This window comes from Tolypothrix sp. VBCCA 56010 (assembly GCF_050875635.1).
GTDB lineage: Bacteria > Cyanobacteriota > Cyanobacteriia > Cyanobacteriales > Nostocaceae > Hassallia.
This window is the reverse complement of sequence record NZ_JBPAOH010000008.1, coordinates 1-57,671: the sequence shown is the minus strand read 5'-3', so window position 1 is coordinate 57,671 and position 57,671 is coordinate 1. Positions and strand designations below refer to the sequence as shown.

52 protein-coding genes and 4 pseudogenes (1 of these 56 running past the window's edge) are annotated in these 57,671 nt (G+C 41.1%); 41 read left to right on the top strand and 15 right to left on the bottom strand.

Annotated elements, in window-relative coordinates; translation table 11 throughout:
* On the bottom strand, positions 1–399 hold the start of the coding sequence (locus AABK37_RS04630) for a YcjF family protein (protein WP_432550423.1). 1,158 nt of this gene lie to the left of the window's left edge; the window shows 399 of its 1,557 coding nt (coding positions 1–399); its start codon is at positions 397–399; its stop codon lies off the left edge, out of view.
* Positions 400–719: 320 nt separating this feature from the next.
* Here AABK37_RS04630 and AABK37_RS04625 point away from each other — a divergent pair, with 320 nt between their 5' ends.
* Positions 720–1,244 carry a DUF937 domain-containing protein gene (locus AABK37_RS04625; protein WP_432550422.1) on the top strand — a complete coding sequence of 175 codons (525 nt, stop codon included), beginning with the start codon at positions 720–722 and terminating at the stop codon, positions 1,242–1,244.
* Between the two features lie 709 nt (positions 1,245–1,953).
* On the opposite strand, the gene AABK37_RS04620 is transcribed toward AABK37_RS04625, so the two are convergent.
* Positions 1,954–4,728, bottom strand: coding sequence for a CHASE2 domain-containing protein (locus AABK37_RS04620; RefSeq protein WP_432550421.1), 2,775 nt, complete (start codon positions 4,726–4,728; stop codon positions 1,954–1,956).
* Positions 4,729–5,691: 963 nt separating this feature from the next.
* Here AABK37_RS04620 and AABK37_RS04615 point away from each other — a divergent pair.
* The 14 genes from AABK37_RS04615 (at position 5,692) to AABK37_RS04550 (ending at position 22,895) form a co-directional block, all read left to right on the top strand.
* Positions 5,692–6,096: a hypothetical protein gene (locus AABK37_RS04615; protein ID WP_432550420.1), complete on the top strand. Its 405-nt coding sequence runs from the start codon at positions 5,692–5,694 to the stop codon at positions 6,094–6,096.
* Between the two features lie 102 nt (positions 6,097–6,198).
* Entirely contained in the window at positions 6,199–8,394 is a 2,196-nt protein-coding gene (locus tag AABK37_RS04610; RefSeq protein ID WP_432550419.1) for a GumC family protein, read from the top strand.
* Between the two features lie 45 nt (positions 8,395–8,439).
* Complete coding sequence (locus AABK37_RS04605; RefSeq protein WP_432550418.1) at positions 8,440–9,402, top strand: class I SAM-dependent methyltransferase; 963 nt, start codon at positions 8,440–8,442, stop codon at positions 9,400–9,402.
* Between the two features lie 18 nt (positions 9,403–9,420).
* Positions 9,421–10,635, top strand: coding sequence for a glycosyltransferase family 2 protein (locus AABK37_RS04600; protein ID WP_432550417.1), 1,215 nt, complete (start codon positions 9,421–9,423; stop codon positions 10,633–10,635).
* A gap of 43 nt (positions 10,636–10,678) precedes the next feature.
* Entirely contained in the window at positions 10,679–11,917 is a 1,239-nt protein-coding gene (locus AABK37_RS04595; RefSeq protein ID WP_432550416.1) for an O-antigen ligase family protein, read from the top strand.
* Between the two features lie 28 nt (positions 11,918–11,945).
* The gene (locus AABK37_RS04590) at positions 11,946–12,947 is read left to right on the top strand and encodes a glycosyltransferase (RefSeq protein WP_432550415.1); all 1,002 of its coding nucleotides are present in this window, start codon (positions 11,946–11,948) and stop codon (positions 12,945–12,947) included.
* Positions 12,948–12,999: 52 nt separating this feature from the next.
* Entirely contained in the window at positions 13,000–14,052 is a 1,053-nt protein-coding gene (locus tag AABK37_RS04585; protein ID WP_432550414.1) for a Gfo/Idh/MocA family protein, read from the top strand.
* Positions 14,049–15,092 (top strand): NAD-dependent epimerase/dehydratase family protein, encoded by a 1,044-nt coding sequence (locus tag AABK37_RS04580; RefSeq protein ID WP_432550413.1) that lies wholly within the window; start codon positions 14,049–14,051, stop codon positions 15,090–15,092. The genes AABK37_RS04585 and AABK37_RS04580 overlap by 4 nt, the downstream gene beginning before the upstream one ends.
* A 4-nt stretch (positions 15,093–15,096) precedes the next feature.
* Positions 15,097–16,200, top strand: coding sequence for an acyltransferase family protein (locus tag AABK37_RS04575; RefSeq protein ID WP_432550412.1), 1,104 nt, complete (start codon positions 15,097–15,099; stop codon positions 16,198–16,200).
* An 85-nt stretch (positions 16,201–16,285) separates the two neighbouring features.
* Complete coding sequence (locus AABK37_RS04570; protein ID WP_432550411.1) at positions 16,286–17,563, top strand: glycosyltransferase; 1,278 nt, start codon at positions 16,286–16,288, stop codon at positions 17,561–17,563.
* Positions 17,564–17,768: 205 nt separating this feature from the next.
* Positions 17,769–19,109, top strand: a complete 1,341-nt coding sequence (locus AABK37_RS04565) for an oligosaccharide flippase family protein (protein WP_432550410.1) — start codon at positions 17,769–17,771, stop codon at positions 19,107–19,109.
* Positions 19,110–19,214: 105 nt separating this feature from the next.
* Positions 19,215–20,324 (top strand): glycosyltransferase family 4 protein, encoded by a 1,110-nt coding sequence (locus tag AABK37_RS04560; protein ID WP_432550409.1) that lies wholly within the window; start codon positions 19,215–19,217, stop codon positions 20,322–20,324.
* 126 nt (positions 20,325–20,450) lie between these two features.
* Complete coding sequence (locus tag AABK37_RS04555) at positions 20,451–21,209, top strand: WecB/TagA/CpsF family glycosyltransferase (RefSeq protein WP_432550408.1); 759 nt, start codon at positions 20,451–20,453, stop codon at positions 21,207–21,209.
* 258 nt (positions 21,210–21,467) lie between these two features.
* Positions 21,468–22,895 carry a sugar transferase gene (locus tag AABK37_RS04550; RefSeq protein WP_432550449.1) on the top strand — a complete coding sequence of 476 codons (1,428 nt, stop codon included), beginning with the start codon at positions 21,468–21,470 and terminating at the stop codon, positions 22,893–22,895.
* Here the strand turns inward: AABK37_RS04550 and AABK37_RS04545 are convergent.
* Positions 22,861–23,139, bottom strand: a complete 279-nt coding sequence (locus tag AABK37_RS04545) for a hypothetical protein (RefSeq protein WP_432550407.1) — start codon at positions 23,137–23,139, stop codon at positions 22,861–22,863. The genes AABK37_RS04550 and AABK37_RS04545 overlap by 35 nt on opposite strands.
* A 79-nt stretch (positions 23,140–23,218) precedes the next feature.
* The gene (locus AABK37_RS04540) at positions 23,219–23,386 is read right to left on the bottom strand and encodes a hypothetical protein (RefSeq protein ID WP_432550406.1); all 168 of its coding nucleotides are present in this window, start codon (positions 23,384–23,386) and stop codon (positions 23,219–23,221) included.
* Between the two features lie 122 nt (positions 23,387–23,508).
* Between AABK37_RS04540 and AABK37_RS04535 the strand changes: the two genes are divergently transcribed.
* The 5 genes from AABK37_RS04535 (at position 23,509) to AABK37_RS04515 (ending at position 30,772) form a co-directional block, all read left to right on the top strand.
* Positions 23,509–24,759: a glycosyltransferase gene (locus tag AABK37_RS04535; RefSeq protein WP_432550405.1), complete on the top strand. Its 1,251-nt coding sequence runs from the start codon at positions 23,509–23,511 to the stop codon at positions 24,757–24,759.
* 172 nt (positions 24,760–24,931) lie between these two features.
* Positions 24,932–26,512 (top strand): glycosyltransferase family 39 protein, encoded by a 1,581-nt coding sequence (locus AABK37_RS04530; RefSeq protein WP_432550404.1) that lies wholly within the window; start codon positions 24,932–24,934, stop codon positions 26,510–26,512.
* A gap of 343 nt (positions 26,513–26,855) precedes the next feature.
* Entirely contained in the window at positions 26,856–28,796 is a 1,941-nt protein-coding gene (locus AABK37_RS04525; protein WP_432550403.1) for an AAA-like domain-containing protein, read from the top strand.
* A gap of 91 nt (positions 28,797–28,887) precedes the next feature.
* On the top strand, positions 28,888–29,136 hold the full coding sequence (locus AABK37_RS04520) for a hypothetical protein (RefSeq protein ID WP_432550402.1): 249 nt from the start codon (positions 28,888–28,890) through the stop codon (positions 29,134–29,136).
* Positions 29,137–29,248: 112 nt separating this feature from the next.
* Positions 29,249–30,772: a DICT sensory domain-containing protein gene (locus AABK37_RS04515; RefSeq protein ID WP_432550401.1), complete on the top strand. Its 1,524-nt coding sequence runs from the start codon at positions 29,249–29,251 to the stop codon at positions 30,770–30,772.
* On the opposite strand, the gene AABK37_RS04510 is transcribed toward AABK37_RS04515, so the two are convergent.
* Positions 30,762–30,947, bottom strand: a complete 186-nt coding sequence (locus AABK37_RS04510) for a hypothetical protein (RefSeq protein WP_432550400.1) — start codon at positions 30,945–30,947, stop codon at positions 30,762–30,764. The genes AABK37_RS04515 and AABK37_RS04510 overlap by 11 nt on opposite strands.
* A gap of 52 nt (positions 30,948–30,999) precedes the next feature.
* Here AABK37_RS04510 and AABK37_RS04505 point away from each other — a divergent pair, with 52 nt between their 5' ends.
* Positions 31,000–31,791, top strand: a complete 792-nt coding sequence (locus AABK37_RS04505; protein ID WP_432550448.1) for an SAM hydrolase/SAM-dependent halogenase family protein — start codon at positions 31,000–31,002, stop codon at positions 31,789–31,791.
* On the opposite strand, the gene AABK37_RS04500 is transcribed toward AABK37_RS04505, so the two are convergent.
* Positions 31,767–31,907, bottom strand: coding sequence for a hypothetical protein (locus AABK37_RS04500; RefSeq protein WP_432550399.1), 141 nt, complete (start codon positions 31,905–31,907; stop codon positions 31,767–31,769). The two genes, AABK37_RS04505 and AABK37_RS04500, sit on opposite strands and share 25 nt — an antisense overlap.
* Before the next feature lie 12 nt (positions 31,908–31,919).
* Positions 31,920–33,326 carry a sensor histidine kinase gene (locus tag AABK37_RS04495; RefSeq protein ID WP_432550398.1) on the bottom strand — a complete coding sequence of 469 codons (1,407 nt, stop codon included), beginning with the start codon at positions 33,324–33,326 and terminating at the stop codon, positions 31,920–31,922.
* 408 nt (positions 33,327–33,734) lie between these two features.
* Here AABK37_RS04495 and AABK37_RS04490 point away from each other — a divergent pair, with 408 nt between their 5' ends.
* Both AABK37_RS04490 and AABK37_RS04485 read left to right on the top strand, forming a co-directional pair.
* On the top strand, positions 33,735–34,874 hold the full coding sequence (locus AABK37_RS04490; RefSeq protein ID WP_432550447.1) for an iron-containing redox enzyme family protein: 1,140 nt from the start codon (positions 33,735–33,737) through the stop codon (positions 34,872–34,874).
* A gap of 174 nt (positions 34,875–35,048) precedes the next feature.
* Positions 35,049–35,744: an SAM-dependent methyltransferase gene (locus tag AABK37_RS04485; protein ID WP_432550397.1), complete on the top strand. Its 696-nt coding sequence runs from the start codon at positions 35,049–35,051 to the stop codon at positions 35,742–35,744.
* A 141-nt stretch (positions 35,745–35,885) separates the two neighbouring features.
* Here the strand turns inward: AABK37_RS04485 and AABK37_RS04480 are convergent, their stop codons facing one another.
* Complete coding sequence (locus AABK37_RS04480; protein ID WP_432550396.1) at positions 35,886–36,266, bottom strand: hypothetical protein; 381 nt, start codon at positions 36,264–36,266, stop codon at positions 35,886–35,888.
* A gap of 377 nt (positions 36,267–36,643) precedes the next feature.
* Between AABK37_RS04480 and AABK37_RS04475 the strand changes: the two genes are divergently transcribed.
* The 3 genes and pseudogenes from AABK37_RS04475 (at position 36,644) to AABK37_RS04465 (ending at position 39,010) form a co-directional block, all read left to right on the top strand.
* Complete coding sequence (locus AABK37_RS04475; RefSeq protein WP_432550395.1) at positions 36,644–37,642, top strand: helix-turn-helix transcriptional regulator; 999 nt, start codon at positions 36,644–36,646, stop codon at positions 37,640–37,642.
* Positions 37,643–37,796: 154 nt separating this feature from the next.
* Positions 37,797–38,141: a hypothetical protein gene (locus AABK37_RS04470; protein ID WP_432550394.1), complete on the top strand. Its 345-nt coding sequence runs from the start codon at positions 37,797–37,799 to the stop codon at positions 38,139–38,141.
* Between the two features lie 136 nt (positions 38,142–38,277).
* Positions 38,278–39,010 (top strand): annotated as a pseudogene (locus AABK37_RS04465) (IS1 family transposase).
* Between the two features lie 137 nt (positions 39,011–39,147).
* On the opposite strand, the gene AABK37_RS04460 reads toward AABK37_RS04465, so the two are convergent.
* Entirely contained in the window at positions 39,148–39,381 is a 234-nt protein-coding gene (locus tag AABK37_RS04460) for a hypothetical protein (RefSeq protein WP_432550393.1), read from the bottom strand.
* Between the two features lie 84 nt (positions 39,382–39,465).
* Here AABK37_RS04460 and AABK37_RS04455 point away from each other — a divergent pair.
* From AABK37_RS04455 to AABK37_RS04415, 9 genes and pseudogenes are all read left to right on the top strand, one after another.
* Positions 39,466–39,879: pseudogene (locus tag AABK37_RS04455) on the top strand (element excision factor XisH family protein); the annotation flags it as partial.
* The gene (locus AABK37_RS04450) at positions 39,849–40,208 is read left to right on the top strand and encodes a XisI protein (protein ID WP_432550392.1); all 360 of its coding nucleotides are present in this window, start codon (positions 39,849–39,851) and stop codon (positions 40,206–40,208) included. The pseudogene AABK37_RS04455 and the gene AABK37_RS04450, both read left to right, overlap by 31 nt.
* A 245-nt stretch (positions 40,209–40,453) precedes the next feature.
* Complete coding sequence (locus AABK37_RS04445; protein WP_432550446.1) at positions 40,454–41,245, top strand: HAD family hydrolase; 792 nt, start codon at positions 40,454–40,456, stop codon at positions 41,243–41,245.
* Between the two features lie 131 nt (positions 41,246–41,376).
* Positions 41,377–42,552, top strand: a complete 1,176-nt coding sequence (locus AABK37_RS04440) for a DNA double-strand break repair nuclease NurA (RefSeq protein ID WP_432550391.1) — start codon at positions 41,377–41,379, stop codon at positions 42,550–42,552.
* 526 nt (positions 42,553–43,078) lie between these two features.
* A pseudogene (locus AABK37_RS04435) lies at positions 43,079–43,219 on the top strand (DNA double-strand break repair nuclease NurA); the annotation flags it as partial.
* A 144-nt stretch (positions 43,220–43,363) separates the two neighbouring features.
* Positions 43,364–43,615 carry a type II toxin-antitoxin system RelE/ParE family toxin gene (locus tag AABK37_RS04430; RefSeq protein ID WP_432550445.1) on the top strand — a complete coding sequence of 84 codons (252 nt, stop codon included), beginning with the start codon at positions 43,364–43,366 and terminating at the stop codon, positions 43,613–43,615.
* Positions 43,616–43,629: 14 nt separating this feature from the next.
* Positions 43,630–43,953 carry a HigA family addiction module antitoxin gene (locus AABK37_RS04425; protein ID WP_432550390.1) on the top strand — a complete coding sequence of 108 codons (324 nt, stop codon included), beginning with the start codon at positions 43,630–43,632 and terminating at the stop codon, positions 43,951–43,953.
* 257 nt (positions 43,954–44,210) lie between these two features.
* Positions 44,211–44,969: a DUF6920 family protein gene (locus tag AABK37_RS04420; protein WP_432550389.1), complete on the top strand. Its 759-nt coding sequence runs from the start codon at positions 44,211–44,213 to the stop codon at positions 44,967–44,969.
* Between the two features lie 403 nt (positions 44,970–45,372).
* Positions 45,373–45,582 carry a hypothetical protein gene (locus AABK37_RS04415; RefSeq protein WP_432550388.1) on the top strand — a complete coding sequence of 70 codons (210 nt, stop codon included), beginning with the start codon at positions 45,373–45,375 and terminating at the stop codon, positions 45,580–45,582.
* Between the two features lie 33 nt (positions 45,583–45,615).
* On the opposite strand, the gene AABK37_RS04410 is transcribed toward AABK37_RS04415, so the two are convergent.
* Positions 45,616–45,882: a hypothetical protein gene (locus AABK37_RS04410; RefSeq protein WP_432550387.1), complete on the bottom strand. Its 267-nt coding sequence runs from the start codon at positions 45,880–45,882 to the stop codon at positions 45,616–45,618.
* A 256-nt stretch (positions 45,883–46,138) separates the two neighbouring features.
* Between AABK37_RS04410 and AABK37_RS04405 the strand changes: the two genes are divergently transcribed.
* Positions 46,139–48,745, top strand: coding sequence for a COR domain-containing protein (locus AABK37_RS04405; RefSeq protein ID WP_432550386.1), 2,607 nt, complete (start codon positions 46,139–46,141; stop codon positions 48,743–48,745).
* 323 nt (positions 48,746–49,068) lie between these two features.
* Here the strand turns inward: AABK37_RS04405 and bioF are convergent, their stop codons facing one another.
* From bioF to AABK37_RS04390, 3 genes are all read right to left on the bottom strand, one after another.
* The gene (bioF, locus tag AABK37_RS04400; RefSeq protein ID WP_432550444.1) at positions 49,069–50,238 is read right to left on the bottom strand and encodes an 8-amino-7-oxononanoate synthase; all 1,170 of its coding nucleotides are present in this window, start codon (positions 50,236–50,238) and stop codon (positions 49,069–49,071) included.
* Positions 50,239–50,382: 144 nt separating this feature from the next.
* Complete coding sequence (gene ruvA / locus AABK37_RS04395) at positions 50,383–51,021, bottom strand: Holliday junction branch migration protein RuvA (RefSeq protein ID WP_432550385.1); 639 nt, start codon at positions 51,019–51,021, stop codon at positions 50,383–50,385.
* Entirely contained in the window at positions 51,021–51,767 is a 747-nt protein-coding gene (locus AABK37_RS04390) for a sucrose-phosphate phosphatase (protein WP_432550384.1), read from the bottom strand. Before AABK37_RS04390 ends, ruvA begins: the two co-directional genes overlap by 1 nt.
* Before the next feature lie 404 nt (positions 51,768–52,171).
* On the opposite strand from AABK37_RS04390, the gene AABK37_RS04385 reads away from it, so the two are divergent.
* Together AABK37_RS04385 and AABK37_RS04380 are read left to right on the top strand one after the other, a co-directional pair.
* Positions 52,172–52,489 (top strand): hypothetical protein, encoded by a 318-nt coding sequence (locus tag AABK37_RS04385; protein ID WP_432550443.1) that lies wholly within the window; start codon positions 52,172–52,174, stop codon positions 52,487–52,489.
* On the top strand, positions 52,486–52,854 hold the full coding sequence (locus AABK37_RS04380; protein WP_432550383.1) for an aspartyl protease: 369 nt from the start codon (positions 52,486–52,488) through the stop codon (positions 52,852–52,854). Before AABK37_RS04385 ends, AABK37_RS04380 begins: the two co-directional genes overlap by 4 nt.
* Positions 52,855–53,082: 228 nt before the next feature.
* On the opposite strand, the gene AABK37_RS04375 is transcribed toward AABK37_RS04380, so the two are convergent.
* The gene (locus AABK37_RS04375; RefSeq protein WP_432550382.1) at positions 53,083–53,508 is read right to left on the bottom strand and encodes a hypothetical protein; all 426 of its coding nucleotides are present in this window, start codon (positions 53,506–53,508) and stop codon (positions 53,083–53,085) included.
* 111 nt (positions 53,509–53,619) lie between these two features.
* Between AABK37_RS04375 and AABK37_RS04370 the strand changes: the two genes are divergently transcribed.
* A complete protein-coding gene (locus AABK37_RS04370) occupies positions 53,620–53,769 on the top strand; it encodes a histidine kinase (protein ID WP_432550381.1) in 150 nt (49 codons plus the stop codon).
* On the opposite strand, the gene AABK37_RS04365 is transcribed toward AABK37_RS04370, so the two are convergent.
* Positions 53,766–54,848, bottom strand: a complete 1,083-nt coding sequence (locus AABK37_RS04365) for a class I fructose-bisphosphate aldolase (RefSeq protein WP_432550380.1) — start codon at positions 54,846–54,848, stop codon at positions 53,766–53,768. The genes AABK37_RS04370 and AABK37_RS04365 overlap by 4 nt on opposite strands.
* 305 nt (positions 54,849–55,153) lie before the next feature.
* On the opposite strand from AABK37_RS04365, the gene AABK37_RS04360 reads away from it, so the two are divergent.
* A complete protein-coding gene (locus tag AABK37_RS04360; protein WP_432550379.1) occupies positions 55,154–57,388 on the top strand; it encodes an FdhF/YdeP family oxidoreductase in 2,235 nt (744 codons plus the stop codon).
* Between the two features lie 27 nt (positions 57,389–57,415).
* Positions 57,416–57,671: pseudogene (locus AABK37_RS04355) on the top strand (Uma2 family endonuclease); the annotation flags it as partial.

Genomic DNA, 57,671 nt, shown 5'->3' with positions numbered 1-57,671 from the left:
TACTTGAATTTCGCCGCGTGCTAAATTTGCCTCAATCTCACGCGATCGACTCAGTAACGCTTGCCTTTGCACTTCATCTTGAATTATTGATACTTGTTGCCGCACAGCTTGTAATGTAGAAGAAGCCGCTTCAGATTTTACGGCAGGAATTTCCGCCGCAGTCACACGACGTTTGCGTTGCGATCGCTTCTCACTTTTTTGAATTACCAACACATAGTAGACAAAAGCGGCAATTAATGCTCCAATCAAAACAACCAGCAGCATTAACAGCAAATTGCCCAAAAGCGGCGAATAAGACAACTGCCAATAAAGGCGTGATAGCGAATCAATCAGCCACAGGCTTAGTCCTAAAATAAGGATGAGACCAACAATCAACGTTACTATGCGCGACAAAGGCATGGATGGCAAAGATTAATGGGTAAAGCAGTTGATGCTTTTTATCTTAATGGTTTGGTGTTGTAGGTGGGGGAGTTCTGGAGTGGGAGAGTGGGGGAGTGGGGGAGTGGGAGAGTGGAGGAGTGGGGGAAGTTTCTGCCTTCGACGTGCTGAAGAGCGTTTTTATGCAAGCGATGTCTAACGACAAGACGATGCAGCGTCTACATGCAGCGTCTTAATATCAAGGTGATTAAAAGCTAATTTCATCACACTTGCAACTTTAGTTGCACTCAACATGTGAAAATTTGCATTTAATACCTCAAAACAAAAGGAGAAAAAAGCTTATGGGACTTTTCGATCAAATTATTGGTGCTGTTGCCAATCCCAATCAACAAGGCAACATCGGACAAATAGGTAGTATCATCAACACCGTGCAGCAACTGAGTAATAGCACTGGGGCAGATTCTAACACCATGCAGTCGGTTTTCTCAATTGTCGGTGGACAAGTGCGTTCTGCTTTACAACACAAGCGAGAAACAGATGGTAATGAAGCAGCAGAAGCTGTAGTAAATCAATTTGGTGGTACTTCTCCCAATCCTTCAGCCGTTGCTTCGCTGTTCTCACCTGGGATGCAGCAACAAGTAGCTGAAATGGTTGCCCAACGTACTGGGTTAGATGCAAATATGATTCAACAATTGCTACCGATGCTAGTTCCGGTAGTGTTGAATGTGTTGAAATCTGGAGCAAACGCTCGAAATCCGCAAGGGGGAGGAAATCCGGTGCTGAATTCTTTCTTGGATGCTGACAACGATGGCGATGTTGATATTGCTGACGCAATGCAAATGGCTACTCGCTATATGGGAAGGTAAGTACCAATAAGTTAGTGGGAGGGTTGTTAGTATACAAAATAACAACCCTCCCACTAATAACTAACAATCTTGACTCTCAAGGCGCGATCGCTCTAACGGGGATTCCTCCGCAACAGTCGCGCTTCGGCAGAGGCTTCTTACTCGAAACTTGCCAAAGGTATAAGGATAAGGCAAAATTTTTTGCTTTGAGTGATAAAACTGAAATATTTTTCTCTGTAAAAGTATTAATAAATACTTCTTGTCTAAGTCTTTACCAGGACTTCATCTAACTTTAGATTTCGTCTGATTATAATTTTATCTGTTGAGTTTCAGAAATAATACTGATATCAATGAAACAAATAGATAAAAGTTTTACATGTACGCTATTTCTACCAATCTTACTAAATCTAAGTCTATTTACTCAGGCTGAGTCAGAATTAAAAACCAGAAGTACCTTTTTACCAGAGCAAATCATTTTGGCAGAGAATTTTAACCCACCAAAGAGAGGGAAACCAAAGGATACCTACGGTGCAGGTTCTCGCGGTAGGTTCTAGTATTATCAACAACACAGTTAGATGGGCAATTGAAGAGGGGGGAGGGGGAAAGGGAAAAGGGGAAAGGGAAAAGAATTATTACCAATGCCCAATGCCCAATGCCCGATGACGCCAGATGCTTCAAGTCGGGAAACCCGCCCAACGCACTGGCTCCCCGATGCCCAATGCCCAATGCTTTATGGATAATTTAACTCTTCAAAAGAATCTGATATTATCTGCTCAATAAATACTTGATTTTCTTGATTTTCTGCTTGCTTGAGATATTCAATGGCAATTTGTCCGGCAGTTGGTTGTTCTTTACAAATAGCCACGAGTAATTCTACAGTCTGACGAAGTTGAATTTTTTCTAAGTGTATGGTGGTGACAATTGGCAAAGTAATAGCACTAACTACTAACCCGATGATTGAGGGAACAACAGGAATCCACCAACCGTGTAAAAAGGCAACGTAAGCAATTGCCCCTACTGCCGAAGCAGCAATAATAACAATTATTCCCTGCCTTATAGGTGACTTCACCTGCCAACTTAACGCCGCTCCCACAAAGCAGCAAAGCGAAATCAACAAGGAATCCACCCCTTGAGACCAAACCCGTAGCATCGGGCGTCCATGCAGGGCTGCACTCAAAATTTGGCTGCTAATATTAGCGTGGATCGTTACTCCTGCCATTTGTTTGGGGGAACCAAAGATGCTACTGCTGTAGGGTGTTTGAAAGAAGTCTTTGGCGCTCTCAGCGGTTGAGCCAATCAGGACTATGCGATCGCGCACTTTCTCTTGTGGTATCCGATTATGCAACAAATCTGTGAACGAGAAGGTTTGAAACTGTTGTTGAGTGCCGTGATAATTGAGTAAGATTTGATACCCATCATCATCAGCCCGGACATAGCCACCGTCCGACGCTTGAAAAGGAACAATCACTGCTTTCCCTAATTGGATTCGATCGGCATCGTTGGGTCCTCTTTGGGGGGTGATGTAGAGACGTTCTAGATAGCGTAGTGCGAGTTTTAAGCCCAAATTCAAGCGTAATTCACCGTTATCGAGTCGAACTGAAAGCAAGGCACGACGCAGCTTGCCATCTCCATCCAAAACCTGATCGGCAAGACCCACCTGACCCAGTTGCGCTAAAACTGGTGGTGGTGCAACTTGACTACCTACAGCCTTTTCAATACCAATCAAATTCGGAGTCGTTTTAAATAAACTAACTAATTCCTGATAACCTGGTTCTACAGGCAAATCTCGATATAAATCCAGCCCGATCGCTGTAGGTTTGTAGCTTTTTAATCTTTGGATTGCTTGAGCCAAGACTCGATCCGATAAACGAGACTCACCCATTTGCTTAATATCTGGCTCATCAATTGCAATAATGGTAATATAAGGGTCAATTTCGGCTTTGGAACGTGCCTGAAAAAAGCGATCGAGCATCGTCAACTCCATACCCTGTAGTATTCCAGTAAAACGCCCAAGAGTAACTAAACAGGCAACTCCAAGAGCGATGCTGGCAATCCAACCTTTGCCCAAACGTAGTTTTTGGGCATGTCTTCGTGCGCTTTTTCGTGCATCTACCAAAATTTGATTTGCTTGCTTTGCCGCTTGCAGAGCAAATTGTGCTTTTTCTCGTTCAATTTGGCGATCGCGTTTTTCTGCGGCTAAATCGCTTTCAATTTTTCTTTTTGCGAGTTCCTGACTTGCAGCTAAAAAGCGATAATCTAAATCACTAAGTTTTTTATCTTTTGCCCACAAGAGTGCAGTATGCAACGTTATACCTACCAAAAGCTGCGACTCATCCTGCTGTTTTGAAGCAATCCAAGCCTTAAAGTTTTGCCGGTAAGGACGGAGATTGTCCATTTGAAGAGCAACCCATTCTGAGTTAAAGACAGCTTGATAAATCGGGTTTTTTATTTTTAGGTATCCTTGCTGATTGACAATTAAACCTGATAAAAGAAGTTCAATTTGTTCTCGACTGTCATCAGCTGGTACTTCCTCTACCAAAATCTGCTGACATATTCCTAGTATCCGTCCAGAAAAGCGCTCATTGCTCAACAAGCGATCGCGAATTGTCCGCAAATGCTCCGGTTCGTCTTGAAATTCCCACTTATGGATGATGCGTGACCTAACAATACTTTCTATGCAAAATGCTTCAGTTCCAGGGGGAATAGTCAGTCTTTCATTTACTGTATCTTGACTCGAATTCAGAATTAACTGACATAGTTTTTGTGTGAGAAACGGCTGTCCATTTGTCCAAGCTAAGATTTCTTTGACAATTGCTTGAGCATTGCTGCCAAAAAGCTCTAATCCCTTAACTAATGGCTGGACTTCATCTAAATTAAAGCCGTGCAATTCTATGGCTTTACCAATATTAAACGGAGTACGGTTTAAATCTTGAATTAAATCTGATGGTGTTGTTACCCCAAAAATAACAAACGTAATGCGGTTGTATTCTGGATCGATAGCTCGCTGATTATAGCAGAACCGAATTAAGGCAAAAAAGTCATCAACAGAAAAATCAAGGCTCTTGATACTATCAACTTCATCGATAAAAATAAACAGTCTTTTATTGGGAAACTGATCCAACAGTACTTCGGAAATAAATCGGCTCACTCTTTGAAGTAAGGGGATATCTTCATGCTCTTGCCACCAAGCTTTTAAGTTAATTTTTCCTAACAGCTTGAAACCAGACCATAACTCACCAACTACTCCCTTGTACCACTGCTCTGGGGTAATATTTTCACAGCCAACATTTGTCAGATCAACGGAAGCGCATATAAAACCTTGTTCTTGCAAGCGATGCCGAGTTCTTACTAGCAAAGAGGACTTACCCATTTGCCGGGAGTTAAGGACGTAGCAAAACTCTCCCTCCTGCAATGCTTCATAAAGTTGCGAATCAGCTATTCGTTCTACATAACTTGGAGCGTTACTAGTTAGACATCCACCGACTTGGTATTTATAACAGGTCATTTAATTGCTTAATTAATAATTTGACAATCTCCTAGCTGGAAGTTGAAAGCTTAGTATATCCTGGGGTAAAAACTTTAAACGCACATGTTCATGTGCTACTAAATCAGGAATTGATATCTAATATATATCTATTCTACATAAATCTGTTTGTATCGACTTCGATACCTTGACTAAAAGCGTTTATTATTAGCCAGATTTTACGTTTGCTTGCACAAGTGTCACCCTGCATAAAAAAGATATTAAATATAACTTTTTAACACAATATGTCGGTTTTGTCAAGCATTAAGGCGACACCAAACTACAGTTTCTTCAGGGATAAAAATTAAAGAGATTAAATTTTACTTTTTTCTTTAACCAAAACTGCTTGACTCACTTTTCTTACCTTTCTTACCTTTTATATCCTTTCAACACAGATTTTTATCTAGATGCGTCAGCTTAATTTACCTACTTTTCTCACCTTGTATGTCTGGAAATTTACTGTATGATAACTTACAGGGATTAAGAACGGTAAAGAAAAAATCCGTTTTAGCATACTGCCAACGCGCAACGCGTCTCCCCTTCTCCCTTTGGGAGAGGCTAGCGCCAAGGGAGAAGAAATAAATAGCACTACGTCAAACAAGCGAACCTCAACATCCGCGTGAAAGGTAAACACTAGGGCGTGTTTTCATTTTTATAAATCACTCTTATCTACCACTCATCCTTCAAATAACTCTTGGTAACATGTGATGTAAATGCTTTTCCCAATATCAATTTTATCTAATGAAGCTGAAAAATAATTTTTCTGTTTTTTGTAACTTTGTTACTAGATTTGAATGACAAAATTGCAATGTATAAGTTTTCAGACTCTTGTCTGTGGAATGCAATTGAATAACTGATTGTTAAAACTAGGAGTTGGGCTTCGATGGTCTTTACGATCTCAGTCCCTCCAACATGACCTTATTGTTATAGAGGATATTTTTATCAATGATAGAGGTCAAATTGCAGAGAAGGTGTGACCAAAATCGAAAACGTTCAAAGCGACGGTCTATCTACTGTCCGATTGATGGATGCTATCTGCATAGTGTTAGTCCAAAATATTCATTATTTGACAGCATCGATTTGCTGAAGCAAAAAAAAGTCAAAATGGCTAGTCAAACGATTCATCTAACAGGTGAATGGTTAGAAGCATTTTGGTGCGATCGCTGTCAAAAAACCCAGTGGTATCATGTTCAAAAGCCTGATAATTGTACATACAAAGTGTCAGTTGCACCAGCAAAAATATGGCAGCAAGCAGTAGGAGTAGTTCATACCGAAGGTAATCCAACCGTTAGCGAATTTACTCAGAGGAATGCAAGTGGTTCCCCAAATGCAGTAAAAACTTACTATTAACAAGATAAGTAACTAAAATAAACGTTGTTTCGTTAAGAACTTCCTTAGTCATTTGCGTTTTTCAGCAATAACTAAAGAATATTGTACAATCAGATAATTCACATGCAGACTAAAGATTATTCAGAAGAAATAGAGATTCAACAATATTGGCTGATTTTAAAACGTCGCTGGACAGTTGCGGTGACAGTTTTTCTTGCTTCAGTAGGATTATCAGGTTTTGCGATTTTCAAGCAAGGACCTAAATACGAGGCAAGTGGAATGTTACTTTTTAAATCAGATCGAATCTCTTCGCTAACAAAAGCAGGAGAAAAAATCGGCGATCTAGAATCTTTAGTACGTGAGGCTAATCCTTCAACAACGCAAGCTGTAATTGTAAAATCTAAACCTATTTTAAGAGAAGCTATCAATATTGTCGGCATAGTAGATAAAAAAGGTCAACCCATAGAGCCAGAGTCACTTCAAATCAAAGTTGAACCGATTGTTGGCACAGATGTACTGAAAGTTTCTTACATATCAGAAAAACCGGAATTATCAGCATCACTAGTCAATCAGGTGATGCAATCTTATATTCAAAATAATATTCAATCTAATAACTCTCAAGTCTTGGCAGCGGCTGAATTTATTAAACAACAATTACAGTTGTCTCAACAAGAATTAGATCGGGCAGCAGAGGCAGTACGTAAGTTTAAAAACAAAAATAAAATTATCGAGCTTCCACAAGAAGCAAGCGTTGCTATTAACAATATTGCCCAACTAGATGAGCAAATAAATCAATCTAGAGCAATGCTTGCAGATATCAGCGCTCAAGAAGCACAAGTAGGTAATCAATTAAATTTGCAAAGAAAGCAAGCTGTAAAAATTACTTCCCTCAGTCAGATACCTGGTGTACAGGATGCTTTAGGTGAGTTACAGAAAGTGCAAACTAAGCTAGCAACTCAAAGAACAGGTTACACCGACGATCATCCATCTATCATTTCCTTAAAGAATCAAGAAATAAATTTAAATTTGTTATTACAGCAGCGGATCGAACAGGTTACAGGAAGTAAAGAAAACGTTTCCGTTGGCAATTTGCAGATAGGAAAGATTAAGGAAAATCTAGCAACTCAATATTTACAATTACAAGTGCAACGACAGGGTTTAGAGAAAAAATTACAAACTTTGTCTAATATCCGTCGAATTTATCAGCAAAGGTTGGCTATTATGCCAAATTTAGAAAAGCAGCAAGGAGATTTAGAGCGTAAATTGACTGTTGCCCAAACTAACTTCCAAACCCTTGTAACTAGACAAAAAGATATTCAAATAGCAGAAAAGCAAAGTATTGGAAATGCCAGAATAATTGAAGCTGCACAACCTCCGAAAAAACCAATTTTATCTAAAGTCACACTGTTGTTAGCAGTAGGTGGTGTATTTGTCGGTCTGTTATTTGGTGTAAGTGCTGCCTTTTTTGTAGATTTAATTGATAAATCCTTAAAAACAGTTAAGGAAATCGAGATATTTTTTGAGTACAGTTTAGTCGGGCTAATTCCCAAGTTTGAATCAAATAGTAAACCTATTTATCTTAACTTGATGGAAGATGCGATCGCCGATAAATTTATTGTAGGTTCTACTCCTAGCTTAGTGACTCATCAAGCATATCAAATGCTTCAGGCAAACTTAAAATTTATTAGCCATAAAAGAGTCCGCACAATTGTAGTCACGAGTTCTGTGACGGGAGAGGGAAAATCAGAAGTTTGTGCAAATTTATCTGGAGCGTTAGCTCAAGCTGGACGACGAGTTTTACTAGTTGATGCAGATATGCATTCCCCATCGCAACATCAATTGTGGGGTCTAATAAACTCAGTGGGTTTAAGTAACATTATTGTTGGTCAAGATGAATTTCCCCAAGCTGTGCAAGAAGTCACAAAATATTTATCTGTCCTCACAGCGGGAGTCCAACCTCCTAACCCCTTAGCTTTGATTGATTCCGATGGCATGACTTCTTTGATTGATAAATTATCGCAAAGCTATGACTACATCGTGTTTGATACTCCTCCTTTAGTTAACACAGCTGATGCAGCAGTTCTGGGAAAAATGGTGGATGGAGTTTTATTAGTAGCTCAACCTGGTGTTTTAGATTTAGCTAGCGCTACTGCCGCTAAGTCGCTGCTAGATCGTTCGGAAGCGAATATTTTGGGTATTATTGCCAACGGTGTCGATATCAAGCAGGAACCTGACAGCTATCTTTATAACTCCAAACGTCGAGTTGGGCAGAGTGTCGCACAACCTGAAATAGAGATTTCCGACTTGATGTACAAATAAATCGGGCATGGGGTATAGCAAAATTTCCACTCTTTTGTAATAAAGATGACTAAACATAACCTCAATTCAGAATTGCTCTCTAAAAAAAGTGTTGCATTTCGAGAGCGATCGCACTGCATAAGCTGCGGTTCTTCTAAATTACATCCGCTTTGGCAAGGAAAATTTACTTCCGAACCCACTCGCTCTTTTATTGAGAAATGTCACTACAGCGAAGATGTCATCGCACTACTAAAAGAAGAAACTTTTTCTTTAATTAGTTGTGATACCTGTGGTATGGTTTTTCATCAGCGGATTCTCACACCAGAATGGTTAAATTTGTTGTATAGCCAGTGGATTAATGATGCCCAAATTGAACGTATGGAAGCAGAATATCAAACAGATAATAAGCGAGAAATTCTGTTTGAACGTGGACGACGAGATACAAAACATCTTTTACGACTGCGAAAGCTTATAAAATCAAATACAACAGAGCAATTTCGCATTTTAGACTATGGCTGTGGAGATGGAGACTTTTTAGCTTTAGCAAAGCTTTTTGGTTTTAAAGTCTGCGGAATTGATTTCAGCAGTACCCGTCACGAACGAGCTGCAAAAACAGACATCCCTATTTTCAACAACTTGGGAAGCTTAAAGTTTTATGATATGGGTAAAATACAAGCCGTAACACTTTTTCAAGTATTAGAACATCTTGAAGACCCCTTAGCAACTTTAAAGCAAATTGCCAACAAAATGGAAGATAAAGGAATTTTAATTGTTGAAGTTTCTAATTGCCGAGGAATTAGTCAACCAAAAAGTTTTTTAGAGTTTCATGCTGTTCACCCACTTGAACATATTAATGCTTTTACCCCTATCACCTTAAAGAAAATGTGCGAGCAAGCTGGATTTGTTTCTCTTAAACGTATCCCGGCTCATGTGACAACCAGCTTTGTAAATACTCTGCAAACAGAAGGTCTTCGATTTATACAGCCAAATCAAACTCAGCAGTATTTTCGGCTCCAGAAAAGTTCTTGATTACGAGGTAATAATGCTATGTCTATGAGCCCTTTCGTGGCTTTATGTATTAATACTGCTTTGTCATTGAGCGCATTAATTTTATTTTTTTTCTGCCTATTTTTTCTGATTGAATGTATTGCGGCTCTGTTTGAAACGGCTGATGCTGCTGATAAAGATAATTGGCAAGATACCAAAGTTACTGTTTTAGTACCAGCACATAATGAAGAAGTTGTAATTGGTTCAACATTAGAAAAATTGACCCCAGCTTTAAAAAAACAAGACCGCTTGGTAGTCGTTGCGGATAATTGTAATGATGCCACAGCTGAGATAGCCCGTGCAATGGGTGCAACAGTTATTGAGCGTCACGATATTGAGCGCAAAGGTAAAGGATACGCTTTAGATTATGGCTTACAGTTCATTGAGTCAGATCCTCCTGATGTGGTTGTAATAATTGATGCTGATTGTACAGTTTATGAAGATGCGATCGCACAATTAACTCAACGTGCGATCGCTCTTATGCGACCGATTCAAGCTACCTACTTGATGGTAAGACCGAAAAACTCTCAGTCCTCAAAAGACTTTGTTTCTCAATTTTCTATCATCGTCAAGAACCTAGTTCGTCCCCGTGGAACAGCGCGTTTGGGACTGCCCTGCTCGTTGCTGGGTACAGGTATGGCTTTTCCTTGGTCAGTCATTCTTTCTTGTGATTTAGCCAACGATCACCTCGTTGAAGACTTAAAACTAGGCTTGGATTTAACCATAGCTGGACACACACCAGTATTTTGCCAACAAGCAAAAGTAACAGGGTATTTGCCCCAGCAATCGCAAGCTGCAAAAAGTCAAAGAACTCGCTGGGAACACGGTCATTTCCAAAATATGCAGACTTATGTCCCCATTCTGCTCAAAGAAGCAGTGAAGCAAAAAAGGTTTGACTTGTTGCTGAGTGTTCTAGATTTGTGTGTACCACCTCTATCTTTGCTTGTTATTATCTGGTTAGTACTAATGATCGTTTCTCTGCTGTTTGCAATTTTCACAACATCATGGATAGCAGCAGCAATTGTCGCTACAGCGGGATTTTGTTTCTTGATGGCAATTCTTATCGCTTGGGCTAAATTCGCTCGTCAAGACTTACCTCTACACGAACTTTTAACCATTCCTTTTTACGTTTTATGGAAGATACCAGTTTATCTTCAATTTTTAGTAAAACCTCAAAGCGTGTGGGTTCGTACAGAAAGAGATAAGACCTCGTAAAACTTTTTCGTCAAATTCATCTGTCTTTTTTTATGTTTCAACCGTGAAAAAGAAAAGTCAAAATAAATCTTTAAGACTTGCCGAGAAAGGTTTTATCGTTTTAGGCTTAAGTTTCTTCTCAGGAATCTTTGGTGTACATTCTCTAGGTCTTGTGCTTCCACAAGCCGTTGTCACATTAATCATATTTCTTGTTTGGGGAATGTCAAGCATTCTCATTTGCGTCTTCTGGAAAAGCACAATAATCACAGTCAGTCAAAACATCTTCATCTGTATATTAACTGCATTAGCATTTCTCTCGTTTAGCTGGTCAGAATTTCCAGATGTTACGTTATTTAATGCCAGAGATATCTTAATGATGACTTCGTTTAGCTTATATTTTGCTATACGATTTAGCTTGAAAGAGCAGGTACAACTTGTTGCTTATACTTTCTTTTTAGGAAGTATTATTAGTATAATTTTTGCCCTTGGATACCCAAATATTGGCATACATGGAGCGGATGGACTCGTAGAACATCTAGGAACATGGAAAGGAATATACGGGCACAAAAATCATCTGGGAAGCATGATGGTTTTAAGTTCATTCACATTTTTTTTACTCCCAAAAGAAAACTCAAATTTATATAAATGGGCTGGGTTGATTTTTTCGGTAATCTTAATGGAACTTTCAACTTCAAAAACTTCTCTTGTTCTCTCTTTTGTGCTTATATTAATAATAATTTTATATAAAAACTTTCGCTGGCAGGGAAAAATAAGCGTAGTTTTCACAAATATTGGAATTCTGATTCTGGGATGTGTCGCTGTATTAGTTTTAACTTATTGGATTGAACTGTTAACTGGTTTAGGAAGAGACCCAAGTTTAACTGGACGAACGCCCATATGGGGTTATGCACTAACTAGATTAATGGAAAGACCATTATTAGGTTATGGGCGTGGTGCATTTTGGGCACCTAATAGTCAGTATGCAGTTGAAGCCGGTCAAGCAATATCGTCTGGCTGGATTGCACCTCACGCCCACAATGGCTTTGTTGATTTAGCACTTGATGTTGGCTTAATTGGCTTATCACTTTTTTTAATTAGTTATTTCACAGTTTTTCTTCGAGCATTAAAACAAGCTTATGTAACTAAAAATCCAGAAGAAATTTGGCCATTAGTTTATCTTACCTTTCTAGCAATGAATAATGTAACAGAAAGTTGTTTGCTGTATGGTGCTAACCTGTATTGGGTTTTGTTTACCACAGTTGTTTTTACTCGAAATCAAAAAAGCAACCTGCATACAACATAATAAACGAATTTTAACAGGAGGTTTTACATTGCAGTCTATTGGAATTGTCGTCATCGGACGCAACGAAGGAAATCGTCTTCAAGAGTGCTTGCTATCAGTAATCAAAGAAGCAAGAATCGTAGTCTACGTTGATTCCGGTTCCACAGATAATAGTGTGGTACTAGCGAAATCTCTTGGTGTCCATGTAGTAGAACTTGATTTATCTATTCCGTTCACCGCTGCCCGTGCTAGAAATAAAGGATTTGAATATTTAGTACAAGTCAAACCAGATATTGAATTTGTCCAATTTGTAGATGGAGATTGTCGAATTGTTGAGGGATGGTTGAAAAGTGCAATACATGAATTAAATACTCAATCTGACGTAGTTGTAGTTTGTGGTCGGCGTCGGGAAGAATTCCCAAATAATTCTATATATAACCGCTTGTGCGATATAGAATGGGATACTCCTGTTGGTGAAGCACTCATTTGTGGTGGTGACTCGATGATGAGGGTAACTGCCTTAAAAAAAGTAGGAGGCTTCAATCCGACATTGATTGCCGGTGAAGAACCAGAACTGTGTGTGCGATTGCGTCAAGCTGGTGGTAAAATTTGGCGTATCGATGCAGAGATGACATTGCATAATGCCCAAATCACTCGTTTTAGACAGTGGTGGAAGCGGGAAATTCGCAATGGTCATGCTTATGCTGAGGGTGCTTGGCTACATGGTCGCAGTCCGGAACGTCACTGGGTAAGAGAAAGTTTGCGAAGTTGGTTTTGGGGTTTGTTTTTGCCTTTGTTGGCGATCGCCTGTATATTGCCAACTCAAGGATTCAGCATACTCTTATTATTTATGGCTTATGCTTCATTAGCTTATCGCGTCTATCGCTTTACACTCAAACGTGGATATCAATCAACAGATGCTATTCTTTATAGTCTGTTTTGTGTGTTAGAAAAATTTCCCAAAGTACAAGGTCAAATCAAGTTTCATATTTCTCGGTTGTTCAAACAACAGCGCACGATTATGGAATACAAAAGTGCGACTTCAGCTTAAGGTTGAGCGCTCTTCTCGCTCACTACATATACATAAAGGAAAAATAGTATTAATGGCAACTAAATTAAAATCAGCAGTAATTGGGACAGGGGCAATTTCTAAAGAGCATTTAAGTTTTTTGGCGTCATGCGATCGCGCACATTTGAAGAGTGTTTGTGACCTTTCAAAAGCGTCTGCTTCTTATGCAGCAGAACGATTTGGCGCTGACTCAATTTACACCGACTATCGCCAAATGTTAGATGAAATCAAGCCTGATGTTGTACACATTCTCACTCCACCTCATACCCACAAACTAATTGCATCATACTGCTTAGAAGCCGGCGCACACGTATTTTGTGAAAAGCCGATTGCACCTACCTACGATGAATTTCAAGAACTTTGGGCTTTAGCGAAATCTCATAACCGCTGGCTGATTGAAAACCAAAATTACTGCTTTAATGAAACAATCCTCGCAATTGAAAAATTAGTTGCAGATGGCGTTCTCGGTGAAATACAAGAAGTTTCAGTCAGAATAGCGCTTCCTGTTCGCGATGGTGGAGTATTCGCAGACGAAAACTTACCTAATCCAATTCATAAAATGCCCGCAGGAGTGATTCATGATTTCATTACCCATTTGTGTTCCTTGATAGTGCGCTTTATACCCGAATTCGACCGCGTTAGTGCTGCATGGAGCAATCACGGTGGTGGAGATTTATTTAAGTATGACGATCTTGATGCGATCGCCATCGCCGGTTCTAGTCACGCTCGCATTCGATTCAGCGCTCACACCTCACCCAAAGCTTTCAACGTCATAGTGCGCGGTTCCAAAGGTTATGCCGAAACTGATTTGTTTCAACCTTACCTGCGTTGTGTCATTCCCCGCGCTGGTGAACTGCTATCTCCCCTAATAAATCATTTTGTCAACGGTTGCGATTTGGTTGGAGCATCATTTACTAACTTTCGTAACAAGATTATGCAAAAAACACCTTATGAAGGAATGCATCGGCTTTTAGACCAAACTTATGCAGCACTAATTGATGGTAAAGCACCACCAATCAGTTTTGCAGATATGGAACGGACAAATAGATTAGTTAATGCCCTACTATCGGAGGCGAATCGAGTATGAAGTTATTAATAACAGGTGCGTCCGGTTTCTTAGGAAAGTACGTAGTTGCCGAAGCACTGCGACAAGGACATCAAGTCCGTGCAGTTGTGCGACCATCTAGTAATGAAAAGCACTTAACTTGGCACAATCACCCAAATATAGAGCTAATCCGTTTAGATTTGCGCCGCAAAGATGGTATTGTCGATGCTGTCCGGGGGACGGATGCAGTCATTCATCTGGCTGCCGCTAAAGAAGGTGACTTTTACACGCGATTTGCGGGCACAGTCATTGCTACCGAAAACTTGCTTGATGCGATGATTGCCGCTGGTGTGTTGCGACTAGTTGATATTAGTACCTTTTCGGTGTATGACTATCAGGGCATTTCATCTGGCACAACAATTACCGAAGATTCACTGATTGAAAGTAATCCGCTTGAGCGAGATGAATACGCTCAAACCAAGCTGCTGCAAGAACAACTTGTGCGCGAGTTTGAGCAGAATCACTCGGCACAAGTGACGATTGTCCGTCCCGGATTAATTTACGGACGAGATAACCTCTGGAGTAGTTTGCTTGGGGGTAAATTGACAGACAACCTGTGGTTGCGAATCGGTGGTTATGCAACAATGCCATTGACATATGTCGAAAACTGTGCAGAAGCAATTGTTACTGCTGTATGCGATGAAGCGATCGCTCAAACTTTGAATATCGTTGATGACAACTTACCCACCCAGAGAGGCTATGTTAAGAAACTCAAGCAACATCAAGTTTCTATACCCCGTCTGATTCCTGTCAATTGGACACTCATACGCTTCATAGCCTGGATTATGTGGACATACAACCAACGAGTATTAAAGGGAAAAGCAAGGCTACCTGGCATCTTTATTCCCAGAGTGCTAGATGCCAGATTTAAGCATTTTCGCTTCAGCAACCAAAGTGCAAAACAAATTTTAAATTGGCAGCCGAGATATTCACTCGACACCGCACTAGAGCGCAGTTGTAACAATGTCGAATTGTTAGAAGCATCTTCTAACACACCTGCTTTGCAACCATTGGGAAGCTGAATGTATGGATCTCAAAGCCTCATCGACAACTTCAGTCATTAAGTCACCCAAAGTCCATTTCTATTTTGTCGATGCGCTACGTGGCATTGCAGCCTTATGGGTAATTTTGTTTCATGCTCCCTTAGACGGGCGTCTTGATCTATTAACCAGCGTCTTACCCGACTGGTTTGTAGCTGTCGTCTTTGACTGGGGTAGCTTTGGTGTACCCATCTTCTTTGTCCTCAGCGGTTTTGTGATTGCACATTCGCTACGTAAGGCTCGTATTAACTTAGCCTATTTTGGACGTTTCAGTCTGCGTCGTTTTGCCCGACTCACTCCACCATATTACGTCTCAATAGTCGTAACTTTAGGTTTTTTACTTTTATCTTCGTATGTCAAAGGTGAGGCGTTTGCCCCAGGTAAACAGCCTCTATCTTTTCAGAGGTTGTTAGCACATCTATTCTATTTACAAGACATTTTTCGACTCGGACACATCAACGAAGTTTACTGGACATTATCTATAGAAATACAGTTCTATTTAGTCTTTTGTGCGCTATTAGGACTAGCACAGTGGCTTAATTATTCGCGAAATTTGCGCTTTAGTCGAGCAATTGTGTTTGTTCCTGTTGCCCTAGCCGCCGCTCTCTTTCCTATGGGTGTGTTTGAAAATACTGGCAGATCAATCATATTTTTACCGTTATGGTACGCATTTCTGCTAGGGGTCTTTGCCTATTGGTCATGGCGCGATAAGTTAAAGCCAATCTACTTTTACTTTTATTCGGCGCTTTTGCTGACTGCTGGAGCTATAAATTCAACAACATTTTCAATCGTCTCTGCGATTGTCGCCATACTCCTATTACAAGTCGGACGAGCCAATTACATGGAAGTTTGGTTAAAGTGGCGATGGCTACAATTTCTCGGTCATATTTCTTACAGTCTGTATCTGACCCATACTCCCATCTATGGAGCAGTATTTTTCCTGGGGATTAAGCTGCTTAACCGTAATGCTTTAAGCGAAGCGTTTTGCTTACTACTAGGAATCTTTGTGAGTGTCGGCTTTGCCGCTCTGATGTGGCAATTGGTAGAGAAACCATCTATCCGCTTGAGTCAAAAAATCAAGCTTGTGTAGAGACGTGACAATGGAACGTCTGTACTTATATCAGGTTCGATAGTTTTTTCCTATTACCCATTACCAATTAATCTTTAGTTTATCTATGCGTATTGCCTACCTAACTGGAGAATATCCGAGAGCGACAGATACTTTCATCTCTAGAGAAGTAACAACTTTGCGGCAAATGGGTGTGGACGTACACACGTTTTCGGTTCGCTGTCCAGGGGATGAACACATGGTTGGAGTGGAACAGAAACAAGAACGCGATCGCACTTTCTACATTCTTCAAAACAATCTCATCAACCTACTGCTAGCGCACCTCAGCTTACTGCTTGCTTCTCCCAAAAGATATCTACAAACAATCAAGCTTGCATGGTCAACCAGCCAACCAGGATTTTTGGGTTTTTTGTATCAATTGTTCTACTTTATCGAAGCGGGTATTCTTGCTCAACAAATCAAACAAAGGCAGATAGTACATTTACATAACCACATTGCCGAAGCTAGTGGGACTGTGGCGATGTTAGCTGCTTCCATTGGGGGTTTTACATATAGCTTTACTTTGCACGGACCGTATATATTTATGAGAGGGTATCAATGGCGACTAGACGAAAAGATTAGGCGATCGCTATTTGTTTCTTGTATTAGCAACTATGCACGCAGTCAAGGAATGATATTTGCACCTATTGAAAAGTGGAATCAAATGCATATCATTCATTGCGGTATTGACCCAGCTTTATTTGATGTTGTTTCTCACAACATGCACTCCAAACGCTTGCTTTTTGTCGGACGATTGGCTGTAGCAAAAGGTTTACCAATCTTACTAGAAAGTTTGGCAATCTTAAAACAAACACATCCAGATATTCTCTTAACAGTTGTCGGTGACGGTCCCGACCGAGAAAAGTTGAAACAAATAACTACTCAATGGGAATTAACTGAAAATGTAAATTACGTCGGTTATAAATCCCAAACTGAAGTACGCGAATATTTTCAGCAAACCGATATTTTTGTGATGTCCAGCTTTGCAGAAGGAATACCAGTAGTGTTGATGGAAGCAATGGCAGCAGGTGTACCAGTAGTAGCTACTCAAATTGCTGGAGTCAGCGAGTTAGTAGAAAATAACGTGAACGGTTATTTAGTTCCACCCGCAGATGCTATTTCCTTAGTTAATTGCATCGAAAAATTGCTGACTGACTATAAACTTCGCGCAGCATTTGGCATAGCAGGTAGAGCCAAAGTAGAGAAAGATTTCAACATACATTATGAAGTTGCACGGCTGCATTCTCTAATGACAAGTTCATTAAAAGGAAAAATCGAATCTATTCGTCCCGATTATCAAGAAAACTTGCTTTTATTAACCAAACAAGAGGTAGTAAAAAATTGAAACCATTAATAATCTTACAATTTTTTTTTATTAAGTATGGTCATTTTGTGCTTTCAGATGGGCATCATTTGCTCTACAAAATTGATAAATCTTGTTAGGTTAATTTGAAAATATACATGATTAGTCACTGGAAAAATTGATAATTATATAAAACTATCACCCATTCCCCATTCCCCACTCCCCACTCCCCACTCCCCATTTCCAAATGTCATCTTTAAAAAGGCTAGCCATCCGTGGCGCAATCTGGACAATTATTGGTTTCGGAGGTATTCAAATCCTCCGGTTTGGCAATAATTTGATTTTGACTCGCTTGTTAAAACCAGAATATTTTGGTTTGATGGCTTTAGTAACTACCTTGAGAGTTGGTTTAGAACTCTTTTCGGACATTGGTATTGCTCAAAATATAATTAATAGTAAACGAGGTGACGATCCTGTTTTCTTAAATACTGCTTGGACTTTACAAATAATTCGTGGTGTAGTCATTTGGATTGTTTGCTTACTTCTTAGCTTTCCCGCTGCAAAATTCTATAACGATGAACGTCTAGTATTGTTAATTCCTATTGCTATATTTTTCTGTGTTGTTGACGGATTTAGTTCTACTAACGTACATACTCTCCATCGTCGCATGGAACTGGGTAAGCTTTCTTTATATGAATTAGCGTTGCAAGCTTGTTATTTGTCTACATTATGTATATTAGTTTGGTTCTATCCAAATATCTGGACTTTAGCTATTGGCTCGGTGGTGGGACCAATATACAAATTAGTTAGTAGCTATTGGTTAATACCAAAATCTACTCACCGTTTTACATGGGAACCGGAAGCTGTCAAAGAAATTCTCTCCTTCGGTAGATGGATGTTTATCGCATCCACACTGATGTTTGCTGCTGAACAAGCCGATCGCCTAGTTTTAGCTAAAATTCTCTCATTTAAAATGTTAGGCGTTTACACAGTAGCTTATACCTTAGCAAGCATACCCAGAGAAGTTATTAAACAACTTAGCTATAAAGTCATTTTTCCGACAATTTCCCAGCAAGCTGACTTACCAAGAGCAACTTTAAGAGAGAAAATTATTCGCCAACGACGGTTGATATTGTTAGGAACTGCGATTGGATTAGCATTTCTGACTACAATTGGCGATTTCCTTGTCGCTGTCCTGTACGACGAAAGATATGCTGATGCGACTTGGATGATGCCAATTTTGTGCAGTGGCATTTGGTTTTCTCTGTTATTTTATACTATCAGTCCTGCTCTTTTAGCTATTAGCAAACCTTTATATTCAGCGCAAAGTAATTTTGCTCGATTTGGCATTATTCTTCTGGGTGTACCTCTGGCATATTACAGCTTTGGAACATTAGGAGCAATTATCGTGATTGCATTCAGCGATTTACCTTTGTACATAGTCAATCTTTATGGACTCTGGCAAGAAAAACTTTTTTGTTTTACTCAAGACGTTCAAGCCACTGTTTTTTTTATGGTCGTACTTACTTTATGTTTATTAACTCGCTATAGTTTAGGGTTTGGACTACCAATTCAATCATTACTTTAGCTAATACAAAAATCATGAGTCTTTTTCTGATTTGTCTGTGGTGCGTCTGGTATCTGAGGCTCATTAATACTTCAATTTTGACACAATTATAATCAGGAGAATGTCTTGAAATATCACATAGCTTTAAATACTCCATCTGACTTAGAAGCTATTGCCCAAAATGCTCAATCAGGAAAATGTCCCTCACACATAATGTGGGAAATGAGTCAGCTTTTAGGGGCAAAAGTTCATCAACCGACAGCAGATTTAGTTTTGCCCACAGATAAAATGCTTGCCAAAATTGTAGGTCGTCCCCAACACTGGGCTTTAGCACGCAAGCTATCCTTGCAGCTTCAGGAGGATGATGTCATATATTGTGATGGCGAAGACCTGGGTTTTACAATTGCTACGCTTTGTGGTGCTAAACACAATCGACCTAAAATTGTTGTATTTATTCACAATATCAACCGACCTCGTGGTCGTTTAGCGTCGAAGCTGTTTGACGTAGCAAATCGGATTGATTTATTTGTGACAGGTTTTACTTCGCAAGCTGAATTTCTTCGCAACTACTTAGGCTTACCAGAGAACCGTATTTATCTACTTTCGTCACCACCTATAGACACATCCTTCTTTACACCCGGACTTTCCTCACATAAAAAGTTGCGTCCGGTGATTGCAAGTGGAGGTATGGAAAAGCGAGATTATCGAACTTTGGCTGCTGCTACTGAAGATTTGAATGTTGATGTGAAGATTTGCGCTTTTTCTCGTAACGCGATCGCACAAAAAAAGACATTCCCGAAAATCATACCCAATAACATGTCACATGGCTTTTATGACTGGTGTGAATTGGTGCAGCTTTATCGCGATTCCGACTTAGTTGTCATCACTATGTTTGAGAATAACTATCAAGCCGGACTGACCACAATGTTTGAAGCGATGGCTTGTCGGCGACCTGTAGTCATAACTCGTTCGTCGGGAATTATTGGTGAACTGATTAATTCGGGTATCGTTACTGGTGTTAATACCGGCGATTCTAATGGGTTAAAGCAAACAATTGTCAAGCTCTTAAACGAACCTCAAAAAACTGAAATCCAGGCACAGCGAGGTTATGAACTGGTACTTAACCAATTTAATCATAATAGTTTCAATCAAGCTTTGGTTTCAAAACTACTTTCTACATTTGAGAGTGTAAACAACCGCTCATTTTCTTTGCCATCAACTCCAAAGAAAAGATGAAAAAGAGGGGGAAAGGGTTCCCCCTCTTCATGAATCCGCATAAGATTTGCGTACTTCAGAAAAATCTTAAGTAGTAGAAAACTGAAAGCTGTCATGAGTGTAATTCCAAAAAATCCCAGGTATCCAATGAGAATAAATATTTGTGGTGTCAGAATTGACCGATACAGTTTTGACGAAGTGGTGAAACGCATTATAGAATATGCCATTGACAACAAAGAGCCAGAGTACGTTGTAACTCCTAATGCACAACATATTTTGACTCTACAGAAAGATACTCGTTTTCAAGAAATTTATCGTCAAGCTTTTTTAGTAGTACCAGACGGAGTTTCCTTGCTATGGGCAGCTAAATTTTTGCAGACACCTCTAAAAGGTAGGGTTAATGGTACAGATTTATTTGAACAGTTGTGTGCGATCGCCGCAGAGAAAGACCTGAAAATATTTTTACTAGGAGGTCGTCCTGGAGCTGCACAAAAAGCAAAAGAAATCCTTCAGTTAAGACATCCAAACCTGAAAGTTGTAGGTACTCACTGTCCCCCTTACGGTTTTGAGTCAAAGCCAAAAGAACTGGCACTGATAAACTCTAAAATTCAGTCAGCAAAACCTCACATTCTCTTTGTTGGGTTGGGTGCTCCTAAGCAAGAATACTGGATTTATAGTAATTATCAGGAACTGAAAGTACCAATTTCAATTGGGATTGGGGTGAGCTTTGAACTAGTCGCCAACATGGTGAAACGGGCACCAACTTTAATGCAAAAATCTGGTCTAGAATGGTTCTTTCGCTTGCTTGTTGAGCCTCAACGTTTATGGAAGCGCTACATCGTAGGTAATCCTCTCTTCATCTGGCTGGTGCTCAGGCAAAAAATAGGATTGTCCAAGTATGAATGAGAAATTTTACCCATTACTAACCTGAGAATTTTTAGTAGTGGTGTATATATACAACTGACAAAGTTGTCTCTTTTAAATTCTATTATTTGAGATATAAAAAATATGAAAATATGAGTGTTAACATTCCGGTGTTATGGTATTGAATTTAGGATTGAACGATGTTTAATCGCCATTTAATAATACATAATACCGAATGGCGTTCACTCGTAGAGACTCAAAAATCTATTGAACGGTAAAAATACAATGGCAAGAAAAAATATGTTTTCCAAATTTATACCAGCTGTAAATTTGCAACCAGACTTAAGGTCAGCAAGAGGCACAAGAATACAGAAAGGATTATCTATAAGATTAATCAGGGTAGTAACACTTATCTTGCTAGATATCATTTCTGTAAGCTTGGCATGGAACTTCGCTGTATTTAATGGAACTCCATTGCAATCTCCTTGGACACAAAACAGGTCTTTTTTATTGTTAGTTATTACAGTTGAAATAGGCGTGATTGCAGTTAAAGGACTTTATCACCCAGGTAAACATCGCCGTAATTATCTTGGTCTTATTCAAGCAATATCCCTGTCAGAATGTTTACTTTTGCTAGTTGCTTTTCTCTACGAACCAGAGACTTATGTTTCCCGCTCAACTTTTTTAATCTTTTGGGTTTTCTCTATAGCATTAGTCTGTCTATCTCGGTTATGGATTGATGTTGCGATTAAAGTAGTTCGTGAAAAAGGAGCAGTTCGTTATCCTGTTTTTCTGATCACTGATGCAGAAGATAAACAACAACATATTCAGTTAATAGAAAAAGAAAAATGCTACGCTGTACAAGGAATATCTGACTCTAGCTGTCTAGATAGATCCAACAGAAAAGCAACATTTGAATATCTTCGCAAAGAAGGTATAGTCGAAGCTTTTGTTTCTTGGAGTGCAATCAAGAATCGTTTATATGTTTGCTGGCATTTTCATAGTGCCGGCATTATTCTACAAATACTCCCAACAAAAAATGAAGTTCATCATCCAAAATCGGTTTTTTGGATGATAGGTGAAACTCCCTGTCTGACAATTCCAGCACCAATTATTACAGGCAGTGATTTTTGGGTAAAGCGATGTTTTGACCTTGTCTGTTCGATTATTCTGATAACGTTACTGTCACCAATCTATTTGTTTATTGCCATACTAATTAAGCTTGATTCTCCCGGTCCAATTTTCTTCAAACAAAATAGAATTGGTCTGCATTGTAAAAAATTCAAAATGTGGAAATTCCGGACAATGGTAGTAAATGCGGAAAAGTTACAAGCAGACTTAGAAGCCAAGAATGAGATTAAGGATGGTGTTTTATTTAAACTCAAAAATGATCCTCGCGTCACACGAGTTGGTAAATTTCTACGTAGTTACAGTTTGGACGAATTGCCGCAACTGTTTAATGTTTTACTTGGAGAAATGAGTTTAGTTGGTCCGCGTCCTCTTCCTCTGCGAGATGTAGAGAAGTTTCAAACTATGCATTTTATCCGACAAGAAGTTTTGCCCGGTATCACTGGATTGTGGCAAGTTTCTGGTCGTTCGGATATCGAAAATTTTGAAGAAGGAGTGAAATTAGATATTACTTACATTGAGAATTGGGCACTTTGGCTCGATCTGAAAATTTTGCTGAAAACTATTAGGGTTGTGCTGCAAAAGACAGGCGCCTATTAAAGGAGAGGGGGGGATGCGGGGATGGGGAGATGGGGAGATGGGGAGACAAGGAGACAAGGAGATGGGGAGACAAGGAGATGGGGAGAAAGAATTGTCCCCTTGTCAAGAGTGTCTCCCTTGTCTCCCTTGTCTCCCTTGTCTCCTTGTCTCCTTGTCTCCTTGTCCCCTTGTCAAGAGTGTCCCCTTGTCCCCTTGTCAAGAGTGTCTCCCTTGTCTCCCTTGTCAAGAGTGTCTCTTTCTTCAATTTAGGATTGCTATATTCCAACTTGACAGATACGAACAAAGGTTCTGTTGATTGTGTAGATTATTAGGCAACATATTAATCAAAAGGAGATGGGGAGACAAGGAGATGGGGAGAAAGAATTGTCCCCTTGTCTCCCTTGTCTCCCTTGTCTCCCTTGTCTCCCTTGTCTCCTTGTCCCCTTGTCCCCTTGTCCCCTTGTCAAGAGTGTCTCCCTTGTCTCCCTTGTCAAGAGTGTCTCTTTCTTCAATTTAGGATTGCTATATTCCAACTTGACAGATACGAACAAAGGTTCTGTTGATTGTGTAGATTATTAGGCAATATATTAATCAAGCTGAAAACTTTTGAAACTCTTAGTACCGATTTAAATCAATGAGTAAGAATAAAACTGATTCATTATTAGCAGTTCCATGTGGGAGTTTAGAGATTTCTGAATTATCACCGAATACTACGACGGATGTTATTAGTCAATCCATCGAGTTTTCTTTAGTGATTCCAACTTACAAAGAACGTGACAATATCGAGAAGATTGTCACGATATTGAGTCAGGTGCTTGATGAGTTTATACCACAAGACTACGAACTGATTGTGGTAGACGATGACAGTCCAGACCGCACTTGGGAGGTAGCACAATCACTTATGGGTGAATACCCCCAATTGCGGGTGATGCGACGGCAACAGGAAAAAGGATTGTCCTCGGCAGTAATTCGTGGGTGGCAGGCAGCAAGGGGGAATGTGTTAGGAGTAATTGATGGGGATTTGCAGCATCCTCCAGAAGTGTTGACGCAACTTTTACGTGGCATTCAACAGGGAGCAGACTTGGCAGTAGCCAGCCGAAATGTGGAAGGAGGTGGGGTCAGTAGTTGGAGTGTCGTCAGGCGTTTCTTGTCCCGTGGCGCTCAAGTGTTGGGATTGATTATTCTACCAAGTGTACTGGGCAGGATTTCCGATCCGATGAGTGGTTATTTTATGGTGCGTCGGAGTGCGCTGTCTGGTGTAACACTTAATCCAGTAGGATACAAAATTCTCTTGGAGGTAGTTGGGCGGGGAAGAGTGCGCTCGATTGCCGAAGTAGGTTATGTATTTTGCGAGCGCAAGCAAGGTGAAAGCAAAGTCACATGGAAGCAATATGTAGACTACATACGTCACTTATTGCGGTTGAGGCTGGCGACAGGACGAGTCAAACAATTCAGTCAAAAAATCGATTTTCCCATTGGTCGGTTCCTCCGCTTTGGATTGGTGGGACTGAGTGGAGTATTTGTGGATATGGCAGTGCTTTACTTGTTGAGCGATCCAACAACCCTAGCTTGGGCTTTGACTCGCAGCAAAATCATTGCTGGTGAAATTGCGATTTTCAACAATTTTTTATGGAATGATGCCTGGACTTTTGCTGATGTCAGCATGAAGCAGCAGAAATCGAGTCAACGCCTGAAGCGCTTTTTAAAATTCAACATAATTTGCCTCGCTGGTTTGGTGTTGAATGTGCTGGTGTTGAATCTGGTATTTAATTTCCTCATTCCTAATCGCTACATCGCTAACTTAATTGCGATTGCAATTGCTACTATCTGGAATTTTTGGGTTAACCTCAAACTTAGCTGGCGCGTGACAGAAGAGAAAAACTAGACACAAGAATTTATGACTGCGAAAGTGGATAAATTACAAAAATAAATCTGATTAAAATTAACACAAATTAATTTGGCGGCAAGCAACATTAAATTTGCCGTAGAGCAAATTATCAATAAAATTTATCCCTTTGACAATGGCTCATTTAACCAATTAGTAATAATTTCCCAGGATGAAAAAAGAATTGTCACGTAAATGGTCTATTTCTCGAAATTGGTTATGCTTTTTCAGCATCATCCTATTAGTAATTGGTGTATTTTACCGCTTCGTGAATCTTGACAAAAAAATTTATTGGGGTGATGAAGTTTTCACATCATTACGCATATCTGGTTATACAGTTCCAGAAATGGATCGGCAGTTACGTAATGGTCGTTTGATAAGCATAGAAGATTTGCAGAAATACCAGTATCCTAATCTGGAAAAAAAGACAATTGATACAATTAAAGGCTTGGCATCAGAAGAGTCGCAGGTTGTGCCGCTATATTTCGTGATACTCCGGTTTTGGGTAGAGTGGTTTGGCAATTCTGTCGCAGTGACTAGAAGTTTTTCGGCATTCATTAGTCTGCTTACCTTTCCTTGTCTTTATTGGCTATGCCAAGTTTTATTCGAGTCTTCACTTATAGGGTGGATAGCGATCGCGTTCGTAGCCATTTCACCTGTTCACGTCCTATATGCACAAGAAGCACGAGCGTACAGTTTATGGATAGTAGCCATCTTAATATCGAGCGCAACACTGCTGCGAGCTATGCGGTTTAAAACAAAATTTGCTTGGCTCATTTATGCAGCAACATTGTCACTAGGATTTTATAGTCAATTATTTTTTGGCTTTGTTGCCCTTGGACAGGGAATATATGTAGTCGCGATCGAAGGCTTCCGGTTGACTAAAATATTAATCTCTTACCTGCTTTCATTGCTTGCGGGGTTTGTGATTTTCCTACCTTGGGTTTTTGTGATGATTACCAACCCTGCTCCACAAACAGTAAGTTGGACGGATACTAAACAAACATTCTTCGCTTCAGCTACCAGGTGGGCTGGTATCGTTAGTCGTGGGTTTCTTGATTTAGGTGTTGCCCCAGGTGAATCAGGAAAACTTAAGATTGCCTTAATTCCTTTTATTTTAATTATTTTCGCTCTAACGATCTACTCAATTTATGTTCTCTGCCGAAGAACAGATAAACGAGTTTGGTTATTTGTCTTAACCTTGAGTGGGTCTGTAGCGCTTCCCCTAATGCTGGTAGATTTTGTCTTGGAAAAGCGATACGGTACTACTCGATATATACTTCCCTCTATTTTAGGTATACAGTTAGCTGTTGCTTACCTATTTACCACTAAAATCACATCTATTTATACTAGTGTTTGGCAAAAAAAGCTCTGGTCATTTTTAGCGTTTATGGTAATTATTAGCGGAGTATTATCTTGTACCCTCATGTCTCAATCCCGGATGTGGTGGAACAAAGTTCCTGAGATAAACCAACAATATCCCCAAGTTGCTGATATTATTGTTAAAGCTAATAAACCGCTTTTAATTAGTGATGCTAACATAATTCAACTACAAGTACTTGGTCACCTAGTTGAGCCAAAAGTGCGGTTTCAATTTGTAGCTAAAGGTCAGATACCAAAGATTACTTATGGATTTACTGATGTATTCTTATTCGATTCCTCTGACTTTTTAAAAGCTGGAGTTGAGAAAGTTTATAATTCCAAGTTAGAGCAGATAGACAAGTTACTCTGGAAAATAAGGCTACCCACTTAAGGGCAATATCCTTAAGCTCATCCCAAGCAGCGTGACTGCGTGGGATGAAAGCATTAATATCCTTGACCGCCAAAAAATCAAACTTTTACCAGAAGCCACCTGCTTGAAAGACTGAATATCATATTCGTCAATTTTTTAAAATCTTCCTTAAGATATATTTTATAAATTCGGCTTCAGATGTATAGTTACAAAACGGAGAAAAGTATACGTAAATCTACTTAATGAATCTTTAACCGTGGAACAACTCCTCAAAAACATAGGAAGAATTCTACAGCACAAGCCTCTGGATTCGATTCAGCAGTTTGTGCTTTGTCAATCGTGGCAAGGAAAGACTTACAGCGAAATGGCAAAGGAATCGGGCTATGGTAGCGATTATATCAAGCAAGTTGGCTCACAGTTATGGCTAGAGCTTTCAGAGGCTTTGGGGGAGAAGGTAACAAAAAAAAATCTGTATATCGTATTGAGTAAATTAGACCAAGACGAAATTCCTCAAGAGGAGAAGCAACCCCAACAAAAATTTACAGAAGATATCAAGGCAGAAAAAACTTCTCCTCCTTTAGTCACAGTCAGTGAAATAAAGTTTCCTAACGGTCCTATGCCGCTGGATTCTTATCTTTACATCAATCGCCCTCCCCTTGAAGAAGTTGTTTGTAGCGAAATTATGCAACCAGGTTGCTTAATGCGAATTAAAGCACCTAGAAAGACAGGGAAAAGTTCGCTGCTGAACCGGATTATTGCTCACGCTAAGGGGCAGGGTTATCAAGCTGTTTCTTTGGACTTTCAGGAAGCTGATGAAGCTGTTTTTGTTTCACTAGATAAATTTTTACGTTGGTTCTGCATTAATATCACCAGGCAGTTGAACCTCGCTTTGAATTTGGATGATTATTGGGATGCAGAAATGGGCAGCAAGGTAAGCTGCAAAATATATTTTGAAGCCTATCTGCTAGAGCAAATTGATAGTCCGATAGTCTTGGCTTTGAATGAAGTCAATTTAGTTTTTGAACATCCTAATATTGCCCATGACTTTTTGCCAATGTTGCGATTTTGGCACGAACAGTCAAAGCAAGATAAGACTTGGCAAAAACTGCGGTTAGTGGTGGTTCATACAACAGAAATATATATCCCGCTCAAGCTGAACCAATCTCCTTTTAATGTTGGGGTAACTGTTGCATTACCTCCGTTTAGTTTGAAGCAGGTACAGAATTTAGCAGAGCGCTATGGACTGTCTTGGGCAGCTTCAGAGGAAGGAGCGCAACGTTTGACAGCTCTACAAGCAATGGTGGGAGGACATCCATATCTGACGAGTTTAGCGCTTTATCATTTGCGTCAGGGAAAGATGACGCTACAAAAGTTATTAGAAACAGCTTCTACACCTGTTGGAATTTATAGTCAGCATCTACGAGAACTTTTAAGTTTACTTCAAGCAGAACCCGAATTGATATCAGCTATGCAACAAGTTGTGAGTACAACGAGACTGAATCAATTAGACGCGATCGCTGCTTATAAACTAGAAAGTATGGGTCTAGTTAAACTAGATAGCGATCGCGCTACCATACGCTGCGAGTTGTATCGCCTTTATTTTAGCCAAGAGATATTAAAGCAAAATGACGCTCATCAAACTCTTCTGTTAGAGGAACAACCACAACAAGCAAAAGCCAGATATGATAATGCACTTGGTAAGTTCGTTAATTTACACTACTTCAAAAAATATTTAGAAACCGAGTGGCAGAACTGGCTGACAAAGCCTTCACTGCTATCTGTGATTTTGTGTGAAATTGACTACTTTAAGTTTTACAGTGACACTCACGGATATCAAGCTGCTAATAGCAGTTTACAGCTAATTAGCAATACTATCTACGAATGCCTAAAGTATCAAGCACCTCTCATAGCACACTATGATGAGACAAAATTTGCTGTTATCTTACCTCAAATAGATGCGTCGGGTGCGGTGGGAATCGCAGAAAACATTCGCGAGAGGATTAAGGAATTAGCGATCGCTCATATAGATCCCAACCCCGAAGTCAGTTCGCAGTTCCAGCGAATCTTTGATTATGTTGACATCAAAAATAAAATGTGGTATGGGGCACGCAACGCGATCGCCCAGACGAAATCTCAATTTGATGGAATTCCGTCTTTAGTTCTCACTGTTAGCTTAGGAATTGCAACTGCAACACCCAACTATCAAAACACAAGCGCAATGTTGATTGCTGCTGCTGAAGAAGCACTCTTTCAAGCTAAAAGAAAGGGGCGTAATTGTGTCATTATTAATTCAGCTTTAAGTTAGGCAATCTTGGGGCAATGGGCATGGGGCATGGGGCATGGGGCATGGGTAATGGCTAATGGGTAATGGGTAATGGGTAATGGGCAATTGTTTAATGGGCAATGGGGATTTGAAGAGGGGGAAAGGGAAAAGGGAAAAGGGAAAAAAAAAGAATTATTACCAATGCCCGCTTGCCCAATTACCAATTACCAATTACCAATTACCAATTACCAATGCCCAATGCCCAATGCCCAATGACGGCAGATGCGTGACTGCCGGGGAACCCGTCCAACGCACTGCCTCCCCAATGCCCAATGCCCAATGCCCCATGCCCCATGCCCAATCGCCAATTTCTAGTGATTAATACTTAATCAATAATTTTGTTTTAAAGGGTGCAAAAATGTGCTCAGAACGGTAAAAATCAAAGAAATAGTTATTTCTTGTTTTATCCTTGCCCGATTAAGTGAAAGCGCAAAATGAATCATTCTCTAGCTCAGGATGTGTCTATATATCAGCTAGCTTTGGGTGTAAAAACGCCTCCCCAACCATTATCTCTTAGTCCTGCTACTCTGCTGTCACTGGTGCGATCGCAAATTGACTTATTAATTGAGCAGAAAATTGCAGCCACTTTATGGGTGAAGCTACCACCACAGAAAATTTGGCAATCAGAATTAGCGCGTTATCACTCGTGGGTAAAAGTGTCTGATGTCATCTATAGTTGTGACGTGGGTTCGGTGCAAAGCTTCATAGAAGTCCTCAGTTCAGATGACTCAAATGCAGACTTCGCTTCTAGTGAGGAAAAAGGCATCATCCCATCACTTCATTACCGCCAAGTGCAACTACTGCCACATAGCCAACTGCGACGGGAATACTTTTTAATGGTATTGTCACCGCAGTTTTGTAGTTTAATTTTGGCACAGCGATGTCTGACGACAAGCCGCTTCTCTACGAGACGCTCCGCGAACGCGTCTACGCCCAAAATACGCAAAACCCCTAAAGCTAATAAAACAAGTGCGTTACTAACTATAAATACTTTTGAAGGAAGAATAATTCAGCGAGTTTTAGATGGTATAAAACAAGCAACTGCACCAGATTCATTTTCTCTCGTCCCGGCTGATTTTATTTGCCCAAGCGTACCGGATGCAACACTGATGAGTTCCCTGCTGCAAAAACAACTTCAACGACAAGAAGAAATTAATCGGCAAATAGCTGTTGAACGCTTTAGCAAAGTTCAGCAGCGAAATCAAAAACAGCACAATAAAGAAGAACTTAAGGATGAATACTTAAACAATGTGTGTCAAGAATTGCGTACACCTTTAACGCACATGAAAACAGCACTTTCATTGTTAAATTCTCCCAATCTCAAACCGCCGCAGCGACAACGTTATTTGCAAATGTTGAATAATTTGTGCGATCGCCAAAGTTCCCTAATTACTGGTTTACTGGATCTGGTAGAATTAGAACGCAATTTAGACTTAACTACTTTAGAGTCGGTACGCCTCTGTGACATTGTACCGGGCGTAGTCAGTACCTATCAACCTTTAGCCCAAGAAAAAGGCATTCTGCTTGCCTATACCGTACCCAATGACCTGCCAGCGGTTAGATGTGTCACTGGTAGGTTAAGGCAGATTGTAATTAATTTATTGCATAACAGTATTAAGTTTACACCTAATGGTGGTCAAGTATCGGTGCGAGCCTTTCTCGGCGGAACTTCCCCGCGTGAAGGTGTCCAAAAAGCATCTACCACTACTGAGAGTAAAAGCAATTATGTCCTACTAGAATTTCGCGACACAGGTATAGGTATTGCCGAAAACGAGATTCCCAAAATCTTCGATCGCTTTTATCGCGTGCGTTCAAGCACAACAGAAGACCTCGGAGGTGCCGGTTTAGGATTAATGATTGTTCAGCAACTGCTGCAACGCTGTGGAGGCTCTATATCTGTCAAAAGTAAACTGTCTGAAGGTTCTATTTTTACAGTACAGTTAGTGGTTAGTGGATAGTAGGCATGGGGCATGGGGCATGGGGCATGGGGCATGGGGCATGGGGCATGGGGCATGGGGCATGGGCAATCGTAAAAAACGCATTCCCAATTCCCAATTCCCAATTCCCATTGCCCATTGCCCATTGCCCATTAAACAATTGCCCATTGTCTATTGCCCATTGCCCATTGTCCATTGCCCATTAAACAATTGCCCATTGCCCAATGCCCAATGCCCAACATCCAACTATGTTCATCACCTTAATTGCAGACTACGGAAATGGCGATCCGGCTTTTGCTGAGGTTACGCAGCGTTTATTAACGGAATTACCGCATTCTCTAATCAATTTAGTTTCAGCCCCGGCTTTTAGTACCCTCGCTACCGGCTTTTGGATTGCTCAACTCGGTCTGAACATTGGTCCAGAAGAACGTTTAATTTATCACAATTGTGCGCCCCGCCAAGATGATAAACAAGCCAGACGGGACAATGAAGGCGAGGGATTAACTTATGCTCTGCTATCCAATAATGTTAAAGTCGTCGGTGTTAATGCTGGTTACACGCTCTCGTTTATCAAAGATTATGCACAAGTGCTGCATATTGTCAAGGTTTCTAGAGGCGGTTCGCAATTTCGCTCGCGTGATGTATTCCCCAGTGCAGCAGGTGCGATTGGTAGAGGCGATTTAAGCGTTTTGGGAGAAGTTTTGAATAAAAGTGATATTCCTGATGCACCAAGCGATCGCGTCGCCTGGATTGATGGTTACGGTAACATCAAAACCACGATTCCGGCAGATAGCATCAACCTCAAACCCGAAGCCAAAGTAATTATCCGCGTCGGTGATGTAGTAAGTGATGCAGTATACTCCGACGGTAGCTTTAAAGTCGCAGAAGGAACATTAGCCTTTGCACCGGGAAGTTCTGGTTGGTTAACACCTGATGGGACACGACCAATTCGTTGGATGGAATTATTTCTGCGCGGTGGTAACGCCTGGGAACGCTTCGGTAAACCGCGTGTAAATCAGTTAGTTACTTGTATTGGGTAAATGGGACATGGGGCATGGGGCATGGGGCATGGGGCATGGGGCATTTCCCCTTTTCCCCTTTTCCCTTTCCCCTTTCCCCTTTTCCCCTCTTCAATTGCCCAATGCCCATTGCCCATTGCCCTATCTCATCAATCCTTCAGCGGCAGAAAAATCGTTAAAACTTCGCCGTGCTGCGGACGCTGACGGACAATGAGTTTACCGCCGATCGCCTGAAATAAATGCTTTGTCGCAGAAAGATTCAAGCTAATTACACCGGTCTCTGGTTGGAACATCAACAATTGACCTAAAGCCTTACGAATTGGCGGGGTTACGGCTGCGAAGGGGTTTTCGCTGTCTTTGCATTGAGCTTGGGGTGATAATTGTAACTTTAATTGATCGCCAGCGGGAATTACGTGTACTTGAATATGGCTACCAGCTGGTAAGCTGCGGGTAAAATTTTCCATCAAACCGGTGAGGACGCAATCGAGCATCGAAGGATTGCTTACCACCGTTGGTAATTGCTGCGGTAAGACAACATCCAAAGTTAAGTTACGCCGATTTGCGGTTTGTTGCCAACGGGGAATGCTCTGCTGTAAAACTTGATCTAGAGAAGTTGGCGTCAGTTGAGTGTTGCTCGATTTCGCGGGAGCAGAAGTTTCTAATTCTGCGGCTTTAAAGAGCAACTCCATACGATCAATTTGCTCTGTACACTCGCGATCGATAACTTCCAAGCGCTTGATAACGTTTGCTGGCAAGGTTTTCTGCTTCAATAGCAGACGTGTCATGGTGCGAATTGTTGTCAAGGGTGTGCGGACTTCGTGAGCAAAAGCTTGAAGCAATTCTACATCGGGACGGGGCGAACGGTGAGCAGAGGCATCGGCGCAATTTTCTTTATCGTGTCGGTTCGCGGCTTTTTCTTCTTGGGGTAATTGCGTTAACAATAACTGACTAAATTGCATCAAAATGTGGTAATCTGGTGCAACTGGTTCGTATTTTTGTACTAAAGAATTTAGTTCGGCGTAAAAATCAGGATTGTTTAGCATGACTCTCGCACCAAGCGATCGCCACGCCATCTGAACCACTTCTGGGTCAAAAGAAAACGAAAACCTTTTTTTACCGCAATTATCTTCTGCTAAAACTAATACTAATCTAAATTTTTCTGTAAAAATTAAGCAAAACTGCTCTCTCCCCAACGGATCGGCAGCTAATAAAGGCAGTACCGATTCATGAGGAGCAATTTCCGATGGTATTACTGTCGTCCCAGTCGGCATTTGAAATGGCATCAATGCCAACGGGTTGAATGGTTTTGCTGTAAAAGTTATTGTCTGCAAGCTTTGAGTTACTCTTGGCTGACTAAACATTGGTGCCGGTGCAGCTAAAACTAATCCTTGGGTGGCATCAGTTGAAGTAGTTGCTAAAGTATTTAATAGCAACTGTTCTGTTGCGGCTAAACTGACGCACCACTGCCGGTCTGATGCAGCAGGTGAACATTCAGCCACGCTTAATTGACTTTCGGCTAAAATTTCACTCAGACTTGGCAAGATCCATTTGTACACAGGTTTTCACCTCTTAGTTCACTCAACGGCTGACAGCATCTTTAAAAGACATTCCACTATGAGGTTATAGTTATTTGTGTACTGCCAACAGTCGTAGAACCGAACACTCTTAGGCGCAATTTCCCCTAGAAGAGCGATTGAGTATTCATCGTGGTGAAAAAAGTCGGTTTATTTTCGTAATCCAGTTTTCTCTACAAGAAAAACCGGATTTTTGGCATTAGGTAGGAATTAAAACCAATTTTGTCACGTATTCCTGACTTACTTACCAGATACTTCCGACAGAATCTTTTATCAAACAGTTAAATTTTCTTTATATCCTGGGGGAGAGGTAGATAAACCTACTTGGAGGGAATCTAGGTAGAAGAGGTGAAACTCATGTTGACACCCCTTTTAACAAATAGTAATTCCATGCAAAGCAATTTAGTTAGGTTCCCCATCGCATCGATGTCGGGAAACAGTGAACAAACACTTTCAAAAGCATCTACCAAGTACGATTGTGCAATGCAGCAATTTCAAGAGCTGCTGGCAACTGAGGATTTGGATAATAAACTGGATGCACAACCATCTATAGTAAGTGAGTTTGAAGACGCACTACGATTTGCAATTAGTGACGCTTATCAAAAAGGCTATGGTGATGATGGTGCTCACTGTTTTTTACAGCGAATTCTTTATGGCATCAATCGGCTAAAGCTGTTTTGGTATGACGATTTGCGGCACTATAATAATGAGCGATCGCTTTATTTATCCTCATTGTGCCAGCAAATTGAAGCAGCTTGGCAAAATTGGGAACTAGCACAAATCGATGTAGCTGCACTGCAACAATTGGATGTCAAAGATGCTTTAATTAAACGTGTTGCTGAAGATTTAGATCCGCCATTATCCTCGGAAAGTCGTTACATCCGTGAGGAAATGAGCGTAGTTGGCTATCGTCACTTGTTAGCGATCGCCTCGTTTGATGGTTTAGTTGAAGGTAGTCGGCTTTCCCGCATTTTAGGTGGTGCGGCAAATGAGGTGCAATGTACCCTAGTACGGGTACTGCTAGAAGAATACGGCAACGGGCGCTTATCTCGCAAGCATTCGACATTTTTCAAGGCAATGATGGCTGAGTTTGGGATGAACACCGAGCCAGAAGGATACTTCGATTTAGTGCCTTGGGAAGTACTAGCTTGCGCTAATCATAACTTTTTGGTGACGGAGTGCAAGCGGCATTTTCTGCGCTATAGTGGGGGGTTGACCTATTTTGAAGTGGCAGGACCCGCAGCTTATAGAAATTATCTCACGGCGGCGCAACGATTGCAACTGTCGGAGGCGGCAATGGGTTATTGGGAACTGCACATCAGGGAAGACGAACGCCACGGACGTTGGATGTTGGATGATGTAGCTTTGCCTTTGGCAGAACAATATCCCTCGGATGCGTGGGAACTAGTGCTGGGGTATGACCAGGAAAAATTGATGAGCGATCGCGCTGCTGTTGCTGTCGTGCGATCGATACGCGAAGCGGAACATTCTGCTTTACTCATCAAAAAGATAGAAAAAGTTAAAAAATAAAAATTAAATATGGCAAGTTTTCTCTTGCCTTTTTAATTTTGTTATTGTCACTTGCTTCTCAAAATATTCCTTTAGTCATTAATTATTAGCTAAAGGAACAATTTCTGCTCGCTTTTTTTAAGCCAGTAATTAATCTTTTCGCTTTCGCTAATTATATCATAAAGTGCAATTCCCATGAAAGACATTTTTGTTTGTCCGGAAGAATCTAACTTTTACTCCAACTGCTTGGAAAACCTTGTCATCAGAAATTGCCTGCATAATGAGTCTGTTGTTGAATTTGGCTCTGGAGATGGTACTCCGGTTATCAATTCATTATTAAGAAACAAATTTGATGGTGTCATACATGGATTTGAATTAAATACTTCTGCGTGGAAAGTCGCTAATTCCACAATTGATGAATATAATCTGGCGAATAAATACGTAATCAGTAATTCATGTTTGTTTAAATCGTCTAAACCTCAAGCTGAGTATCTAATTGCTAATCCGCCATATTTGCCTGCACCAGACAAAGATATTTACATGCCATTATTATTTGGCGGTATAGATGGCGCCGCAATTACCAACGAGCTTTTGTCGTTAGATTATGACAATGTGTTACTTTTAGTATCTAGCTATTCTAATCCCGAAAGTACGATTGAAAAGGCGAAAGAAAACGGCTACAGTGTTAATAATTTTGTCGTATTGCCGTTGAAATTTGGCTACTACAGTTCTGAGCCAAAAGTCAAAAAACACATCGAAGAATTAAGAAAAAAGAAAATGGCGTTTTATTCTGGCGATTATTACTTTTTAGCGGGAGTTTTATTTAAAAAACGCCATGAGTGTGATGTTGATTTATCTAATGAATTAGCTCATGTGATGACAAGTTTGTAAGAATGGGGGCTAATAAGGCACACCCACATTTCTGGTGAGGCGTTGTGCGATCGCACCCCTTACCTAGCCTGCGGCAACGCTCCTGGACGAACGCGGGCTATGATATTTTAACGTGAATTCGACGGTTTATATAGTGTCCGCCTAATTAGCTGAATTAAAATACCTCTGAATAAGTGCTTCAATCACATTATCGTGTAACATCCATTCTGGAAACACAGTTAAAACTTCTTCTAACTTTTCTAAGGGATACCACCAACTATAATTACCACGATGAAAACGCCATCCCTGGATTGACCTAGCTTTTTCCTGAAAATATCCTCTAGGGTCGTATGGACTAAATACAGCCACTCGACCGTTTATAATCTCAATGCGCTGTTCTGGTATTTCATCATCGAGCTGATGAGCATATGCCAAAATTTTTTCTACAAATACCTCTGGGACTCGGATAGTTTTAGTCGGTTGGTGTCGCCAGATTGTTGGCATGGGAATCAAATTCTTTACGTTTCCACGACGATTAGGCATATGAAGGTACTTTTGCTAATTATGAAGTAATCGATCTAACTGAGAATTGGGGATACCTGCACTCTCAAGTGGAAAGTTTTTGCTCGCTTCTGAACAGTTTAGTTATGTTACACAACGAGCAAACTGTCTGGATTCAATAATAAAGACTTTTCTATTTATTACTAGCAAATTCTTGGGTTGCCAACATATTTCTTAGGAGGGATACGGGACGCTGCACGGTTTTCATTAGATAGAAGCGCTGTACAGAGTCGCAACCACTCAAATCAATTGACCGTCCTGTAACAGGGGCGATCGGCGTAGCTTTAACGTAGGTTACGCTCCACATCTACTTTTATGAGAAACTATTGCAAGTAGTGCAATTATTGCTCAATCCCAAAATGACCATCACCATTTCGCGGAATTATTTCTGGGAAATCTTTTTTGAAGATGAACCAACCAAGCAACGCTACGATCCTGCCGACGAGTTTGACATTCTTTGGCAGTATCCATGCCAATTTGGTAAAGGATATTGCCGGGAGATCGAACTGCAACAAGGATTGGGACTGCTGATCAGTGATTATCAACTGCGCGATCGCCTAACCATTAAAGTTCCAGAACGAGACGGTGACGTGGTGCAGTGCGGTTTCCGTCTTGCAGGAGGCAGTGAAGGCTGCCACAGTAGTGAGCATAAAACTTTTAAGACAGGACAGTATGATTTGACGGGTAGTAGCGCCAGACCCAGCGGAGTTACCGTCGAGTCAGAAGCGCAACGCCAGCTGATGGTAAACGTCTCGGTCTCACCAGAGCGATTTCGTTCCTTTGCGGGCAATAAGTCGGGAGAGCTTGATTTAACGTTACAGCATCTAATCAGGCAGCCAGATCGGGAATGTTATAACCGTTATGGCACAACTACTTCGGCAATGCAGATAGTGTTGCAGCAAATTCTGCACTGTCCGTATCAAGGAACGCCCAAGCGGATGTATCTCCAAAGCAAAGCGCTGGAGTTGATGACATTCTTGGTGACAGAGGAGTTGGAAATAAAACAGAGCAAGCAAAATTCTACCGCATTGAAACTAGATGATATTGATTGCATTTATCATGCCAGAAATATTTTGCTAGGAAATCTTGACAATCCACCATCGTTAATTGAGTTAGCAAGGCAAGTAGGGTTAAACGAGCGCAAACTCAAAGAGGGCTTTCGTTACTGTTTTGGCACAACGGTGTTTGGGTATTTGCACGATTACCGGATGGAACAGGCGCGATTGCTTTTGATTGCGGGGCAGTTGAGTGTTAAACAAGTGGCACGGGTTGTTGGCTATGCCAGTCCAACTTCGTTTCATGCTGCATTTCGCAAAAAATTCGGCATAAATCCCGGAGATTATTTGAAACGATCCTGAGTATTTGCCAAAAAAGTCCGGCTGCAAGAAGAAAAAGTCCCGTTGGAAGAAGACACACTCATTAATATCAACTCTATCCCAGGTAAGATTTTTGAGAAAGATTGTTGATTGGTCAGATTTTTCTCAAATTCTTTGACGCTAGGTGTGTAGAGTGATGACAAATAAATTGCAACAGGCGGTGTTCATGGTAAGCACCCTATTTGTATTGGGTATTCAGCCTGGGTTGGCAGAAACACGAGAGCAAAATGCGATCGCTAATATCCCTAGTATCCGCGAAATCAAACTGCCGCTGACTAGCGCCGAAATGCTTGTGCAGTTGCCCACCTCAGAAGTTGTGCAAGTTACCGGAGTCAAAGCTAATCCCACCGATAAAGGTGTGGAGGTGATTTTACAAACAACCAAGGGGCACGATTTCGTGGCAGTTTTGATATTTCACAGTCAGTTGGCGATCGCCTCACCTGAAGGGAGCGATCGCTTTTTCAAGCCTCGCATTACATGAACAGAGCGATCGTTTATCATCTTTTTAATTATAGGATAGGCTTTGGTTTGGGAATTTATTACGTGGGCGTGAGCGTCGGTGATTTAGTTAATTCTTTTGGCGTTGCATAATTGAAGTATGAATTCAAGCGATCGCTATGCAATGTCCAAGGTGTGCATCAACTCATATTCGTAAGAATGGCAAAAAGGCAAGTAAACAAAACTACATTTGTGCTCGGTGTAGTCGTCAGTTTATAGATTCTTACGATTTGCACTTGTTTTTCTGAAAAAATTAAACGTGAGTGTGCGCGAAATGTATGTGAATGGTCTAGGTTTTCGAGCTATAGAACGGTTAAAGAATGTGCATCATACAACCGTAATAACTTGGGTAAAAAAAACGGGTGAGATTTTAGCTAATTCACTAGAAACTGATGAAATCCCTGAAGTTACACAAGTAGACGAACTAGAAACTTTTATAGGTAAAAAAAAACAAAATTTGGCTGTGGACAGCAGTAAATAAGAGTTATCCAGGAATTTTAGCCTGGGTTTTAGGAGACAGAAGCTCTGAAACATTTAAATTGTTGTGGTTAATTATTAAATGTTGGAATTCATATTTTTACGTAACGGATGGTTATCCAGTTTATCCTTGTTTTATTAATAATGAAGACCACATTGTTAGTAAAATATATATGACAAGAGTCGTTCGCGCAGCGTCTCCCCTTGGGAGAAGGGGAGAATAGCCGTTTAAGGCATTATCTTGCCCGGCTACATCGGAAAACTTTCTGCTACTCTAAAACCGAAGAAATGCTGAGATGTTCAATTCGATTAGTAATATATTATCTCAAGTACGGTTCGGTAGCGCTGCGGGCGCTGTGCGCCCGCTTTTCTTGAAGCGATCGCCTGATTCATACTTACATTCAGCAACGCCATTCTTTTGATATTAGAATCCTCCGCAGATTTCGTTCAAATTCGCTCCTTCCAGATACCCGACTTCTCGCTCGAAGTCGGGTATCTAATTTATCTATGGGTTATTGCATCAAAATTTGACGGCTTAAAATACTCATGAATTCACCTGGGTTAGCGGTTGGTAGCAGTGGACTCCAGTCTCCCACACTGGCATAGCCAATTACTTGCAAATAGTGAATTGTACTGTTAACAGCTTTGGGAGAACCAATCAATAGATGTTTAATCGGTTCTCTCTTGGGAAATGGATGTTCAGTTGATTGATTGAGGATGGGTGTATTTAAATCTTCGTGACGCAAGTACTGCTCTAACTGGGAAGTGTTCTATAATCGCGGGTGAAACAAGTTTCACGCAATGTATGCCTGCTGTGAGATCGCTACCACGAGAATGTCAAAAATGCTCTGATCAAAGATGATTGGACAATTACTGACGATCCTCTGCATTTGAAGTGGGGCAAAAAAGATTTGTATGCCGATCTGGGAGCGGAAAGGCTGCTTGTGGCAGAGAAAGGTGTGCAAAAGATCGCGGTTGAAATCAAGACCTTCGGCGGTGACTCTGAAGTAGCAGATATTGAACAGGCAATTGGTCAGTACTTCACGTATCTGGCTGTAATAAGTCAGAATGAACCAGAGAGAGTTTTATACCTTGCTGTGCATGAGGATGTTTTCATTGACATTTTTGAAGAAGAACCGCTTGGTAAACTGTTAATGGAGAGCTACAAGATTCGTTTCATTGTTTTCAACCCGATGCAGGAGATTATTGTGCGATGGATACCCTGGAACACTACAGAAATCTAATTTGCAGCATCCTGAGTGAACATACGAAGATTCCTTACTCTTATGGCGATATTCAACATGAAACTGTTTTTGATAGAGAACAGGATCGATATTTGGTGATGATTCTGGGTCGAGAACCAGTGCCTAACTTTTCTCCGACAGCAACTCGTCGGGTACATGGCTGTTTGATCCACGTTGATATCATTGATGGCAAAATTTGGATTCAGAGAGATGGTACGGAGGAAGGGGTGGCATCATTACTGGTCAGGGCAGGTGTGCCGAAGAATCGGATTGTGTTAGGCTTCCGCTCTGAGGAATTGAGAAAAGATTCAGAATTTGCGATCACATAGCTAAAAGTTAGCACTAACACAATCACAAAGCCAATGGCTAAACCAAGATAGCGATATAGCAAGAATATCCAGTTATGAAAAATCTGAGATTTCATGGCGATCGCTTAATTCACTTTTGGGCGAACTCTTCTGTGGGTAAATTAGTCGTAAGTATGAATGCGATATTGTCACATCACAAAGCCAGTAGCCGAAAACTTAAAACAAATTCAGTTAAGCTGACAACAGCAGTTTTAATTCCCAAAACAATGACCGCAAATAGTCCTACAATTCTCGCTCTAGACTTTGATGGTGTAATTTGCGACGGACTAATTGAATATTTTCAGGTAGCATGGCGTACCTATTGTCAAGTATGGTCGCCAATTAACCAAACGCCATCAGATGATTTAGCTTCTAGATTTTATCGGCTGAGACCTGTAATTGAAACAGGTTGGGAAATGCCTGTCTTAATTAAAGCTTTGGTAGCGGGAATTGATGATGAAAAGATTCTTCAAGAATGGGCAAGTATCGCTCAACAAATTTTGTTAGAAGACAAGCTACAGGCAAAAGAAATTGCTATTAAACTAGATAATCTCCGGGATGAATGGATTGCTACAGATTTAGATGGCTGGCTGAGTCTGCATCGATTTTATCCAGGTGTAGTAGAAAAAATTAAAGCAATTGCCTGTCAAGTCAAGCTGTATATCGTCACTACCAAAGAAGCACGTTTTGTACAGCAGTTGTTGCAACAACAAGGAGTTACTTTCCCCAAAGAAGCGATTTTCGGGAAAGAAGTCAAGCGTCCCAAATACGAAATTTTGAGAGAATTAATTCAGGCTGCACAAGAAAAAGCAGTCAGTTTATGGTTTGTAGAAGACAGAATCAAAACGTTACAGTTAGTTACACAGCAAACCGACTTAGAAAATGTCAAACTCTTTTTGGCAGACTGGGGTTATAATACTCAACCAGAAAGAAACGCGGCTGAAAACGATTCGCGAATCCAGCTAATATCGCTTTCTCAGTTTGGTCAAGATTTTTCGGAATGGATAGTTGATAGTTGATAGTTGATAGTGGATAGTTGATAGGGGATAGGGGATAATGGTAAATCTGAACAACGCACTAACCAACAACTAACCACTAACAACTAACAATTAACAACTAACCACTAACAATTAACAATTAACAAAACTTTATGCTTGACCTGACACAATTAGCGCGACAAATGCAAGGCTTAAGTCAGCATCTGACTTTAGAAGCTGCTGCAAGTCGGCAGCGTTTAGAATTAGCGCAACAACATCTGAAAAATGCTTACGATCGCCAAGATGATTTAGTACAGCGACAGGAAAAATGGCGCGATCGCATTATTTTTTCTAATGCTACCCCAGTTGAGCCTCTAGATATCTGTATCGATATCCCAACTCCACCGAAGGTACATACTGTTATTGCTACCGACGGTTCCCAAATTGCCCCGAATCACCACGAAATTGCTTACTGCTATCTCCTCAACATCGGCAGAGTCGTTTTGCACTACGGACAAAATCTTCACCCAGTTTTAGATAGTTTACCAGAAGTATTTTACCGCGCTGAAGATTTATATATGTCGCGGCAGTGGGGAATTCGCACCGAAGAATGGATGGGTTATCGACGCACTGCGAGTGAAACTACTGTGTTAGCAGAACTTGCTTGTGCAGAAAAGACGGAAGCACCAACCTTAGCAATGGTGGATGGTTCGTTAATTTACTGGTTTTTGGAACAGTTGCCTGGGGAAGCACGCGATCGCATTTTACCCCCGATTCTCGAAGCTTGGAAACAGATGCGCGAAGCTCAAATTCCCATCATGGGTTATCTCAGTGCTTCTCGCAACATTGAAGCGATGAACTTTTTACGTTTAACAGCTTGTTCTCACCCAGTTCCCGATTGTAAAACTTTTTGCCCCAATCAATTAGAAAAAGTACCTTGTAAAATATTTGAGCCTTTACGAGATACCGCGCTTTGGTCAACTAAACTCAAACCTGGACAACGCAGCACTTTATGGCGCAGTAATGCCCACATTTTAGAACAATACGAAGACCAAAAAATTTACTTTTGCTACGTCCATGTTGGCACCGAAATTGCCCGGATAGAAGTTCCGGCGTGGGTAGCGGAAAATACAACTATGTTAGACCAAGCATTAGGATTGATGTTGGCACAAGTGCAAAAAGGATATGGGTATCCAGTAGCGATCGCGGAAGCGCATAATCAAGCTGTAGTCAAAGGTGGTGATAAAGCGCGTTTCTTTGCTTTATTGGAACAACAAATGATTAAAGCCGGTTTGAGAAATGTGGGCACTTCCTACAAAGAAGCCAGAAAACGCGGTAGCATCGCTTAATTGGAGGCTATTTGCGAAATTTTATGCGATCGGGACTTACGCAAAAATTCTCTCTCTTCCTCATTCCTCCGTGAACTCTGCGTTCTCTGCGGTTCGTTACGATTTACTCCCTTCCCGCTCGAAAAATACTTATTTAACAACCGCAAAGACACGAAGTACACAAAGGAAGAAGAGAAAGAAGATAGGTAATCTTGTAGTGGGAAGTCGGGACTTACGCAAAAATTCTCTCTCTTCCTCATTCCTCCGTGAACTCTGCGTTCTCTGCGGTTCGTTACGATTTACTCCCTTCCCGCTCGAAAAATACTTATTTAACGAACCGCAAAGACACGAAGTACACAAAGGAAGAAGAGAAAGAAGATAGGTAATCTTGTAGTGGGAAGGGAGTAGCTTTCGAGGTTTTCTCAATAGAAAAATGAAGTTGAGTTTTGTAGCCAGCAGCCTAACCAGTCTGTTATGGTTTTTAGCGTTCATGTTCTAGAGGAACCGCTACGCGATCGCATAAAATACACACCCCAAGCGATCGCACCAAGCGCATAATCAAGCTGTGGTCAAAGATGGTGATAAAGCGCGTTTCTTTGCCTTATTGGAACAGCAAATGATTAAAGCCGGCTTGAAAAATGTGGGCACTTCCTACAAAGAAGCCAGAAAACACGGTAGCATCGCTTAATTTGACGCTATGAAAGTAAATTATCTCTAATATCATCTTTTTTGCTTGTTAATGGATTAATTTTCCTGTAATAGCATGATATCCGTGCTATTATGCTTTTTATGATAGTGTCATTCAAAGACAAAGGAACTGAAGACATTTTTGATGGGAACGACTCAAGCATACGCTCGAAAAACTTGTCCCGTCAACCTTTGGAGTGTCGCACAGAGAAAACTAGACCAATTAAACGCTGCGTTCTCTTTGGATGATATGAAAGTGCCACCAGGTAATAGGTTGGAAGCCTTAAAAGGTGACAGAAAAGGGTTGCATAGTATTCGGATTAACGATCAATATCGAATGTGCTTTGTGTGGACAGTAGAAGGAGCTTCTGAGGTTGAAATAGTTGATTATCATTAGTGAGGTATGCAGCAATGAGAGTGCCTAAACATCGTCCTCCCACGCATCCTGGGGAAATCTTACTTAAGGATTTCTTAGAGCCTTTTGCGATATCACAAACTGAACTTGCACTCTTCATTCACGTTCCCTATCAGCGAATTAATGAGCTAATAAACCAAAAGCGTGGAGTAACGCCAACTACTGCCCTGCGGTTATCAAAGTTTTTTGGAAACAGTGCTGAGTTTTGGTTAAATCTTCAACAAAGTTGGGAACTGTACCACGTCCTTAAAGAAGAAGAGAAAGACCTTAACACAATACCAAGGTTTGAGCCTAAAGAAGATGAAAGAGTATCCATTTGACTATTGTGATAATCGCAGTAATTTCTTCACAAGTTTCTTATAGTTGTTTTCTAAGATGATGATGACTCTCGAATGGAGATATCGTCATGATTGCCAAAGTTTTCCTGGGTATAATTATTCTCAGCGCGATCGCGTTATTATAGCCGTTCTTAGTTGGATGCAATACAAAGTTCTATCGTCGCGTGTAGGGGCACGGCATTGCCGTGCCCCTACGAGTGTATTGGACTCAACCAATAACCGCTATAATTCTATCCTGGATGCAAATCGAAACCAATCAACAAATTAGTCGAATTTGGCACGCACTGGAATTTCCACCTGCTCATCAGCGATTTAACGCAGAGATGGTTGCGGCATTACCTGCACCCGTACAGCGTTATTTTTTACATGCGATCGCACCGGACGCTCCTTTAGCAACTTCTGTCAAGCTAAAAATGCGAGGACAGTTTCGGCTTGCACAAGATAAACCTTGGCTAGCCATGCAAGCACAAGAAATCCTCACTCCCAAAGGATTTGTTTGGAAAGCAGTAATTGGTAGAGGATTTCAATTTAAAGGAGCCGATTATTATTTTAATAATTCGGGGAGAATGCAGTTTAAAATGTGGGGATTAATCCCAATTGTGAATGTAGATTCAAAGGATATTAATCGTTCCGCTATTGGACGACTGGCAGCAGAATTTATTTGGCTACCGTCTGCCTTATTGCCTAGTATGGGTACAACGTGGAAAGCGCTTGACGATAACACGATTCAAGCTAGCTTACAGATTGATGGTGAATCTGTCACTCTGACTTTAGTAATCGATGCAGACGGCAAAGTTTTACGAATTTGGTTGCCACGTTGGGGCGATCGCACAGAAAATAAAACTTGGGCTTACATTCCCTTTGGTAGTAAGTGTGAAGCAGAACTACATGAAAGCGGTTTCACTATCCCCTATAAGATGAGTGCAGGTTGGTGGTTTGGCACAAAGCGGTATAGTGAATTTTTTCAAGCTACTATTGAACGGGTGGAGTTTTCTTGAAAATCTTTATATCATGCGATCGCAAATCACATATATTGTAGAGACGTTCCGCCGTTTGTTAGTACCAAGGATTTTGATTTGAGCTAGTCAAATCGCAAATCACATATATTGTAGAGACGTTCCGCCGGAACGTCTCTTGTGAGGGTTGCAATATTTTTATTAATTTTAAATTAGCGGACATGATATAAATTTGAGGACTGAAGTCCTCACTACGAAAGCGCTTCTACGAACTTCTGCGTAGGAATAAAATGAAATTTACAACAGCGATAGTTGTCATGAATACGTGAATTACTCAAAACATGAGAAAGCAATTAAGCATTTTGCTTGCGGAAAATACCTTTACGAGAAAGCAATTACTCAAATGAGAAAGTCAAATGCCTAAATGCTTGCGGAAAACACCAAAATGAGTAAGTCAAAAGGCATTTTGCTTGCGGAAAACACCAAAATGAGTAAGTCAAAAGGCATTTTGAGTAAGTCAAAAGGCATTTTGCTTGCGGAAAACACCAAAATGAGTAAGTCAAAAGGCATTTTGAGTAAGTCAAAAGGCTTTTTGCTTGCGGAAAACACCAAAATGAGTAAGTCAAAAGGCATTTTGAGTAAGTCAAATGCCTAAATGCTAATTAAATTTGACCCAAACTAAAATAGCTCAAAGTGCGATACTCCAGGGGAGTCGCTGCGCGATCGCATTGCTTTTGTAGGGTGCGTTGTCGCAAAGACGCAACGCACCCTTGTATTTTAGTGCGATCGCATTGCTTTTGTAGAGTGCGTTATCGCAAAGACGCAACGCACCCTTGTATTTTAGTGCGATCGCATTGCTTTTGTAGAGTGCGTTGTCGCAAAGGCGCAACGCACCCTTGTATTTTACAAGAGTGGCAGCTATTACTTCAGTGTTAAGAGCAAATGGCGATCGCACTCACCCAACACATACATAAGAAACTATGCTGCGAGTCTACAGTTTACGATAAATCCCCATCTACAGGCAGAAACGCCATGTTAAAAATCATGCCGATTGCTCTTACTCTCCAATCTGAATAAAAGTAAAATTTAAGACAAATTATATTGAAACAGTAATATTTTAGGTAGACTTAGTTGCAATAAACACGCTTGGGCAATCATTTAAATAAATATTAGGATAAAAGGCAAGCATTACTCAGGTAGAAGGATTTCTGATGACGAATGAAGAGCTGCTGGAAGTCATTAAAAAAGCTGCTAAAGATAGAGTGGCAAAGTTAAATCTCTCTTATCAAAAATTAACTTCACTGCCAGCAGAGATTGGTCAACTTTCCAACCTCAGCGAGCTTTACCTCACCGACAATCAACTGACGACACTGCCAGCAGAGATTGGTCAACTTTCCAACCTCAGCGTGCTTTACCTCATCGGCAATCAACTGACGACACTGCCAGCAGAGATTGGTCAACTTTCCAACCTCAGTCGGCTTTACCTCACCAGCAATAAACTGACGACGCTGCCAGCAGAGATTGGTCAACTTTCCAACCTCAGCGTGCTTTACCTCAGGAATAATCAACTGACGACGCTGCCAGCAGAGATTGGTCAACTTTCCAACCTCAGCGTGCTTTACCTCACCGGCAATCAACTGACGACACTGCCAGCAGAGATTGGTCAACTTTCCAACCTCAGTCAGCTTAACCTCAGGGGCAATCAACTGACGACACTACCAGCAGAGATTGGTCAACTTTCCAATCTCAGTCAGCTTAACCTCAGGGGCAATCAACTGACGACACTACCAGCAGAGATTGGTCAACTTTCCAACCTCAGTCAGCTTGACCTCGGTGAGAATCAACTGACGACACTGCCCCCAGAAATCCGCGAGAAAGACTTTAGAGCAATCCTGAACTTTTACAAACAACAGATAGAACAAGAAACTGATCACCTCTACGAAGCTAAATTACTCATTGTGGGAGAAGGTGGTGCAGGTAAAACTACCTTAGCAAAAAAAATCCAAAACCCAGATTATCAGCTAGAGCAAGATGAAATCTCTACTGAAGGCATTGATATTATCCGATGGAGCTTCCCATTAGAAAATGGCAGAGAATTTCAGGTTAACATTTGGGACTTTGGTGGTCAGGAGATTTACCATGCCACCCACCAGTTTTTCTTGACCAAACGCTCCCTTTATATCTTGGTTGCTGATAGCCGAAAAGAAGACACAGATTTTTATTATTGGCTGAATGTAGTAGAACTGTTAAGCGATAACAGTCCCTTACTTATTATTAAAAATGAAAAGCAGGAGCGCAAACGCGAAATAAACGAGCGACAATTACGAGGTGAATTCACCAATCTTAAAGAAACACTCGCTACTAACCTTGCTACCAATCGCGGTCTGCCAGAAATTCTGAATGAAATTAAATATTATATTAGTAACCTACCCCATGTAGGAACAGAACTGCCCAAAACCTGGATTAAAGTACGGGAAGCTCTAGAACGTGACTCCCGCGACTATATTAGCTTGCAAGAATATCTAACTATCTGTCAGGAAAATGGGTTTACTACACAGGAGGACAAACTCCAACTTAGTGGCTATCTGCATGATTTAGGTGTATGCCTTCATTTCCAAGAAGATGACCTTTTAATAAAAACCGTAATTCTCAAGCCAACTTGGGGTACAGATGCGGCTTATAAAGTATTAGATAACTCACAAGTCATTCAAAATTTGGGTAAATTTGACCGTCATGATTTAGCAAACATCTGGAATGAAAACAAATACCTCAACATGCGGGCAGAACTGTTGCGATTAATGATAAATTTTAAATTGTGTTATGAAATTCCCAGTTACCCTCGTACTTACATTGCTCCACAACTTCTTAACCCTAACCAACCAGAGTATGAGTGGCAAGAAAATGATAACTTGCTTTTGCGCTACGAATATGAATTCATGCCCAAAGGTATCCTGACTCGTTTCATCGTCGAGATGCACTCATCGATTGAAGGACAAACTGTTTGGAGAAGCGGTGTTGTCTTGAATAAAGATCAAGCGCAGGCAGAGGTGATTGAGTATTATCGCTATCACAAAGGAGAGATTCGGATTCGTGTTTCCGGAAAGCGTAAGCGAGATTTGTTGGTTACGGTGAGGCACGAACTCGACAAAATTCACTCTTCTTACGAACGTTTGAAGTATAAAATACTAGTTCCCTGCAATTGCCAAGCCTGCAAAGGTAATCAAACACCCCACTTCTACCCATTACAGGTGCTATATAAATTCATAGATGATAAACAAACTCAGATTCAGTGTCAAAATAGTTACCAGATGGTAAACGTTCGAGACTTGATTGACGATGTAGTTGCTGAACAACCTCGTTCGACGGCACAACGTTCTTCGAGACAAGAAGCTATAAATGAATTTGAACCATTAATTTCAAGAACTATGACGGACAACAATAAATACAATATTAAAGCAGAAATTGTTCAAATCACCGAGAAAAACTGGGGTGAAATCGTTGGCAAAAAATATGCAGCCGATCCAGGCTTTAGGCAGGCAGTAACTGAGATCATCGGCATATTGAGCAAAATACAACAGAAACATCCAACTGCGACTGAGGCAGAAGCCGAGGAAATAATTGAGGCGGAATTTGAAGAGATTATAAGCAATCAACCAACTAAATGGCAGAAACTTCGGCGACAACTATTGAATCGAGAACGTTGGTTTAATGGTGGCAAAGAAGCTGTGAGTGAGGTTGCTAAACATTATGTGGAAGGCAATGTAGTTTACAAAGCAGCACTTGCATTCCTGGATGGCTTCAGTGAAGATGAAGACTAGAAATTAGGGCAGATTTATAAACTGAGCGATCGCCGCACTTTAGAACTACAGCCTGACAATACCCCGATTCAGTGCGGTTCCGAAAGCCTTGTCATAAGCAGCCTAAACCGCCCTGTGACTTCTCTGTGCATCTGTGCGGTTCTGTGGATGCGTTAGTCTTGAATTAACACATTATATATAGTATATGTAGGGTGCGTTAGAATAACGCACCCTACGTGTATTTCTGTTGTTTGTTCCTTTGCGCCTCTGCGTCTACCCTGCGGGAACGCCTAAAGGCGAATGCGTGAGATTTTCATATCTTGATTCACCAATGCCGTCTTAAATTAATCACTATATATATAGATACTCGAAAGCGCTTTTACCAACTTCTGAATATGCACTGATTCATGGGTTGCCATCACAGATATGCGGATGCGACTTGTGGGAACGGTTGGGGGACGAATCGCTGGGGCAAAAATCCCAGATGCTTTAAGTTGCTTTCCGGCTTCTAAGGCTGCTGCTGCACTTGGCAATTGAAAACATAATATAGGCGATTCCGAAGGCAATAATTTCAACTTCGATAATTGCAGCAACTTTTTCAACTCATCGACATTCGCCCATAATTGGTTGCGGCGTTGCGGTTCAAGTTGTACAATCTTGATTGCTGCTAACGCTGCTGCGGTGTCTGCGGGTGACAGCGCGGTGGTGTAAATCCAACTGGGGGCGCGATTTCGCAAAAAGTCGATTAAAGTGGCACTGCCGGCGACATACCCGCCTAAACTACCTAAAGCTTTACTCAAAGTGCCAATTTGAATTAATTGCTTTCCGCTACAGTCGAAATGTTCGACACAGCCGGCGCCAGTTTTACCCATCACTCCAGTTGCATGAGCTTCATCAACTAGCAGCATACAGCTAAATTCTTCAGCTAAATCTAACAGTGTGGGTAGAGGACATAAATCCCCATCCATGCTGAAGACGCTATCAGTGAGAATTAAACAGCGTCGGTAATTTTGCCGCTGATTCAAGAGATTTTTTAAAGCTGTCACATCGCAGTGCGGATATTCGATAACCGTCGCCCCACTGAGAATCGCTCCATTTTTCAAGCTAGAGTGATTGTATTCGTCAGATAGTATTAAATCGCGCTTGCCTACTAAAGCGGTTATTGCTCCTAAATTTGCTAAATAGCCAGAACTGAATACTAGGGCATCTTCTGTTTGTTTGAGAGAGGCGATCGCCTCCTCTAATTCTCTATGTAATTCTCGATGCCCGCTGAGTAATCTCGAACCAGTGCTTCCCGTGCCAAATTGTTTGGTAGCTGCAACCCCAGCTTCAATTAAGCGATCGTCCCCCGCTAATCCCAAATAGTCGTTACTGGCAAAATTAATTACCTCTCGACCATCCACAATCACCATCGCCCCAGGGCGACCGTGGATGGTTTGTACTGAACGATACCAGTCCGCCCGGTGAATCGTTGCCAGGGATTCGTTTATCCAAGCATAAGGGTTTGGGGACATGGGGGAGTGGGGGAGGGGGGGAGTGGGGGAGTGGGGGAGGGGGAGATGGGGAGATGGGGAGATGGGGAGATGGGGGGAGGGGGAGATGGGGAACAATTTCTTTCTATTACCTATTCCCAATGCCCAATGCCCAATGCCCAATGACTAATACTCAACTTGTTCGCTGCTAAGAAGTGCGATCGCTTGTTTGATCCAATCTTCTACATAAGCATCTTTTGGTAGTCCAATATCCTCACTTACTACGTGTAAGGCGTGACTGACTTCATGAGCAGTATATCCCAAGGCGAAGAGGGTCATTTGTACTTCTTCGAGAATATTTGGTGCGGGACCACCTGTAGCCACGAAGAAGCCTGCTGATTTGCGCCATTCGATTAACTTGCTTTTTAGTTCTAAACAGATGCGTTCTGCGGTCTTTTTGCCTACTCCCGGCGCTTGAATTAAGATTTGTATATTGGCAGCGATGATGGCTTGGACTAATTCTGGTAATTCCAGAGTGTCCAATAAGGCGATCGCGCTTGCTGCCCCAATTCCACTTACAGTTAAAAAGTGGCGAAACAAATCTCTTTCCGCTGGTGAAGCAAAGCCATATAGGAAAGGCACTTCTTCCCGAATTTGGTAATGGGTAAATATTTGTACTTCCCCTCCCGTTGCTGGTAACTGCTTTTCCAGTCGTTGGGGAACTTGTAAATCGTACCCGATGCCATTTACTTCTAGAGTCAGTATGACGCGATTCGCGCCACATTTTTGCACACCAGCAACCAAACCTTTTAGATAGCTAATCATTAAATAAAACCAAAGTGTTTTAAGCCTTCGAGAATTCCACCTGCACAAAAGTTTTGTGCGAGGTAACGATAGTCAGCGGGATTTTCATTGTGCCATTGGAGTAATTCCGGACGGGCATTCCCAACGAGAATTCCTCTTTCGTTCCCCACGGCAAATAAAGCAATATCATTGCCAGAATCACCACAGACAACTGTTTTCTCTGCTGCAATTCCCCACTTTTGGCGGAGAAATTGCATAGCCTGACCCTTATCGCTGTGGCGGGGCACGATGTCAAGGTCAACACCGCTGCTATAGATTAACTTTATATTTAAACCACATTTTGACAGATTTGTGTCAAGTAATGGTAAAATTTTATCTGCTGATTCTTCTTTGAGGAAAAAACTTATCTTAAAAGGACGCTGTTCTGAGTCGGGTTGGGGGACTAATTCAGGATGTTTTGCGGTTTCAGCTAATACGAGGTCACGATTCCAGCCGTCGGCAAGTCGCTCTGACCAAGCATAATCGGGAGTATCGCTGCCGTCAAGGTAAATTTCTGTTCCTACAGAAACGACCAAAGCATCTGGTTCTATCAGGTTTTGTTCAATTTGCAGTTCTCGATAAAGTATAGGCGATCGCCCTGTGGCATAAACAATTTTAGTACCATACTTTTGGCGATGTTCGCTCAGTGTTTGCTGAAGTTCTGTTAAGGCTTCGTCATTACCCACGAAGGTATTATCTAAGTCTGTTACAAAAAGAAATTTATCCACAGCTACCTCTTTGATGTTGCCTGCTTTACCATCAAAAAGTTTATGTCCTTTTTGGTTTGTGCGATCGCAGTAGCTAGATTTTTCCTTTAATTATCCAATAATTCCAAATTGCATATAGTAGTACTAATCTACTACCAAATCAGGCGCAACATGGGCTGTACCCGAAACTGAAGCTTGCAAAAGAAGTCGCGATCGCTCTGTCACTTTTCATTCAACCAGTGAAAATAGCGAGTCGCACATCGATTTTTCTGAAACAATCACTTTTGGCTTTAAGTTCTGGGTTGTCTTTGGGCAGTAGAATACATACTTCCCGGTTCGCTCGTTGGTAAGATTTGGGAACCAATGGTTCCCGTTTGGCATTTTATAATGAAATATGGAAAATAAATTTTCATAAGGTCAAAAATATGACACACTCTTCACCAGAAAGAATAGTGAGACGTGGGAGAGTATTTCCGGAAATTCAATGGACAGAAGCACAAAAAGCTGAAGAAAAAGCTAGAAGACAGGCATTTTATGAGCGTTGTTGGGTGATTTTTGAGGGTTTAAAACCAGAAATACTACATAAATACTATGGTTGGTATATCGCCATTGAACCTGATAGTGAAGATTATTTTATCGATCAGGATCAAGAGGTAGCAAGTAAAATGGCTAGAGAAAAATATCCTCATGTGATTCATCATATTTTTGGCATTAATGAAACCGGAGTTAGTGGCAGAATATGATTGAGGGAAGATTTGGAGATAAAGGTCAAGTTTACTTTGAAATCGATTTAATAGGTGAGGATGGTATTAATTTTCCTGTAGAAACAATATTAGATACAGGATTTACTGAATTTTTAGCCATGAACAAACAAGATGTACAAAGTCTTGATTGGTCTTTTTTGCGTCAAAATAAATTAAGAACTGCTCAAGGAGAAACTGAATTTGATGTTTATAGCGGTAGGGTAATAATAGATAGTCAAGAGTGGGAAATTCCTGTATTTGCTGGAGATGAAATCCAGGAAATTTTACTAGGTTCTCAATGGCTAAAATTATTTATATTAGTCGCTAATTATAATCAAAATATAGTAAGTTTAGAATTAATTTAATCAAGAGTTTCTACATAGAGACTTGCTATGACTCCTAATTCCTTAAGGTTAGTTTACTTCTTTAGAGGATCGCTCTCACTTGCACTCTGTCACAAGCCTTAGATAATTAATTCTAAGTCGCTTATATTAGTACTAATTTACTATTAAATCTAACTAATATAAAAAATAGGGTAAGCAATGCTCACCCTACATTTAAAAATTCAGCAACAGTAAATTAGACAAATTCAATTACTGAGAAGTTTCGCGTTTTACTTTTTCAATGTTTGCATCGTAATCTCCACGTTGCGCTTTGTTGCGAGCGAGTTCTTGTTCAATTTCGCTACGTTCGTAGTCTTGTGCCCCAAAAGAGCGTTTTTGCGGTTCGTTGGTTAATTCTGAGCCAAAGCGCTTCAGCATTTCCACAGGATTTTTTTGTCGGCTTCCAGTTCCCAAATCCTTGGGAATGACTTCTGCTGCACGCTTACCGCTTTCGATATAATCATCATCGCCTACGGCTTGTGCGGTAGTATTATAGTTTTTGGTGCCAAAATCGCCGGAGTAATAACCAACGGCTTGAGCGGAAGCGGGTAAACTAGTTAAGAAGACTAAACCAGCCAAGAAAGCGATCGCGATTGTGCGACGCAATTGATTAAATATTCTGTTGAATGCCAACATTCGGGAATTTCCCTCCAATTTTTCTGCCAAATGCTAAAATGTTAGGAAATTCTCATCATTTTAGCGTCTTCCTCTGGTTAGGTTACATATCTATATCAAAAGTAAGGGGCAATGGGCAATGGGCAATGGGCAATGGGCATTAGGGAAAGGGGAAAGGGGAAAGGGGAAATAATTATTACCAATGCCCCATGCCCCATGCCCCATGCCCCATTCCCCATGCCCGATTCCCAATGCCCCATGCCCGATTCCCAATGCCCCTAAGCTATTGTCACATCTTTCGACAAATAAACATCCTGAATCGCGTGAAACAGCTTCACACCTTCCTCAAAAGGACGTTGGAATGTCTTGCGTCCAGAAATTAAGCCTGTACCACCGGCACGTTTGTTAATTACAGCCGTGCGAATCGCTTCCGCAAAGTCGCTTTTACCAGACGCACCACCAGAATTAATCAATCCTGCACGTCCGCAGTAGCAATTAAGCACCTGGTAACGAGTCAAATCGATGGGGTGGTCGGTTGTCAAGTCGGTGTAAACTCTTTCATTGGTTTTACCGTAACTTTCACCTGTCGCTTTGGCAACGGCTGCGTAACCATTGTTAATTTCGGGTAACTTTTGTTTGATGATGTCAGCTTCAATCGTTACACCCAAATGATTCGCTTGTCCGGTGAGGTCGGCGGACAGGTGATAATCTTTATCTTGTTTAAAAGCGTTATTACGCAGATAACACCAAAGAATTGTTACCATCCCCAATTCATGAGCGCGTTTAAAAGCGTGGCTAACTTCTTGAATTTGTCTGGTGGATTGTTCTGAACCAAAATAAATTGTCGCACCCACCGCAGCTGCACCCAAATTCCAAGCTTGTTCGACATCACCAAACATAACTTGGTCGAATTGATTGGGGAAAGTTAACAATTCGTTGTGGTTGAGTTTGACGATAAAAGGAATTTTGTGAGCGTATTTGCGAGAAACGCTGCCCAATACTCCTAAAGTGGTAGCGACAGCGTTACATTCGGCAGCGATCGCTAACTTGACAATATTTTCCGAATCGAAGTACATCGGGTTCGGTGCAAAAGATGCGCCGGCAGAGTGTTCGATACCTTGGTCTACTGGTAAAATCGACAGATAACCGGTATTCGCCAAACGACCTGTAGAATATAAAAGTTGCAGATTACGCAAAACTTGCGGATTGCGATCGCTGTTAATCCAAACTCGATCTACAAAGTCGGGTCCCGGTAAATGTAATAAATCTGAGGAAACCTTTGCTTTAAATGTAAGCAGGTCTTCTGCTTCTTTACCTAGCAACGATTCGATAGAATTAGGCGCCGATAGCGTTGAAGTCATAGCTATGGTGTGAAAACTTCTGTTTTTATGGTCGCTATGTTCAGCCTAACGTGTGTCTGTCTTAAGGCAGAGTATAATTATTTTGACTTTGATGTAACGCTGGGTAATGGGTAATTGGTAATGGGTAATTGGTAATGGGTACTCCCCCTCTCCCCCTCTCCCTCTGCCCTCCTCTTCGTAGCAAATTGTATTTTTTGGGATTTTTTTGTAATTTACTTTATAAGTAATAGAGAAGCAAATACCATTAGATAGATGCGGTAAGTTTTGATTCATAATAAAATAAATAAATTTATCTGCCCTAGCTTATGTTGCCTAAACCCAAAAAGCGTTGGACACCTTCACACTGGGCAAGTTGGAAGCCTTTTGGTATTGGCGAACAATACCCCAACAACTATTGGGAAGTATTTCGGGCAATTTGGCTCTCACGCCACAAACTCCCTTATGCGTGGAATATCTTAAATAAGGGTGTTTGCGATGGTTGCGCTTTGGGCACAACCGGGATGAAAGATTGGACTGTAGAGGGAATTCATGTCTGCAATGTTCGCTTGCGGTTGTTGCAGATGAATACTATGTCAGCTTTAAATCCCGAATTGTTAAAAGATGTTGGGCAATTGCAAACTAAAAAAAGTGCCGAATTGCGCGAGTTGGGAAGGCTTCCTTATCCAATGATTCGCCGACGCTCTGAAAAAGGTTTTAATAGAGTTAGCTGGGATGAAGCTTTAGAAGTAATTGCGAGTAAAATTAAGGCGACTACAAGCGATCGCCTGAGTTTCTATATTACCAGTCGCGGCACTGTTAACGAAACTTATTACGCTACCCAAAAAGCTGTCCGGGCAATGGGAACTAACAATATTGATAACGCTGCCCGGATTTGTCATTCTCCCAGCACGGCAGGATTGAAAGCTTCTCTTGGTGCAGCAGCTACGACTTGTTCTTATAAAGACTGGATTGGCACTGATTTGTTAGTCTTTATTGGTTCCAATGTTGCGAATAATCAGCCTGTCACCGTCAAATATCTTCACAACGCTAAGAAAGCCGGCACAAAAATCGTGGTAATTAACACTTACCGCGAACCGGGGATGGAGCGCTACTGGGTGCCTTCAATTGTTGAAAGCGCGATTTTCGGGACAAAGTTCGCCGAAGATTTCTTTTTGGTGAACATGGGCGGAGATATGGCATTTTTACATGGTACAATCAAGCAGATGATTGCTCACGACTGGGTAGATCGGTCGTTTATAGAAAAGTACACAGCAAACTTTGAAGAACTAAAAGCTTTTCTAGAAACGCAATCTTGGGAAGAGTTAGAGCGACTTTCTGGAAGCACCCAAGATGAAATGTACGCCTTTGCGAAAATGGTTGGCGAAGCTGATAAAGCTGTGTTTGTCTGGAGTATGGGCATTACACAGCATTCTGGCGGTGAAGACAATGTACGTGCCATCATCAACTTAGCTCTCACCAAAGGTTTTGTCGGTCGGCAAGGTTGCGGTTTAATGCCAATTCGCGGTCATTCTGGGGTGCAAGGTGGTGCAGAGATGGGATGTTACGCTACGGTGTTTCCCGGTGGAAAAGAAATCAACCCAGAAAATGCAACTAAGTTAAGTCAGCTTTGGGGTTTTGAAGTACCCACTACCAAAGGTTTAATTGCTCCAGAAATGATTGATGCAGCATTCGATGGGCAATTAGATGTATTATTTTCCGTGGGGGGCAATTTTCTGGAAGTCTTGCCAGAACCCGATTATGTGGAAGATGCACTGAAGCGCGTGCCGTTGCGAGTGCATATGGACATTGTTTTGTCAAGTCAAATGCTTGTGGAACCAGCAGATACGGTAGTGCTGTTACCCGCAACGACTCGCTATGAAGTACCTGGGGGAGTAACTGAAACTAGCACCGAACGCAGAATCATTTTCAGTCCAGAAATTCCCGGTTCCCGTATTGGTGAAGCACGTCCGGAGTGGGAAGTATTTACGGAGTTAGCAAAACGGGTGCGTCCTGATTTGGGACTGCATTTTGATGATACAATAGCTATTCGCCAAGAAATTGCTCAAGTAGTTCCACAGTATGCTGGTATTCAACATCTAAAGGAAGCTGGCGACCAATTTCAATATGGTGGTTCGCATTTGTGCTTTGGCTGGAATTTCCCTACAAAAGATGGAAAAGCACACTTTGCGGTAATGTCGCATCGAGAAAGAAAATTACCAGAGGGTTGTTTTTTGGTATCGACGCGCCGAGGTAAACAATTTAATAGTATAGTACAAGAACGCAAGGACGCAATTACCGGCGCAATCCGAGAAGCGGTGTTGATAAGTCGCGAAGATGCTGATAAATTAAAGTTGAAAAATGGCGATGCGGTGGTTTTGAAGAATGAACTTGGTAGCTTTTCGGGTAAGGTCTATATTGCACCAATTAATCCGGGAAATTTGCAGATTCATTGGCCCGAAGGGAATATATTATTGGATAGAAGTAAGCGATCGCTTGAAGGAGTTCCTGATTACAATGCTGTAGTTAGTTTAGAAAGCTTTGAATCTATCTCGCTAAACTAAAGTTATATTACCCAACTTATTGCAGTCATGTCCGTCGCCCCAGATTTTCAACTTCCACTTGATGTAATATTTCCTCCAGGGGATTTATATAGTGACGAACCACCTTTGGAAAGCGAATTACATTTACGGCAGATAATTCTGCTATTACAATCTTTAGAATTGTGGTGGCATCGCAATGACTTTTACGCTGCGGGTAATTTGACAGTTTATTACAGTCCACGTCAGCGCAAATCAGAAGAGTTCAGGGGACCAGATTTTTTTGTCGTACTGGACACTGAACGCA

Bases quoted from the DNA above. Each gene is read 5' to 3' on its own strand.
- AABK37_RS04625 (WP_432550422.1), top strand. From the start codon at position 720: ATGGGACTTTTCGATCAAATTATTGGTGCTGTTGCCAATCCCAATCAA.
- AABK37_RS04620 (WP_432550421.1), bottom strand. From the start codon at position 4,728: ATGACCTGTTATAAATACCAAGTCGGTGGATGTCTAACTAGTAACGCT.
- AABK37_RS04615 (WP_432550420.1), top strand. From the start codon at position 5,692: ATGATAGAGGTCAAATTGCAGAGAAGGTGTGACCAAAATCGAAAACGT.
- AABK37_RS04610 (WP_432550419.1), top strand. From the start codon at position 6,199: ATGCAGACTAAAGATTATTCAGAAGAAATAGAGATTCAACAATATTGG.
- AABK37_RS04605 (WP_432550418.1), top strand. From the start codon at position 8,440: ATGACTAAACATAACCTCAATTCAGAATTGCTCTCTAAAAAAAGTGTT.
- AABK37_RS04600 (WP_432550417.1), top strand. From the start codon at position 9,421: ATGTCTATGAGCCCTTTCGTGGCTTTATGTATTAATACTGCTTTGTCA.
- AABK37_RS04585 (WP_432550414.1), top strand. From the start codon at position 13,000: ATGGCAACTAAATTAAAATCAGCAGTAATTGGGACAGGGGCAATTTCT.
- AABK37_RS04580 (WP_432550413.1), top strand. From the start codon at position 14,049: ATGAAGTTATTAATAACAGGTGCGTCCGGTTTCTTAGGAAAGTACGTA.
- AABK37_RS04575 (WP_432550412.1), top strand. From the start codon at position 15,097: ATGGATCTCAAAGCCTCATCGACAACTTCAGTCATTAAGTCACCCAAA.
- AABK37_RS04570 (WP_432550411.1), top strand. From the start codon at position 16,286: ATGCGTATTGCCTACCTAACTGGAGAATATCCGAGAGCGACAGATACT.
- AABK37_RS04565 (WP_432550410.1), top strand. From the start codon at position 17,769: ATGTCATCTTTAAAAAGGCTAGCCATCCGTGGCGCAATCTGGACAATT.
- AABK37_RS04555 (WP_432550408.1), top strand. From the start codon at position 20,451: ATGAGAATAAATATTTGTGGTGTCAGAATTGACCGATACAGTTTTGAC.
- AABK37_RS04550 (WP_432550449.1), top strand. From the start codon at position 21,468: ATGTTTTCCAAATTTATACCAGCTGTAAATTTGCAACCAGACTTAAGG.
- AABK37_RS04535 (WP_432550405.1), top strand. From the start codon at position 23,509: ATGAGTAAGAATAAAACTGATTCATTATTAGCAGTTCCATGTGGGAGT.
- AABK37_RS04530 (WP_432550404.1), top strand. From the start codon at position 24,932: ATGAAAAAAGAATTGTCACGTAAATGGTCTATTTCTCGAAATTGGTTA.
- AABK37_RS04525 (WP_432550403.1), top strand. From the start codon at position 26,856: ATGGCAAAGGAATCGGGCTATGGTAGCGATTATATCAAGCAAGTTGGC.
- AABK37_RS04520 (WP_432550402.1), top strand. From the start codon at position 28,888: ATGGGCAATGGGGATTTGAAGAGGGGGAAAGGGAAAAGGGAAAAGGGA.
- AABK37_RS04515 (WP_432550401.1), top strand. From the start codon at position 29,249: ATGAATCATTCTCTAGCTCAGGATGTGTCTATATATCAGCTAGCTTTG.
- AABK37_RS04510 (WP_432550400.1), bottom strand. From the start codon at position 30,947: ATGGACAATGGGCAATGGGCAATAGACAATGGGCAATTGTTTAATGGG.
- AABK37_RS04505 (WP_432550448.1), top strand. From the start codon at position 31,000: ATGTTCATCACCTTAATTGCAGACTACGGAAATGGCGATCCGGCTTTT.
- AABK37_RS04500 (WP_432550399.1), bottom strand. From the start codon at position 31,907: ATGGGCAATGGGCATTGGGCAATTGAAGAGGGGAAAAGGGGAAAGGGG.
- AABK37_RS04490 (WP_432550447.1), top strand. From the start codon at position 33,735: ATGCAAAGCAATTTAGTTAGGTTCCCCATCGCATCGATGTCGGGAAAC.
- AABK37_RS04485 (WP_432550397.1), top strand. From the start codon at position 35,049: ATGAAAGACATTTTTGTTTGTCCGGAAGAATCTAACTTTTACTCCAAC.
- AABK37_RS04480 (WP_432550396.1), bottom strand. From the start codon at position 36,266: ATGCCTAATCGTCGTGGAAACGTAAAGAATTTGATTCCCATGCCAACA.
- AABK37_RS04475 (WP_432550395.1), top strand. From the start codon at position 36,644: ATGACCATCACCATTTCGCGGAATTATTTCTGGGAAATCTTTTTTGAA.
- AABK37_RS04470 (WP_432550394.1), top strand. From the start codon at position 37,797: ATGACAAATAAATTGCAACAGGCGGTGTTCATGGTAAGCACCCTATTT.
- AABK37_RS04450 (WP_432550392.1), top strand. From the start codon at position 39,849: ATGGATACCCTGGAACACTACAGAAATCTAATTTGCAGCATCCTGAGT.
- AABK37_RS04445 (WP_432550446.1), top strand. From the start codon at position 40,454: ATGACCGCAAATAGTCCTACAATTCTCGCTCTAGACTTTGATGGTGTA.
- AABK37_RS04440 (WP_432550391.1), top strand. From the start codon at position 41,377: ATGCTTGACCTGACACAATTAGCGCGACAAATGCAAGGCTTAAGTCAG.
- AABK37_RS04430 (WP_432550445.1), top strand. From the start codon at position 43,364: ATGGGAACGACTCAAGCATACGCTCGAAAAACTTGTCCCGTCAACCTT.
- AABK37_RS04425 (WP_432550390.1), top strand. From the start codon at position 43,630: ATGAGAGTGCCTAAACATCGTCCTCCCACGCATCCTGGGGAAATCTTA.
- AABK37_RS04420 (WP_432550389.1), top strand. From the start codon at position 44,211: ATGCAAATCGAAACCAATCAACAAATTAGTCGAATTTGGCACGCACTG.
- AABK37_RS04415 (WP_432550388.1), top strand. From the start codon at position 45,373: ATGAGTAAGTCAAAAGGCATTTTGCTTGCGGAAAACACCAAAATGAGT.
- AABK37_RS04405 (WP_432550386.1), top strand. From the start codon at position 46,139: ATGACGAATGAAGAGCTGCTGGAAGTCATTAAAAAAGCTGCTAAAGAT.
- bioF (WP_432550444.1), bottom strand. From the start codon at position 50,238: ATGTCCCCAAACCCTTATGCTTGGATAAACGAATCCCTGGCAACGATT.
- ruvA (WP_432550385.1), bottom strand. From the start codon at position 51,021: ATGATTAGCTATCTAAAAGGTTTGGTTGCTGGTGTGCAAAAATGTGGC.
- AABK37_RS04385 (WP_432550443.1), top strand. From the start codon at position 52,172: ATGACACACTCTTCACCAGAAAGAATAGTGAGACGTGGGAGAGTATTT.
- AABK37_RS04380 (WP_432550383.1), top strand. From the start codon at position 52,486: ATGATTGAGGGAAGATTTGGAGATAAAGGTCAAGTTTACTTTGAAATC.
- AABK37_RS04375 (WP_432550382.1), bottom strand. From the start codon at position 53,508: ATGTTGGCATTCAACAGAATATTTAATCAATTGCGTCGCACAATCGCG.
- AABK37_RS04370 (WP_432550381.1), top strand. From the start codon at position 53,620: ATGGGCAATGGGCAATGGGCAATGGGCATTAGGGAAAGGGGAAAGGGG.
- AABK37_RS04365 (WP_432550380.1), bottom strand. From the start codon at position 54,848: ATGACTTCAACGCTATCGGCGCCTAATTCTATCGAATCGTTGCTAGGT.
- AABK37_RS04360 (WP_432550379.1), top strand. From the start codon at position 55,154: ATGTTGCCTAAACCCAAAAAGCGTTGGACACCTTCACACTGGGCAAGT.